We start from the raw sequence: 54876 nt of genomic DNA on the forward strand, positions 1-54876 counted from the left end.
TACCGTTTCCGAACGGCTGAAATGGAGGCTGCTTGCATCCAACAAAACTAACTCAAACAGCTTCTTAGGTTACGGTTGGTCGTGAGGTCGAAGTTAAGCGCGCAGCGGGGCCCCAAGCGGTAGCGCAGGCCCAGGCCCGCCGTCAGCAGCACGTCATTGGAGGAGCCGTTGGTGTCGAAAGACCTGGTTTCGAGGGGGCTGGAAAGGTCATTGCCCGAGAAGCCCCGGGAGTAGAAATTGCGGTGCATCAGCGTGACGCCGCCCAGCACATCGACTTGCCGGCGGTGAGCGGGCTTGCGCGTCAGCGTGTAGCGGGCCAGGGCCGAAACGGAGGTGGTGCGCTCCGTGGTAGTGTTGCTGTACTGGAAATTGGCGAGGGTGCCGTAGCCGTCAACGTAGTAGTCATCGTAGAGCATTTTCCGCTGTAATGAATAGAATTAAAAATTAAAGCCCTGATTAACAAGTTTTTAATTTTAAATTCTTCATTTTTAATTCATTTGAAAACTGTCCACCTACTTGGAAACCGCTCTAGTAGTCATCACGGGCGTAGCGGGCGGTGCGGCCACTGTAGGCCACGCCCAGCTCCAGGGCCAGCCGGGGGCGCAGCTCGTAGCCGACGGTGAGCGGCCCCGGCACCCGGAAGCCGGTATTGCCCTGCCGCCAGCGGCCCAGGTTCTGGTCGTTGCCGTGGTAGGCGGCCAGCCCCACGTAGAAGCGGGGCGCGGCCAGCGTTTCGGCGTTGGTTTGGGCGCGGGCGGGGAGGGCGGCGGCCAGGAGCAGGCCGCCGGGGGCGAAGGAAAGGAAACGTATGGATTGGGAATGGCAAGGGGGTTGGGATACTGCCCGGAGCACCGTGGGGGCCGAAGCGTTGCATGGCCAAAGATAGCGCCAGTGAGAAAGGCCAAGCCCGCTGGTCGGTCCCGGCCGACGGTTCATCCGCCTCATCCGACGCTTCGGGCGCAGTCATTTTCGCTCGGCCCGGCCCGTCGCCACCTTTGAATCATCAAAACGCCAACCCCTCCCAACGCTTAACCCCTAACCCCTAACCCCTAACTCAAATGAAAACCACCCTCCTCACCCTCGCCCTGGCCGCTGCTTCATTTTCCGCTGCAGCCCAGTCTAAAACCCCGGCCCCGGCCGCCCCCGTGGCCAGCGTCGCCCCCGCCCCCAATGCCTACACGGCCATGATGACGGCCACCATCGCCGAGCAAAACGCGGCCGCCACGCCCGCCGACGTGCAGGCCACCCTGGCCAAGCTGGAGCGCGCCGCCGCCGCCGTGCCCACCGCCTGGGAGCCCCGCTACTACCAGGCCCGCGCCTACCTCAAGCTGGGCTTCGCCGGCAAAGACGGGGACCAGCAGGACAAGCTGTTCGACCAGGCCCAGGCCGCCCTCGACCAGGCCAAAAAGCTGCCCGGTGCCGACCAGGCCGAGCTGCTCATCCTGCAAGCCTACGTCTACCAGGGCCGCATCATGGTGAGCCCGATGTCGCGCGGCATGGTGTATACCGGCCGGGTGAGCGAGGCCCTGGGCGGCGCCAAAGCCCTGGCCCCCACCAACCCGCGCGTGTATCTGCTGCTGGCCAACGACCTGTACTTCCGCCCGGCCATCTTCGGCGGCGGGGCCGACAAAGCCAAGCCGCTCTACGAGAAAGCCAAGGCCCTGTTTGCCACCTTCCGGTCTGCCAACGCCCTGAGCCCGACCTGGGGCGAGAAAAACGCTGATGCCATGCTGGCGCAGATGAACGCCGCGACGGCCCGTAAATAACCCGCCCTTGCTGCCACCGCCCGAAGGCCGAGGCCCCACACGGGCACCGGCTTTCGGGCTTTTGCCTTACCTTGATGCCAGCTTCCTTGCCTCTGTCATCCGTGGCTGCTCCCGATTCTTCCGCGCCCTTCACCGGCGGCTACCTGCCCACCGGCACCAGCACCTGGCCCGGGGTGTGAAGGGCCCTGCGCATCCTGCTGCTGCTGGCACTTTTCATCAGCGTGGTGGTGAACCCCGGGGCGCTGCGCAACGGGTCGGAGTTCGCCATCACCTACGGCGGCTACACCCTGATGTACGGCGTCGGGCTCTGGCTCACCAACGGCGTCGTGGTGGAGTGGCTGAACCGGCGCTACGCCTGGACGGTGCAGCCCGGACGGCGGCGGCTACTCACGCTGAGCGTGTCGTTGGGCGGCTCGGTGCTGGTTATTCTGTTCATGAATGCCGGGCTGCTGTTACTGAAGGGCCATTCCATGGCCCGGCTTTTCACGGCGGGCATGTACTGGAATCTGCTGCTGCCGCTCATCATCACGGTCATCGTCTCCCTGTTCAACCACAGCCGGGCGTTTTTTCTGCGATGGCGCGAGGCCGCCGTGCGCGCCGGGCACCTCAAAAAAGAAACCGCCGTGGCCCGCCCCGATTCCCTGCGCCGGCAGGTGGACCCGCACTTGGAGCGATTTTTTACTAAGGAGCAAGTCTTATGGATTTGCTACAGGAAACGGTCATTGAAGTGATCCGCAAACAGGTGTGGCACTTGCGCCATCCGCTCATCACGCCCGCTACGCACCTGGGTGATGAGCGGATGGCTCGACCCGCTCGACCGGGTTCAGCTGGGCATCCGCATCGAGCAGGGCCTGGCCATTGAAATTCCGGATACGGAGCTGGGCCAGTGGCGCACCGTGGCCGACGTGGTGGCCTGCGTGGAACGCCAGCTGCCGTCGCCTTTCCCGTTGACCGACGATATTGCTTTCCGAAGCTAATCCTGCGCAAACCCTCGTTCGTTTCGGTTCGTCCGCGTCGGCTTAAAATCGGCCTCCCGCGTGGAAGGCTACTCAATCTCAATGCCTGATGACTGTTTTCTCGCCCGCCGCCCGCAAATTCCTGCCCTTTGCTGCCCTGCTGCTGGCCCTGCCGGGCGGGGCGAGCTGGCCGCAGGCGCGGGCCAGTGGCCCGCGCCACGTACCTGGCCGGGGCCCCTCCGGCAACCTCACGGGGCAGCTCACCAACCTGCGCGGCGGGCGCGGGGCTTGCTACCTGGCGCTGTTCGCCGGCGCCGAAGGCTTTCCCCGCCAAACCAGCCAGGCCGTGCGGACGCTCCGCCTGCCGGTGAGCGGCGCTATGGCCAGCTTCCGCTTCGAGAACCTGCCGCCCGGCTCCTACGCGCTGGCCGTGTACCACGACGAAAACAGCAACGGCCAGTTGGATAAGAATTCTTTGGGGCTGCCCACCGAGCGGTACGGCTTCTCCAATAATGCCCGCAGCATGATGTTTTTTCCGCCCTCGTTTGGCGCGGCCCGGTTCGCGGTGGCGGAGGCCGGCACCGCCATCGGGGTAAAGCTGCGGTAGGCCGGGCCGCCAGGAAGGCGGATAAAGGCAGCAAGGGCGGGCCCGGCGGGTGGCGCGGTGCCAAGAGTTGGTCCTGAGCCAGGGTGGCGGGAGGCCGGCGCCACCACGGGCCAGGGCGCGAATCCCCGGCTTTCGGCATCGAAAACCGGGGACTGGGAACAGCTACCGAGCAGGGCTATCAGAAGGACTGACGCCGCGGGGCCCGCGAAAAGGCGCTGAATACGGCCAGCACGGCCACCAGCATCACCGAGAACAAAATGGCGGGAGTTATCATGGCTGCAGGAGAATGAGGAGCTTGTTACGGCTTCGGTGAGAGAAAATCAGAAAAATACCGGCCCAGAGGCGCGGCGACTTTAGCTCGCCGGACTCAGGCCCGCCAGCACGCCTGCCGTCCAGCTGGCAGCGTCAGTAGCCCGGTGCGTTAGAGTTGCCGGTGCTGCTTCAATCGTTGCAGGCAGCACCAGCACGGGCACGGGGCAGCGCTCCAGCAGTTGAGCCGTCACGCTGCGGTGAAACAGCTCCCCCAGGTAGCTGCGCTGGCGGGCCAGTACGACCACCAGGTCCGCCCCGGTATCCGCTACGGCTGCCAGCACGCCTTCGGCGTAGTTGTCGTGCTCGTAGCCCCGCAACTCGGGAGTGGCCAGACCTTTCACCAGGCCGCTGAGCTGCACGGCCCGTAACGCGGCGCCGCAGCTGGCATCGTCCTCGCCGTCGGAGACGTGGGCCACGAGGAGCTCGACCCCGGGCAGGGCGAAGAGCGGGTGCAGGGCCAGTGAGGCCGGAGCCAGGGTAAACGCCTCGCAGTCGGCGGCAATCAGGATTCGGCGGGGCGGGTGCTCCGTGGACGTAGCGGTGGGTACTACCAGCAAGGGATGCTGCCCGGCGCGCAGCAAGTCCGCGCAGCCGGTGGCCACGCTGGCCGCATTTTCGTGGGGCTGGTAGGGCGGGCTGAGGACGAACAAGGCGGGGCGGTGCCGGGCGGCCTGCTCCCGGGCCACTTCCGGGAGCAGGTCGGTGGCAACTTCCACGGTGGGGCAACCGGACAGCTCTTCCGCCATCCGGTATAGTGCCGCGGCGGTATCGGTTTGGTGAGCCAGATCCTGCTGGTGGTAGTGCTCAGCCACCATGGTATAGGGGTCAAACATGGAGGCGCGGTTCACGTGCAGCAGCACCAGCTTGCCGCGCAGGGCCTGCGCCAGGGTGTTGGCGTATTGCACCGTGTGGCGGGCGGCCTGATAAAAGCCGGCGAAGACGACGAGGGTAAGCGACATGGCTAACGGGATTGGGGCGTGGAGGGATTCAACCAGGAATAGTCAGCTGGAATCTGCGGGAGCAGCCAGCAAATCGTGGGCCCGCGGCGGCCTTTTCTGATGCTTCCGACAGGTCAGCCAGCACTACAAGGGTGGGGTCATGGCAAAGAAGGGAGCGTGGTTTGCGGATGCCGGCGAATGCGGGACGATGTCGGGCGCTTATTCCCCGGCGGGCAGGATCAGCACCGGGACAGGGCTTTCCTGAATGAGCCGGGCCGTGACACTGCGATGGAATAAGCTGCCCAGCAGGCTGTGGGGCCGGGCCACCAGCACCAGCACATCGGCTTCCTGGCGGGCGGCTTCTTCCAGTACCCCGCCCACGATGGTAGGGCTATAGACTTCGTGCAACCGGCTTTCGGCAAACCCATTCACCAGATCATTCGCGCGCACCGTGGCCAGCACGACCCCGTCGGCCGGCCGCGCCCGGGTGTCGTCGGTCACGTGCACCACGTCGAGCGTGGACTCCGTAGCAGACAGCAGGCGGCGCACTACTTCCTGGTGGTCCTGGTCGGCGAAAGCGAATGGCTCGCCGTCTACGGCCAGCAGGAAGCGGCGGGGCGGAAAGGCATCCCAGCCCACCGGTGGCACTACCAGCAAGGGGTGGGGCGCGTGGCGCAGCAGGTCCATCACCACGCTGGTAAAGAGCTCGGCCGACTCGGTCGCGTCGCTGGGCCGGCCCAACACCATAAACAGTGGGTGGTGGCGGCGCACGGCTTCCGTGAGGGCTTCGGGCAAGAAACCCTCCGCCACATTTACTTCGGTGGGCACGGTTTGCTCGGCAGCCAGCTTGAGCAGGGCCCGGTCGGTTTTCCGCTCGCCCCGCGGCGTATGCTGCCCACCGTAGCCTGCCGGCACGGGCATGCCATCGTAGCGCACGTGCAGCAGCACGAGTTGCGCATCGAGCGGCACGGCCAGCCCCGCCGCATAGGAAAGGGCCCGGTTGGTAACGGCGAAAAAATCGGTCAGAACAACAAGTGAAGGAGTCATGGCAGCCGGGAAAGAATGAGAAGAAAGTAGCCACGCAGGGTCAGGTGCGCGGTTTTAAGGCAGGAAATACGGGGGAGTGGCAACGAGCGGCGCTGCGGTCGTTGGCGTCGGATAGTCGGGCCGGGAATCTTCCCGCGCCATGGCGGCATCGGCTTCCTGTGCCTCTTGTCGGGTAGCAGCACTGATAAGCCAGGCCGCCCTGGAATCCGGGTTGTCGTGACGCCGCCGGTTGCGGCGGCGGTCCGGGCTACGCAAGCCTTTGGGGAGCCGCCGCTCCAAGCAACTCGCGGGGAGCCGTTGGGAAAGTGTTGAGCACCAGCAAGTGGTTGTTCACCTCGCGGGCTCCGTTTACGCGGCTATCCCAGTCGAGCAGCGCCCGGACCTGGCGGGTGATTTCCTCGTCCGGGTTCAGGATTTCGCCCCCGCGAATGGTCAGGTGGTCGGTTTTGAGGGCGCGCACCCCACGCACGCCCCGCAGCACCAGCTGCTTTTCGGCCCACGACTGCACCAGCCCGGATAGGGTTACCACCCCGCCCGCCACGGTGCAGTATACCTGGTAATCGTTCGTGGCCGGGTCATCGGCCAGGGCGGCGGCCACGTCGTGCTCCGGCTCGGCGTCGCCCACCTCGCCGGTCCGTACGGCCACCGTGCTGATGACGCCACGCACCCCGCGCGCGGCCAGGGCAATTTCCCCGGCCCGCTCGCGCGCCAGCAGGTTGTCCGTAAACCCGGTCAGCGTGACCAGGCCTTCGTGGGTGCTGACCGCAATCAGGGACGCGTTCAACCCCTTCTTCGTGACCAGCAGCGTTTCGATGGAGGCTGTGAGGGCCGCGTCGGTCAAATCGTTGGTCCAGGCCGGAACGGCCGGCGGAGGGTGGGGTTGGGGATTCATGGCGTTCAGGGTTGAAAGGACAGGAGTCGCTTACAAAGATCTACTCCTGCCGTCCGCCTTGCCATGATGATCCGGCTCCTCAGACCTGACTTTTGTCAGGTCTGAGGGCCCAGGGAAATGCGCCGCTTTCCCGGCCGCAGAGGCAGCCGACAGCCGTTAAGGGTGGTATTGGTGGCTGACTACCTGCTGTTACGCCGGGTGAGGGGGGTGGCCGGCTGTTAGAAGTCAGGAGTCAGAAATTGAGGGAGCAGGCCGACGCGCCGTATATCGGCAGCCTGCTCTTATGCTGACTTCCAGCTTCCAGCTCCTAACTTCTAACTGCCGGCAATCCACCTCACCCGGCGTAACAGCAGTAATCAGGTGGGCAGGCTGATAATCAGCCGGCGCGCGGCTAGCTGCCGACCGCAGGCCGGGACAAATAGCCCGGGGCAAAGAGTCGTCGCTGCTCCGCGTGGCTTATATTGCGCTTATGTTGGAAGTATCCCGGCGCGGGCAGGCGATGCCCTGGTCGCCTTTTCGCAAGCTTACGCCCTACGCCGACGCGGCCAAGCAGCGCGGCGTTGTCGTCCACCATCTCAACATCGGCCAGCCCGATATTGAAACCCCGCCGTCCGTGCTGGCCGCCGTGCAGCAGGCCGATATCCGGGTGCTGGAATACAGCCCCAGCGCCGGCTACGACTCCTACCGCCGCAAGCTGGCGGGCTACTACCAGGGCGTGGGCATCGACGTGGCGGCGGCGGATATTCTGGTGACGGCGGGCGGCAGCGAGGCCATCCTGTTTGCGCTGCTGTCCTGCCTGAACCCCGGCGACGAGATGATTGTGCCGGAGCCGTTTTACGGGGCCTACCCTTCGTTTGCGGTGGCGGCGGGCGTGCATATCGTGCCCGTTACGTCCCACATCGGGCAGGACTATGCCCTGCCGCCCATTGCCGAAATGGAGCGCGTAATTACGCCCCGCACCAGGGCTATTCTGATCTGCAACCCCAACAACCCCACCGGCTACGTTTACAGTCGCGCCGAGCTGGAGCAGGTCCGCGACCTGTGCCTGCGCCACGACCTGTTCCTGCTGTCGGATGAAGCCTACCGGGAGTTTTGCTACGATGCGCCCTACGTCAGCGCCCTGCACCTCGCCGGAATGGATCAGCACGTGGTGCTGCTGGATACTATTTCGAAGCGCTACAGCGCCTGTGGGGCGCGGATGGGCGCGTTGGTCACGAAGAACCAGGCCGTGGCCGAGGTAGCCCACAAGTTTGCCCAGATGCGGGTGAGCCCCCCCGGCCTGGCCCAGCTATTAGGCGAAGCCGCCACCGACCTGCCCGCCGCCTATTTCGACGGCACCAAAGCCGAGTACCACCGCCGCCGCGACCTGCTGGTAGCGCGCCTGCAGGCTATTCCCGGCGTGGTGTGCCCGGTGCCCAGCGGGGCGTTCTACGTGATGGCCCAGCTGCCGGTCGACGACACCGTGGTCTTCGCGCAGTGGCTGCTGGAGTCGTTTCAGCACGAAGGCCAGACGCTGATGATTTCGCCCGCCGCCGGGTTTTACGCCACCCCGGGCCTGGGCCGGCAGGAAGCCCGCCTGGCCTACGTGCGCAATACGGAGGTGCTGAGCCAGGCCATGACCTGCCTGGAAAAGGCGCTGGCCGAATACCCGGGCCGCACGGCGTAGTGCCCGCCGCCGCCGCCGCCGCCGCTCTCCCCAAAAATCACCGTTCTTTTCGGCCTGTTTATTTTCCAACCTGCCCTACCCCACTTTGCCGATGCCCATATCGTCTGCTCCCGCTGCTACCCTATCCGTCAGCAAAAAGAATTCCTTAGCGCTGCGCCTCTGGCACTGGAGCAGCGCGGCCGTTATTTCGGGCCTGCTGATCACGATTCTGTTTCTGTTCGTGATTCTGAAAATGAAAACGGTAGGACCGGCCTTCCAGGAAGTCCTGCAGAAGGAGGGCGTCACGATGACCAAGGACCAGGTCCGCGGCCTGACGCGCATTATCAGCCACCGCATCTGGGACTGGCATATCTACCTGGGCGTCACGCTGTCGTTTCTGCTGCTGTTTCGGGTCCTGCTGGAGTTCTTTCAGCGCGGGCCGCAGCGGTTTTCCGTCAAGCTGGGCACGGCCCGGCACTACTTCCGCCAGCAGGGCATGGACCTGCGCGATGCCCGCCGCTCGTTGCTGGTAAAGCTATCCTATCTGGCCTTTTATCTGATGCTGTTCGTGATGGTCGTGACAGGCCTGATGCTGGTGTACGCCGACGACTTTGAATTTCTGGAAAAGCTGGAGCACACGGTGGAAGAAGTCCACAGCTTCACCATGTACCTGGTCCTGGCCTTCACGGCCCTGCACATCGTGGGCGTGGTCTGGGCGGAGTCGACCAGGAACAAAGGCATCGTATCGGATATGATCAACGGGGGCGAGTAGAAGCGTTGTCTGTCATCCTGAGCAGAGCGAAGGAGCTTCCTCACCTACCCTATTGACTTCTCGCAACGCCCAACGCCCTTTACCAGCCGATGGCCAAAGGCTTTGGGCGTTGGTTTGAGGAGCTAGGAGCCAGGAGCCAGGAGCCAGGAGTTAGAAGTGGGAAGCGGGAAGCCAGAAGACAGCATAAGAGCCGGTTGCCGCTGTAAGGCGCGTCTGTCCTGGCACCCGTTTCGCTCCTTCCTCTTTTAACAACTACTCCCTCAACTCCTGGCGCCTGGCTTCTTACCCCCGGCAACCCACCTCGCATAACATCAACTCCTTATTTCCCACCTTTCCCCTGTTTAGTACATGCCTACTTCTATTCTGAAATCCGGGCTGACCCTGGTCCTCGGCGGCTTGCTGCTGGGCGCGGGCCGGCCCGCGGCGGCGCAGACGGCGCCCGCCAACCGCTTCCTCACCGACAGCCTCGATGCCTACGTCCAGCGCGGGCTGAAGCAGTGGGAGCTGCCGGGCCTGGCCATCGTGGTGGTGAAAAACGGCCAGGTGGTGGTCAGCAAAGGCTACGGCGTACGGGCCGTGGGCAAGCCCGAGCCGGTGGATGCCAACACCCTGTTCATGATTGCCTCCAACACCAAGCTGTTCACCGGCATGGCCCTGGCGAAGCTGGACGAGGACAAGAAGATTTCGCTCGACGACCGGGTGAACCAGTACCTGCCCGGCTACCAGCTCTACGACTCAGCCTCCTCCCGCCTGGTGACCGTGCGCGACCTGATGGGCCACCACTTCGGCTTCAAGACCTTCCAGGGCGACTTCACGTTTTTCAACTCCAACCTCAGCCGTGAAGACATCATCTACCGCATGCGGCTGATGAAGCCCGGCGGCCAGTTTCGCCGCGAATACGGCTACTGCAACTCGGGCTTCGTGGCGGCCGGCCAGGTGATTCCGGCCGCTACCGGCGGCACGAGCTGGGAGGAATACGTGCGCCAGAATATCCTGCGGCCCCTGGGCATGACCAGCACATCGATGAATTCGGCCGGCTTCGAGCAGCAGCCCAACCACGCCCTGGCCTACTCCAACACCTTCGGCCCCCTGGCTCCGGTGCCCTTCGACAACTGGGACAACATGGGCCCCTGCGGCAGCATGATTTCCAACGTGACGGACCTGGGCAAGTGGCTCCAGTTTCAGCTTGACAGCGGCCGCTACCAGGGCCAGCGGGTGCTGCCGTGGAGCGTGCTGCGCAAAACCCGCGACGCCAACACCCTGCTCAGCACCCGCCGCTCGACGGTGCGGCCCACCCACTTCACCACCTACGGCCTGGGCGTGCTCAGCACCGACTACAGCGGCAGGCAGGTGTTCTGGCACACGGGCGGCGCCTCGGGTCAGGTCAGCAACGTGTGCTTCGTGCCCGAGGAAGGGCTGGGCATTGCCATCCTGACCAACAACGATAACCAGAGCTTCTTCGAGGCCCTGCGCTACCAGATCCTCGACAGCTACCTCGGCGTGCCCTACGTGAACCGTAGCGGCCAGAGCCTGAAAGCCGCCAGGGCCGCCCGCCTGGTGGATAACCCTACCAAAAAGCTGGACGCCCGGGTGAGCAGGAAGGCGAAGCTGCCCCTGAAGCTGAACGACTACACCGGCAACTTCGAGAATGCGCTGTTCGGCTCCATCATCATCGCGCCCAAAAACAAGCAGCAGCTGCTGGTGCGCTTCCCCACCCACCCCGGCCTCACCGCCACGCTCGACTACATGGACGGGCAGGAGTTCCGCTGCACCTATTCCAACCTCGTATTCGGCGTGCAGCCCGCGGTTTTCAAAGTGGAAGGCGGCAAGGTAACGGGCGTGCAGCTCCAGGCCAACGACTACGTGGAAGAAGACCCCTACCTGTTCAGCAAACGGTAAGCGGTGGTTGCGGATCAACAAAAAAACCGCGCGGGCCGGAGCCTGGGCGGTTTTTTTTGTAAAATGAAGATCAACAATGCCTCTGTCATCCTGAGCCGCGCGAAGCACCTGCCTGCGTTAACTCACCAACCTCTTTCCCGGCGTAAAGGCGTTTTGCAGTGCCGAAGAGGAAGGTCCTTCATTCCGCTGCGCTTCAGGATGACCGGCGATTTCGAAATGGCAATCCAACATTTCCGGCCCGGTTTTTAGCTAGCCTGTACAGCTTTCCCCCTTTTCCACGTTACTACGCCATGATTACACGCGTTCTGCTGCCCGGCCTGGTTCTGCTGACATTGCTGAGCTTCAGCCCGGCGCGGCCGGCAACGCCCTTCACGCCACCGGCTACTCTCACGCTGCGCATCAACGGGCTGCCCGTGGCCACGGATACGCTTGGCTCCCGCCTGTTCCTCGGCGCCGACCATACGCTCCGCCTTAACGTCATCCGCGCCGACGACCCCGACGGCGAAGGCCTTACCATTCTGATTGACCGGTTTCCGCTGGCGCCCGGCACCTACGCTTTCCAGGAAATCCTGAGTGGCCACAACCGCGACGCCTCCTACCGCTACCAGCAGGTAGCCGCCTACTCCAAATCCTGCCCCGACAATCCGGGCGTGGTCAAGATAACCGCCGTCGACACCACCCGCCGCGTGCTGACGGGCACCTACCACTGCCAGGTCTGCGAATCGGGGCGCGGGGCCCGGCGCTTCACCATGACGGGCGCGTTCCGCTTTCCCTACGAGGAAGAGTAGCCTCCCCCCCGGCCCCTCTCCCAGGGGAGAGGGGAGCCTGACGGCACTAACGGACCAAAGCCAACTGCTTTGCAGCAGTTGGCTTTGGTGTTGGTATAGTAGCAAAGTTGCCCGGTGGCGGGGTCGGAGGCGCAAGCCGACGACTCCGCGTTGTCTGGCTCCCCTCTCCCCCAGGAGAGGGGCCGGGGGTGAGGCCAGTGAGGCTACACCGTAGCCATGTCAATCACGAAGCGGTAGTGCACGTCGCCTTTCAGCATCCGCTCGTAGGCTTCGTTGATCTGACTTATCGGAATCACTTCCACGTCGGACATGATGTTGTGCTCGGCGCAGAAGTCCAGCATCTCCTGGGTTTCGGCAATGCCGCCGATCAGGGAGCCGGCAATGCGGCGGCGCTTGGCAATGAGGTTGAAAGCATGCAGCTGCGGGGCTTCCGGCGGCACGCCCAGCAGAATCATGGTCCCGTCGCGGCGCAGCAGGTTCACGTACAGACTCATATCCAGCGGGGCCGATACAGTGTTGATGATGAAGTCGAAGTAGTTGGTGACGCCCTTGAGCTGCTCTTCATCCTTGGTCACCACAAACTTGTGGGCGCCCAGCTCCTTGGCATCGGCTTCCTTGCCGGGCGAGGTACTGAGCACGGTTACTTCGGCGCCCATGGCCGCGGCCAGCTTCACGGCCATGTGGCCCAGGCCGCCGAGGCCCATCACGCCCACACGGTGGCCGGGACCCACCTTCCACTGCCGCAGGGGCGAGTAGGTGGTGATGCCCGCGCACAGCAGCGGCGCTACCCGGTCGAGGGCGAGCTTGTCGGAGATGGTGAGAACGAAATGCTCGTTCACTACAATCTGGTTGGCGTAGCCGCCCTGGGTGGGCTTGCCGGTTTCCTTCTCAGTGCCGTTGTAGGTACCCGTGAAGCCGACTTCGCAGTACTGCTCCAGGTCCTCCTCGCAGCTCGGGCAGGTGCGGCACGAGTCGACCATGCAGCCCACGCCGGCCAGGTCGCCGGCTTTGAAGTTCTTCACGTGGTCGCCCACGGCCACCACGCGGCCCACGATTTCGTGGCCGGGCACCATCGGGAACATCGAGCCGCCCCACTCGTCGCGCACCTGGTGCAGGTCGGAGTGGCACACGCCGCAGAACAGAATTTCAATCTGCACATCGTGGGCACCGACGTCGCGGCGCTCAAAGGAAAACGGTTCGAGGGGTGCATTCACGACCGGAGCCGCGTAGCCTTTTGCTGAAATCATGGTTTTGGTCTTGTAGTGAAAGAAAAGTACGAAGTCCTATAACCCCGCCGCCGAGCGAAGGTTTGGGGCGGGAATTAGCTTTTCGGCCCGGTGCGCAGGGCCGTTGCCACCTGCTCCCGCATCCGCTCCAGCGACTGGCGGGCGAAGCGGCGCTGCAGCGTGCGGCCAAACAGCGTGAAGCCCAGCCGGTAGAATGGGTTGCTGATGTGGCCCACCTGCGAAAAGGCGTGAATCCGGAACATGACCTGCCCGCTGCCCAGGTGCTTGTGTACCGTGAATTCAATCTGCCCGCGCTCAAAGTGGCCTTCCAGGGTGCGGTAGTTGTAGCCCCACACCTGCTCCTGGCCGCCGTCGGGCAGGTTTCGAATTTCGTCCGTTACGCCGCCGATGCGCACCCCAAACCAGAAGGTGAAGAACAGAAACTGGGCCCGCAGCACCATAATGCGGTCTTCGAGCGGGGCGTCGGGCACGAAGATGCCGGTAATCAGGTCGGAGGGCGGGAAGGTGTAGGCGCGCAGAATCTGCTGCGCCGCCCGCCAGGCCCCGTTGGCCGTGGGCGGGCCGGCGGGCTCGGCGGGCAGCTCGGTTTCGTAGTCGTCGATGCGCCAGCCGGTTGCGGCGGTGTACTCACTCACCCGGTCCAGGTCAAAGTTGACCTTGGCGTCCCGGTAGGCTTCGAGCCGGGCTTTCTGCACTTCCCAGAGCGGGGGCGCGGGGGCGTTAGTCATGCTGCCCGGGGTCAGGGTTTTCTTCGTCGTGCCGGATAGTTTCCACGCTCACCGGCCCCAGGGCCCGGCCGCCGCTTTCCTCGGCCACGGTGGTGCAGAACAGCTCCCAGGTTTGCTGCTGCACGTTTTTGCCGATGCCCAGCGTATCGTAGGTGAAGGAAACGAGTCCGTCGCGGGAACGGGCCCGGGAGTGAATCTCAAACCGCAGCCGGCCTTTTTCGCCGGCCGGCAGCTCCCGCACGGAAAACCGGATGCGGCCGGCCTCAGGGTGGTTTTCGAGCGTGATGAGCTCAAAATAGTCGTCGCCTACTGCCGTGACGCGCACCGTGCCGTTCCAGGGCCCCAGGATTTTGACGCGGAACTCGTCGTCCGGGGCTAAGCCGTGGGGCTGGCCCCTGGTTTTCTCGAAGTCGGCCAGCAGATCGGGCGAGTAGTGCGCCACGTTGCATTGAATGTTTTTCATCAGCTGGTGGGCACTCAGGCGGGAGCCGCCAATATCGATGCAGTAGATCCGCTCAAAGAGCGGGCCGGAGCCGGTAGCGGCGGGTTGTTCAGGTTTTTTCATGATAGGGAAAGCACCGCCAGAAGCAGCGGGCCGGCGTGCTGGTCCTAACGCAGCCGCCGGATGCCGGGTTAGCGCCGCCGGGCTGAAAAATGCGGGGCGGTGGTTTTTCCCCGTACTTTCGGCTCCGATTTCTACCCGTGCCCTGCTTATGCTTTCTCCCCGAATCGAACGAATTCTGCTCAACCCGCGCCTGGTGCTGGGCCTGTACGTGCTGCTCACGATTATCGTGACGTTCCAGCACTATTTCAAAGGGCCGACGTCGTACAACAACTACCTGATTTTCGTCAAGCCCTATTTCAACCTGCTCGCGGGCAAAAACCTCTACCTGCCCTACCCCGAGTACTACGACGACACCTACAAGTACAGCCCGGTTTTCGCGCTGTTCATGGCCCCGTTCGCCCTCCTGCCCAACTGGCTGGGGCTGCTGGCCTGGAACGCGGTGAACAATGCCGTGTTCTACACCGCCGGCCGCCGCCTGTTTCCCGACGTGCGCCGGCAGCTGCTGTTTCTGCTGCTCTGCCTCATCGACATGATGACGGCCCTGCACAACAGCCAGGCCAACTGCCTGCTCGTGGGGCTGATGCTGTGGACGTTTATCAACCTGGAAAACCAGCAGTACGGCTGGGCCGCGCTGTGCGTGGCGCTGGCCGCTCTCATCAAAGTGTACGGCATCGGCATCGGCCTGATTTTCCTGTTTTACCCGCTGCCGATCCGCAACGGCCTGATTGCGTTTGCCTGGATGGCGCTGCTGGCTTTTTCGCCCCTGCTGGTGGTGTCGTGGGTTGATTTTCAGATGATTTACAAGGGTTGGTTCGACATCGTGCGCGAGTCGGCCACGGGCATTCAGCTTTCCCTGATGGGCGTGCTGGAAACCTGGTTCGGCGTGGCCCCCACGGCGAAAGGCATCGTCCAGGCCATCGGAATGCTGCTGCTGATGGCTCCGCTGGCCTACTTCCGCGCCTGGCGCGAGGCCGACTACCGCCGCCTCTACGTGGCCTCCATCCTGATTTTCGTGGTCATCTTCAACCAGATGGCCGAGTCGCCAACCTTCATTATTGCGGTAGCGGGCTTCATGTTCTGGGTTATCTGGTACGGGCGCAGCACGCCGCTGGGCTGGGTGCTGTTTGCGCTGGCGTTCGTTTTCACCACCCTTTCCGCCACCGACCTGAATCCGCCCGCCATCCGCCACGCCTACTTCGACGTGTACAAGCTCAAGGCGGTACCCATGATTCTGGCCTGGGCGGTCATTCAGGGGCAATTGCTGCTGTATCCGCGCTGGCGGACGCGCTTACAAGCCGCTGCCGAAGCCTCGGCGCAACCGCCGCAGGCAGTACCGGCCTAAACCACTAGTTCGCACCCGCCCCGCCCCTGCCCGTATAGCAAGTGGCTTGTCCTTCCCCAAATCTTGAGCGGGCTTGCCCGGATATATTTCACGCAGGGTTCCGCTGAGGTAAAGCGCAGGGTCTCGCAGTGCCATTCAGTAAAAACACGGCGGAACACGGCGCTTTACCTCTGCGAGACCCTGCGTGAAAGCTTCCTCGCTGCCGCTACAAAAGTATTGGGGAAGGATAAGATAGCAGGTGGCGTGGCTTTTTGCTGCGCAACGACGTCCCACTCACCACTCCCCTTGTACCGCCCCTACCACCCGCCCGCCGACCCGCGCATCGTGCGGGAGCTGACCCAGGTGCAGCAGGAGCTGCGCGCCCACGTACGGCTGCTGCCGCTCAGTGCCGAGCCCGCCTTCATTGCCGGCTGCGACTCGTCGTTTCCGACGCCCGAAACCATTCTGTCGGTGTTCGTGCTGCTGCGGTTTCCGTTGCTGGAAGTGGTGAAAAAGATCTACCACGTGGGACCGGTGGAGGTGCCCTACATTCCCGGCCTGCTCTCGTTTCGGGAAGCCCCCAACGTGCTGAAAGCCTACGAAAAACTGCAGCAGCAGCCCGATATTATCATGGTCGACGGACACGGCATTGCCCACCCGCGCCGCATGGGCATTGCCGCCCACCTGGGCGTGCTGCTCGATAGGCCCACCTTCAACGTGGCCAAGCAGAAGCTTACCGGCGTGTATCAGGAACCGGCTATTACCCGCGGCAGTATCAGCCCGCTCACCGACAAAAGCGGGGAGCTGCCGGGCGAAGTTATCCGCAGCAAGGACAAGGTACGGCCGCTGTTCGTGAGCCCCGGCCACCGCTGCGACCAGGCCACGGCTACCCGCCTGACGCTGGCCTGCCGGCGCGGCTATAAGCTGCCCGAGCCCACCCGCCTGGCCGACCACTGGGCCGGGGAATTCAAGCAGGAGCTACGGTAAGGCAAGCCCGGCAAACGCCGCCCGCAGCGCCGCCAGGGATTCCGCGGCCGCCACGGGCAGCCCCAGCAGCCGGGCCACGGCCGCATATACCGGCTGTGGCGTCGCCCCTTCGCCCAGTATGCCGCTATCCGACGGCCGCTGCTGCGACTTCGACAGCTTCCGGCCAGCGGCATCGGTGAGCAGCGAATGATGATAAAACTGAATGCGCGTAGCATTGAATGGCGCGGTTTCGGGCAGCTGCCGGGCCAGCCAGAGCTGGGCGGCAGTACTGGCCTGCAAATCGAGGCCGCGCACAATCAGGTTGGTGCCCAGCCGCAAATCATCCACGACCGAAGCTATCTGGTAGGCAGCCATACCGTCCTTTTTGCGCGCTACGAAATCGGGCATGAGCTGAGCCAGCGGCACCGCGGTTTCACCCTGCCAGGCATCGGGAAAGTAGATTTCGGCTTCATCCGGCACCCGCACGCGCCAGGCCGCGCCGGGCGTGTCGAACGGCACCAACGCATCGGCGCCACCGGTGCGGGAGCGGGTGCTGGCCTGCACCAGCCCCGGCACCTGCGCCAGCCGGCGCAGCACGGCTTCATATTCGGCCTGGTGCAGCAGCTGAGAGTAGTGGCGCTCGAAATCGTCGGGGCCGGTGGGGCCCTGGTCGTAGTCGATACCCAGCCAGTCGATGGTGCGGAAGATGTTGGCCAGGTAGGCCGGGCGCAGGCGGGCGCGGTCCAGGTCGTCGATGCGCAGGTGCAGCGTGCCCTGGGCGCGGCGCGTGAGCAGCCAGGTCAGCACGAAGTTGACGGCGTTGCCCAGGTGCAGCAAGCCGCTGGGCGTGGGCGCGAGGCGGGAAATGACGGGAGAAGCGGGTAGGATCATAGCTAAAGCCAGAGCACAAGATTAGCGGGTTGTTGCTAACATCCTGCTCTCATAGTGAAGCTGTTTAGAAAGTCGGTTTCTTGTCATGCTGAGCGCAGCCGAAGCATCTCGCTCGTGTCGTTGAACGGCTCCGACGACGCGAGCGAGATGCTTCGGCTGCGCTCAGCATGACAATACCCTTGCCCGCGGGATTCCTCCGCTTCGTTCAGAGTACCGGGTTGCTACAAAGGCACAAAAAAGGCCTCCGAAGCATTTCGGAGGCCTTTTTATGCAAAATCACCTTGCGCTTAGCGGGCGCCGGGCGGGCAGTGCTCCTTCAGATATTGGGTGAAGGTGGTGGCCAGGTGGCGGCTGGTGCCTTCGCCTTCCGAGATGCTGTGGGTGCGGTTCGGGTAGGCCATCATCTGAAACGGCTTGTTATTTTTGACCAGCTCGTTGATCATCTGCTCGGCGTTGTTGTAGTGCACGTTGTCGTCGCCGGTGCCGTGGATGAGCAGCAGGTTGCCGCGCAGGTTCCTGGCGTGGTGCAGCGGCGAGTTTTCCACGAAGTACTTCCGGTCGTCGGGCAGCAGGCCCATGTAGCGCTCCTGGTAGATGTTGTCGTAGTTGAGCTGATTGTCGACGGCGGCAATGGAAATGCCGGTCTTGTAAATCTGCGGATACTGAAACAGCAGGTTGAGCGTGGACGAGCCGCCGCCACTCCAGCCCCACACCGCCACCCGGGAGGTGTCGATAAAGGCGGAGCGCTTCATCAGCTCCTGAGCGGCCATAGCCTGGTCGCGGATGTTGATTTTGCCGATGCTGTGGTAAATGGCTTTGCGCCACTCCCGGCCCTTGGGCGCCGGGGCGCCGCGGCCTTCCACCGAGGCGTAGATGTAGCCGTCGTCGGCCATGCTGCCGGCGTAGAGGCGGTTGAAGCCGGTGCCGAAACGGTCTACTACCGTCTGGCTGGCGGGCTCGCCGTACACGTAGAATACGATGGGGTACTTCTTGCTCGGGTCGAAGTTGGTGGGCTTCACCATCCAGCCGTCCATGGTCACGCCATCGGCGGTTTTCACCTGGAAGAACTCCGCCTTGGGCAGCTTGATGCTCTTGGCGCGCTCCGGGATTTCACCCCCGCTCAGCCGCTTGTGGTCGGGCAGCGCCACCACGTCGGAAACGGGGTAAGTGGTGCTGTTGGAGAAGTTGTGCAGGGCCAGCTTGCCGTTGGGGGAAATGTCGTAGCCGTGCGAACCGGCCAGCTCCTTCGGCGACACGCGCTCGGCCTTGCCGCCTTTCAGCGCCACTTTGTACAGGTAGGTCTGGGTGGCGTTTTCGGGCGAGGCCGTGAAGTAGATCATGCCGTTTTTCTCGTCCACCAGGCTCAGCTCAATCACGTCGTAGTCGCCCTTGGTGAGCAGCTTCTCCTGGCCTTTGCGGTCGATGGCGTAGATGTGGCGCCAGCCGTCCTTTTCGCTGAGCCAGATAAAGCGCTTGCCGCCCTCAATCCAGTCCCAGCCCATGGCTTCTTTTTTAGCATCCACCCAGGCTTTGTCGCTTTCGCTGTAGAGCGGCTTCACCTCGCCGGTAGCGGCGGTGGCGAGCATGATTTTGCTTTCGTTCTGGCGGCGGTTCAGCTGCTGAATGATGAGCTCGGTGGAATTTTTGGCCCACTCCATGCGCGGCAGGTAGTTCTGCACCGCGTCGCCGGGGATTTTCATCCACGTCGTGGCGCCGCCCTGCACGGGTACCACGCCGATGCGGGCCATGCTGGGGTCTTCGCCCACCACCGGATACTCTACCGGCACCGTGAAGGGGTAGAGCTGATCGGTGGTGTTCAGCATCAGGTAGTTCTTGGTCCTGGCCGCGTCGAGCTGCCAGTAAGCCAGGCTCTGGCTGTTGGGCGCCCAGCGGAACCCGTCGCGGGCGTCCAGCTCCTCCTCGTACACCCAGTCGAAGGTGCCGTTGATGAGGGTCAGGGTGCCGTCGGTGGTCAGGGGCTTGATGGCGCTGCTGGCCAGATCTTCCACGTACAGGTTATGCTCGCTCACGTAGGCCACGTGCTTGCCGTCGGGCGAGAACTTGGCAAACATCAGCGACGACTCGGGCCGGCCCTTGCCGAGCTGCTTCAGGGTTTTGGCGCTGGTATCGTACACCCAGTAGTCGCCGCGGGTATCGTAGCGCCACACTTTTTTGGTGTTGGTATGGATGAGCACTTTCTGGCCGTCTTCCGAAAGCGCGAAGCGGCGCACTTCCAGCGGGGCCGTCTGGCCCTGGGGAGTGAGCTGAGCCTTGCTGACCAGCACCACGCGCTTGGTGCCGTCGCGGGCGTCGAGCTGCACGATTTCGTCCTTGTCGGCCTGCATGTAGCCATAACCATCTTTGGTCCATTGGGTGCCGGGACCGAACTGGGCACCGGCTGGTCCCGACCATATCAGCTGGAAAAGAACAGCCGCAGCGGCCGCTTTCCGCGTGAAATTTCTGAGCATAAATAACTTCTTAGGGAGTAGAAGGGTGAGAAAGGAAAGGCAAATTACGCAATGCATCCTATTGTGATGATAGTCCGGGTCCAAGACCTGGCCCCGCAAACCCCGACCAGCTTACCCCGGAACCGACAACTGACGGGCGGGGCTGCCTAACGTTGCTTAATCCGGCCAGACTGGCATTGCCGGCCCGCCAGAAAACCCTGTTTAAACTTCCCGGCCTTATCTATGTGTGCACCCATATCAACCCGGCAACCGGTAGCTCGCCGCTTTCCTTTCCGCTTTTGTCATGCCAGCTGTCCTGCCCCCCCCCCACTCCCGCGGCCACGCCAGCCACGGCTGGCTCAACTCCTACCACACCTTCAGCTTTGCCGGCTACCGCGACCGGGAGTGAATGAATTTCGGCGTGCTGCGCGTACTCAACGATGATACCGTAGCCGCCGGCATGAGCTTCGGCACCCACTCGCACGACAACCTGGAAATCATCAGCATCCCGCTGTCCGGCGACCTGGAGCACAGGGACAACACGGGCACCCAGGCCGTTATCCGCCGTGGCGACGTGCAGGTGATGAGCGCGGACACCGGCATTGCCCACAGCGAGAAAACCCACCGCCGCGACCAGGAAGTGCAGTTCCTGCAGCTCTGGGTATTCCCCAACAAGCGCGGCGTGCCGCCCCGCTACGATCAGCAGACCTTCCGCGCTGAGGACCGGCACAATCGGTTTCAGCAGGTGATTTCGCCCTCGTCCGACGATGCCGGGGTCTGGATTCACCAGGATACCTGGTTCAGCCTCGGCAACTTCGAGCCCGGCACCACGGCCGTCTACACCGTCCAGAAGCCGGGCAACGGCGTGAATGTCTTCGTACTCGAGGGCGACGTGACCATCAACGGCCAGCCGCTGCACCGCCACGACGGGTTCGGCCTCTGGCAAACCGAATTGTTCCGCCTGAAGGCCGACAGCAACGAGGAAGGCCCGGCCCATTGCTGGATCAACCAGAATGCCCGGCTTTCTCCGGGCTACTGCGAGGCCGGCCGGTCAGTATCGTATTCCCTGAATCCGCTCAATAAATGCGTGTTCGTCTTTCTGATGACGGGCAATATCGTGGTGAACGGCCAGATACTGGACAAGTGTGACAGCATAGGCCTCTGGGATGTTGGTCTGGTAACGATAGCATACCCGGCAGAAAGCCGCTTCCTTATCATTGAGGCGCCGATTAACTAAGCAGCCCTGGTGCTACCGCCCAAAGCCTCTCCTGCGGGAGGGGCTTTGGGCGGTAGCACCACAGAGGAGCCCGGGCAACTATGGCAGGAGAAACCCTGGCCCGGTCTTTTTCTTCGGGCTGTGTCCACCCTGCAGGTATATCTTGGGCTCTACTTTTCAACTACCGTAACTTCTGCTGCCAAGGCTAAGGCTATACCCGGCTGAAATTCCTCGCTCTGTCTTTATCCCGGACGGGTTATAGACAAACAGGCTGACCCTCACATTATTATTCCCCGCTTCACCCCGCGCAGCCCCTGGCTGATGCCACCCCCTGGCGGTTACCGCTGTTCCATCAGCTTGGCAAGCTCTTCCGTAGCCGGCAGGCCTGCTACCAGAGGGGGGAGTGATCAGGCCGCATTTTACAACAACCTTATGGTTCGGGGGGCGGTATATAGGCTCAACTCAATAAATCGTGAGTTTGACTTTTCAACCCTGTTCCCTATGAAACTACCTCTTACATCCGCTGCGAAGGCCCTCGGGCTCGGCCTGGCGTTGGTGGCTGCCCTGCCCCACCCGGGACAGGCACAAAGCTCCGAACGAAAAACAGGTATCAGCCTGTACGGTACCACCTGGCAGTACCATGGCGATCTGGGCTCCGAGTGGTACAAGAACGACAAGATTGAGTTCGGTGCCGGCCTCAAAATCAGCCGCTACCTCACGCCCGGTATTGATCTGGGCCTGGACATGAGCTACGGCGAAATGGCCTTCTCCGGCACGCCACCAAAAAACCGGCAGTTTAACTTCAGCGGCTTCCGGGCCAATGTGGTGAACATCGGCGTTCCGATCAAGCTGAAGCTGAACAACGGCTGGGCCTTCAAGGAGGAATCCGTTATTGCCCCCTATCTGAGTTTGACGCCCGGCGTGTTTTTCGCCAGCACCGACCGCTTCAAGGTCGGCGGCGGCGCTCCTGACAACCGGGACCTGTACGCCTGGGATCTGAAAGGCGCAGCCGGTATCACCTTCCAGTTCTCGCCCGCCGTGTCGGTGTTCGTCGAAACGAGCCAGCACTACGCTACGACCGATCAGATCGATGGCATCACCCCGAAAGGCAACATCAACGACCGCTACCTGCAGCACTCCGCTGGTCTGACTTTCAATCTGGGTAAGACCATTGATACCGACGGCGACGGCGTAAGCGACAAGAAAGACAAATGCCCCGGCACGCCAACCGGCGTAGCCGTTGACGCTACCGGTTGCCCACTCGATGGCGACGCCGACGGCGTTCCGGATTACCAGGATAAGTGCCCGACCGAAAAAGGCCTGGCGGCCCTCGAAGGCTGCCCCGACCGCGACGGTGATGGGGTGCGCGACGGCGACGACGCCTGCCCGGATACCCCCGGCAAAGCGGAGCTTAAAGGCTGCCCGGATGCTGACGGCGACGGCGTAACCGATGCCAACGATAAGTGCCCGGGTACTCCCGCCGGTGTCGCGGTTGATGCTACGGGTTGCCCACTCGACCGTGATGGTGACGGCGTTCCGGATTACCAGGACCGTTGCCCAGCCCGTCCAGGCCCAGCCTCGAATAAAGGCTGCCCGGAAATGAAGGTGGAAGAGAAGAAAAAGCTGCAGGAAGCCACCAAGTACATCCAGTTCGAGTTCGATAAGGCGACGCTGAAGCCGATTTCGTTCCCAACCCTGAATGGCCTGGTTGAGATTCTGAATGCTTATCCGGACTACTCGCTCGGCATCTCGGCTCACGCCGACAACAAAGGTGACGACGCCTACAACCTGCGCCTGTCCGACCAGCGCGCTGCCTCGGCCCGTACCTACATGCTCAGCAAAGGGGTTGACGCCGACCGCATCGTGTCGCATGGCTACGGCGAAACCAAGCCGATTGCCGACAACGCCAAGGAATCCGGCCGCGCCATCAACCGCCGCGTCGAGTTCGATGTGTACCTGCCCGGCGACCCGAACCCGGCCGAAACCAAGTACGGTCCGGCCCCGGAAATCCCCGCTGCTCCCGTGAAAGCGGCTCCGGTGAAGAAAGCCCCGGTGAAAAAAGCTCCGGTCCGGAGAAAATAAAGCTCCGACCTCCGGGTCAGTAATTCAGAAAGCGGCCGGCTCCATAGCTGGCCGCTTTTTTTGTACCCTCCGCCCCGGCGCTGCTTTGCCGGTTTTAGACTTATACCAAGCCTGGCCACTTCCGTCAAGGCGCTGGAATTCAGCTTTTACAGCGTTTCAGCGCGGCTGGTGGCATCTGCCCGGAAAATATCCCGGCTGATGGCCTCGGGTTAAAAAATTAATTACCAGCCTTCTGAGCACCTATTTCCTATCTTCGAAGACGCTTATCTCCTCCTGACTCGCCACGTTTCAATCTGAGCATGAAAAAATTCTACCTGACGCTTATTTTAGGATTTTGTCAGTGGGCCGCCTGGGCGCAGGACGTGATGTACCAGACGCCGCCCAGGGCTATTACCGACCTGGTGACGGCACCGGCCCTGCCCAGGGTCAGCGTGGCGTCGAATGGCGAGTGGCTGCTGCTGATGAGCGTGCAGGAGATGCCCGGCATAGCGGAGCTGGCCCAGCCCGAGCTACGGCTCGCGGGCCTGCGCCTGAATCCGCGCACAAATGGCCCGAGCCGCGTTACCTACCTCACCGACCTGCGCCTGCGCCACCTGCCGGCCGGGAAGGAGCTGCTGGTGCAGGGGCTGCCGGCCAAAGCCCGCCTCAGCGAAATCAGCTGGTCGCCCGACAACACCAAGATTGCGTTTACCCACACCACGGCCAATCACATCGAGCTGTGGATTGTGGACGTCGCTTCGGCTTCGGCCCGCCTGATGCCCAACCTGTTTCTGAACGGCGTGTTCGGCTCGTCTTACCAGTGGCTGGCGGACAGCCATACGCTGCTGGCCCGCGCCATTGTGGGCGGCCGCGGCGAAATGCCGGTTATCAGTGCCGTCCCCATGGGTCCCATCGTGCAGGAAAACGCCGGCAAAAAGGCGGCGGCCCGCACCTATCAGGACCTGTTGAAAAATCCGGGCGATGAAAAGCTGTTCGATTACTATGCCGCGGCGCAGCTGGTGAAGGTGGACTTGCTGGGCCGCATGCAGCCCGTGGGCGAGCCGGGCATTATTCAAAGTGCGGTGCCCTCCCCCAGTGGGCAATATGTACTGGTCAAAACCCGGCAGCGGCCTTATTCCTACACCCTGCCCGTCAGCAGCTTCCCCCAGCAGGTGAAAATCCTGGGTCTGGACGGCCTGCTGGTGAAAACCCTGGCCGAGCTACCCCTAGCCGATAACCTGCCAACCAGCTTCGACGCGGTGCCTACCGGAGCCCGGGAGCACGGCTGGCGCGACGACGTACCCGCCACCGTATACTGGGTGGAAGCCCAGGACGGCGGCGACCCGAAAGCCCCGGCCGCCATCCGCGACAAGCTCTTCACCCTCGCCTCTCCTTTCACGGCCGACGCCCAGGAGCTGGTGGCCCTGCCCCTGCGCTACCGTAACATCATCTGGGGCACCAACAGCCTGGCCCTGGTAGAAGGCTACCGCTGGGCCGACCGCCAGGAGACGACCTGGGCCATTAGTCCCACGGCCAAAAGCGCCCCGGTGGTGCTCTCCAGCCGGTCGTCGCAGGATGCTTATGCTAACCCCGGCACCCCGTTCGAGGTCCGCAACGCGGCCGGCCGCGCCGTGCTGGCCACGGATGCCAAAAGCGAAAAAGTGTATTTCCTCGGCGCCGGTGCTTCAGCCCAGGGCGACCAGCCCTTCGTGGCTGAGATGGACCTGAAAAGCAAAAAAACCGAGCGGTGGTGGCAGTCGGCGGCCCCGTATTACGAAGTACCGGTAACTATCCTCAACCTAGCCCGGCGCGAGCTGCTGACCCGGCGCGAGGCAGTCCAGGAAAACCCGAATTACTACCTGCGCGAAGTGCGGAAGCAGAAGCTCACGGCCCTGACCAGATTCCCCAATCCCTACGCGGGAGTCGGGAACCTGACCAAGCAGGTGCTCAGGTACAAGCGGGCCGATGGCGTGGAGCTGACGGCTAACCTGTATCTGCCGCCGAATTACAAGAAGGAAAACGGCGCGCTGCCCACGCTCATGGAGGCTTACCCGGTGGAATTTAAGGACCGCACCAACGCCGGCCAGGTGAAAGGCTCCCCCTATGCCTTCGCCCGCCTGACCTGGGGCTCGCCCATTTTCTGGGTAACCCAGGGTTACGCCGTACTGCAGGCTACGTCCATTCCGATTGTGGGCGAAGGCAAGCTGGAACCCAACGACACCTACACCGAGCAGCTGGTAGCCAGCGCCCGGGCCGCCATCGAAGAAGGTACCCGCCTGGGCGTGGTAGACCCTAAGCGCGTAGGCGTGATGGGCCACTCCTACGGAGCCTTCATGACGGCCAACCTGCTGGCGCACACCACCCTGTTCCGGGCCGGCATTGCCCGCAGCGGCGCCTACAACCGCACGCTCACTCCCTTTGGTTTCCAGGCCGAGGAGCGCACGTACTGGGAAGCCCCGGACGTGTACAACAAGATGTCGCCTTTCGCCTACGCCGACCGGATCAAGACCCCGATTCTGCTGATTCACGGCGAAGCCGATAACAACTCGGGCACCTTCCCGCTGCAGACGGAGCGGTTTTACAGTGCCCTGAAAGGCCACGGAGCTACCGCCCGCTACGTCGTGCTGCCCTTCGAGGCCCACGGCTACGCAGCGCGGGAGTCGGTTCTGCACATGCTGTGGGAAATGAATGAGTGGCTGAACAAGTACGTGAAGAATCCGCCGGTGGTGGGTGCGGCGGCGCCCGCGCCCAATGGCCAGGGCAGCACCAACTAACCGCCGCCAGCGCTGCTGAACCACCTGACCCCGGACCATATTGGCCCGGGGTTTTTCGTTGCCCTGGTCCCGCCGCGGCCCGGCGAACAGTCTGCCCGATAGGCAAGAGCAGCAACCGGTTACAACCTGAGGCACCCTTTCTGCGTTGAACTGCCAGCGCTCGTTTTTCACACTAAATTCTACCGTCATGAAAACGTTCAAAGCGTATATAGCCCTGGTATCGGCCGTAGTGATGCTCAATGCCACAGTGGCTCCGGAAGCCGCGCAGGCGCAGACCAAGCCCAGGAAAGGATGGAGTAAAAAAGCCAAGGGCGCAGCCATCGGCGCGGGCGCGGGCGCCGTGGGCGGAGCCGTACTGGGTGGCACGAAGGGGGCCGTTATCGGCGGGGTAGCCGGGGCGGCGGCCGGGGGCCTGATTGGCCGTAAGAAAGACCGCAAAAAGGATCCGGTACGCCACGCGGAGTACTCCCGCAAAGACTAGCTTCAGCTGACGCTACCCCACCAGACCAGCAAAAAGCCCGCAGTCCGATACTGCGGGCTTTTTGCTGGTCTGGTCAGAACACGAGCTATATTCCCTGCGTAGTCCGCTATCCTCTTCCGTTCGAACGTCGGCGTCGGGAGTTTTGCGTAACTACGTCTTCCCAAAACTCCCGCTTGCTATGATCTGGCTTCGAACTACTCCCCTGCTGCTTTTTGCTTTGCTTCTCTTAGTTCCCGGGGTATCTCAGGCCCAGGCAACCGTGCAGGGCAGTATTATGAGCGGGGGCCTGCGCCGCGAGTACCGGCTCTACGTACCGGCGGCCTATTCGCCGGCCAAGGCCGTGCCGCTGCTGTTCAACCTGCACGGCTACGGCTCCAACAACGTGGAACAGGAAGCCTACGGCGACTTCCGGCCCATTGCCGACACGGCTAACTTTCTCATCGTGCATCCCAACGGGACGCTTGATGGCAACGGGTCCCGGGCCTGGAACACTTTTCTGCCGCCCGGCACCGGCGTCGATGACGTCGCGTTTCTTTCCGCCCTGATTGACCACCTGAAGCTGACGTATACCATCGATACCGACCGGATTTACAGCACCGGCATGAGCAACGGGGGCTTTATGAGCTATGAGCTGGCCTGCCAGCTGAGTGGGCGCATTACCGCCGTGGCCTCCGTTACGGGCAGCATGGCACAAAGCCGCCGGGCGGTCTGCACGCCCCAGCATCCGACGCCCATTATGGAAATTCACGGTACTGCCGATGCCACCGTGCCCTACAATGGCAACGCCTTTTTCCTGTCTATTCCGGCGGTGCTCAGCTACTGGGTGCAGTTTAATGGCTGCGCCCCCACGCCTGTCGTTACGCAGGTGCCCAATACCAATACCACCGACGGCTCTACCGCCGAACGTTCGGTCTGGGCCAATGGGCGCAACGGCAGCGTGGTCGAGCACTACCGCATCATCGGCGGCGGGCATACCTGGCCCGGCTCGGCCTTTACCATTGGGGTCACGAACCGCGACATCAGCGCCAGCCGGGAAATATGGCGCTTTCTGCGGCCCTACCGGCTGAGCCGCCTGGCCACCCCCCTCACTGCGTCTGCTCCCGCCGAAGCCGCCGGGGTGAACAGCTACCCCAACCCGTTCACCAGCCAGCTTATCCTCCGCGCCGGCACCAGCCGGCAGCCGGGCCGGGTGACGGTCGTTGATGCGCGGGGCCGTAAAATGCCGGTACTGCTTCAAGCTGCCGCCGACGGCACGTTGCGTATTTCCACGGCCACCTGGCCGGCGGGCGTATACCTGCTGCGTACCGAGGTGAACGGCCGGGCCTATTCCCAGAAGCTGCTGAAGCACTAGCTCAGGCCCCCGGGTTCCGGGCCTCCGCCACCTACCACCAACGTCTCCGTACCGGGGCCGGCCAGGTATCGGGCGCTGCTCACCCACCGTCCGCAATGCCGGCCTGGGTGGCCCGCGCCCCGGAAATACGGCTTTGGCCGTGTGCCTATCGGCTACCGGCCGCCTCCCGCTACGCATAATTTTGTCCTTTCTGCTTCCGATGCAACCTTGCATCCTGATTGAGGATCCCGCTGATACCCGGTCTTTTCCCTTAGCCTGTTTTCATTTGAACTATGCGGCGACTCTACTCTTTACTCCTCGGCAGCAGCCTGTTGTTTTGCCTCAGTGCCTGCCCCCTTATCGACCCTGGTGACAGGATAGCCCTGCCCCGCTACAAGCCGCTGCTCATGGCCCGGTCGCAGCTGGAGCAGGCCGTAGCAGTTCTGCCGCCCCAGGCGCTGCGCAACACCGGCAAAATATACCTGCGCGACCCCTACATCTACATCAACGAGCGGTACGAGGGCCTGCACATCATCGACAACCACGACCCGACCCACCCCGAGCCGGTGGCGTTTCTGCGTATTCCCGGCAACGTGGACGTGGCCATGAAGGGCTCTCTGCTCTATGCCGACAGCGGCCCCGACCTGCTGACCTTCGACCTGACCGATGTTCGCCAGGCCCGCTTGCTGCACCGCGTCCGCGAGGCGGTGCCGGAGCTGCCCATGCCCGAACTCGGCGACGTGCCCACCGAGTATCAGCCTCAGCACCGCCCGGCCGATGCCGTGGTGGTAGGCTGGCAGAAACTATAATCCTACGCCCATTCCTATGCGCCTTTCCGCTCCTCTCCTGACCCGCTTCATCGCCAGCCTGCTGCTGCTCGCCGGCCTGGCCTCCTGCGCCAGCAACGACGCCAGCCCGGCCAGTGCCGACCGCGCCGCCGACAACGGCCGGGGCGGTTCCCTGGCCCGCTTTACCGTGCTCGGCAATACCCTCTACGTAGTCGACAACCAGAGCCTGCGCCTGTTCAGCCTGGCCACCCCTGGCGCCCCGGCCCGCGGCCCGGTGGTCAATCTGAATCTGGGCATCGAAACCATTTACCCGCGCGCGCCCTACCTGTTTTTAGGCACCCAGCGGGGCATGTACATTTTCGATGCTTCGATCCCGGCCGCGCCCGAGCAGCTGGCCTACTACGAGCACGTGATGAGCTGCGACCCGGTGGTGGTCGACGACCGGTATGCTTACGTGACGCTGCGCGACGGCCGCACCTGCGGTGGGGGCATCAACCAGCTTCAGGTCGTTGACCTAACCAACCTGCGGGCCCCGCGCCTGGCCCAGGTTTACCCCATGGAGCACCCTATGGGCCTCGGCGTCGACAGTACCCTGCTGTTCGTGTGCGACAAAAACCAGCTTAAGGTCTTCAACACCCAGAACGCCCCCCGGCTGCTGCCTTTACAGACGTTCAGCGTGAATGTATCCGACGTCATTCCCCACCGGGGCAACCTGCTGGCTATCGGTCCTGACGGCCTGTACCAGTACCGCTATCAGGGCGGCGTGCTTACGCCCCTGAGCAAGCTACCCATCACCCCGGCGCTTTGAGGTACCGGGTCCTGCTTTATCGGGCAGCCCGCTGGCGGGTCCTTGGGTTGCTGGCCGGCCTGGGGTATCAGGCCGCGGCCCAGTCCCAGGTCTCCCCGGCTACGAAGGCCCGGGGGCTGGCCCTCAAGGCCGAGCTGACCCCGGTGCTGGCGGGCGGCTACCATCTCAGCCTGGAAAAAGCCTGGGGAACCAGCTTCCGGCACAGCTTCAGCCTCACGCCCCAGCTCTACGGGGGCCCCGTGGGCGAGCTTACTTCCACCCTGAGCGAAGGCGGCCACGACCGGGTCCGGGGCTTTGGCTTCGCCGGGCAGTATCGGCACTACCTGAACCCCCAGCCCCAGCCGCTGGCGGGCGTATACGTGGCCGGCGGCCCCCACTACCAACGCTTCCGGCTGACTTTCCAGGCCCGGGAATGGCAGGCCGAGCCCGGCCCCAACGGCCTGGCCTATTACGAATACCGCCTGCGCGACCAGGTCGAAACCATCACCCGTTTCGGCGCGGCGGTGGTGGTGGGCAAGCAGGTGTTCCTGGGGGAGTCCCCGGTGTTTCTGGACCTGTATTTTGGTATGGGCTGGCGCACCACCCGAACCACTACCAGTGCGCCCACTGCCGGCCGCTACGCTTCCGGCCTGAGCGACTATGGCCACGCGGGCTTTTACCTGCCCGCCGGGGTAAAGCTGGGCGTAGCCTGGTAAGAAACCACGAGTGGGCCGCTCGGCAAAAGGTCCGGGGCCGACGAAACTACTGCCCGGACGCTTGAGCCAGCTACGGGCGCGGCTGGTGGTCGTGGCAAACGCTTTATCGGCTCCTCCCGACTTATCCAACGGAGGGTTGCTTCCCTGATTCCTGGCTCATTATCAGCCCGCAAGCCGGATGGCAATGCTCCAGTTGGGCGCTGCCAGACTCAACCCGGCTACTCAGGGGGTACACCCAGGCGTAAGTGCCACTACCCCGCGGCAAGAGTGACAACAAGCCTGAACACCACGGGTGACAGCAGCGATGAGCACTATTAATTTTTTGCTAATAATTTTTATTTGTACAGGATTTAGTCAATTACTGCCTTGGGTGAAGCCCTCAAATATATCGGCAATGGCGCTACCGTTGTTGTGGCCACTATCGTACCGACACCGCCCGGAGGGGAATATGTTTTACCACGCTTTGTTTGAGCATCTGACCGTTAACCTCCAGGCTATTGCGGAGTAGTAGGGTAGTAATTTCTTTCCAACCAAAACCCTCACTATTATGGATTCGTCCACCTCCAAATCAAACAGCCAACTCGACGCCACCCTTCAAGCCCTTGGCGGAGGTCTTAGTGCCGCTGCCCCGGCGGCTGCCGGCAACATCGACAGCTGGATTTCTACCCTGAACGGAGCCGGTAGCCCGGCTCTAAGCGCCATTTCCTCGGAGCTGGAAAACCTGAAAAGCGCCATTGACAGCGGCGATGGTTCCCAGATCGGCCAGTCGCTGAAAACCCTGGGTGAGCATACCACCAAAGCTGCTGACAGCGCTACGCCCGATGCGCAGGCTCAACTGCGGCAGCTGGGCCAGACTCTAAGCTCCGCGGCTACTTCGCTGCAGGCATAGGTTCCCCGGATTCCTTACCAAAACGCGCTGCTCCACTAGCTGGGGCAGCGCGTTTTTGCTGGGGCGGAGGCGGCACCCTGTTCCAATCAGGCAACCGCAGGATTGGCGGCGGTGCCTACCTCCGTTTGGAAATTTTATTGAAGGTTATTTTGCGTTGCAGAGTTGATTTGAAGCGCGCATCGTCCACGGCGCTTTTGGCCTGATGCTTCGTAGTCCGGCCCTGCACCCGCGCCCGCCACATCCGCCACGAAGAAGCTTTCATTTCCCGGCGCATCAGCCTGATCACGTCCTGCTCGCGCAGGCCAAACTGCTGGAAAATGGCCTCGAAGGGGGTCCGGTCTTCCCAGGCCATTTCAATCACCCGGTCAATGTCCGGATCGGTCAGTATGGGGTCTTTCATGAGTTGCTTCGTCCACCATCCGGCACAGTGAGTCGGTGGTGGTAGCAGGCAAACAATTAAGCAGCGTTTATGGCGGGTTACTGAGGTTAATTCGTCCGGCGGAGAGTTTGAAAAAAGTGCTGACCGCCGTGCCTGACGCTGATTCAGGGCTGGCTACTCCGGGGGCAAAGCAGAAGCTGGCAGCACAAAAAAGCCAGCCCCACCGTAGTGGAGCCGGCTTTTTCGGTTCGGGGCCCGGGGCCGCAATCAGAAAGCGGCGTACGTAGTGGTAGCCGTAGCAGTGATAACGAGGCCCGACTGGGTGGTGGTCGTCGTCGTCCGGATCTGAAGCGTGGCGGCGGTGAGCTGGAGCACTTCCGCAGTAACGGTTTTGGGCATGCCGTTCACCGTGCCGGACGCCGTCAGCTCCGTCCCGCCGCATTGAAGGACCAGGTAGCCGTCTGGGTTTGCGGGGCGCTGGTAGAGCACCTGGTTGCCCTCTCGTCGGTTACGGCGGTTTTGTCGGCGTTGTCCTTGTAGAAGTTATCCTTTTCGCAGGCCGGCATTTGCTTGAAGCCATCGACCGTGATGGTGTTGCCCATGAACGTGGTAGCGCCTACCACGGCCGTGATACGCCAGTTTTTGGCCGTCAGCAGGGTTTCCTTGGCCGTCAGGGTCGGAGCGGGTTTAGCCTGGCCGGACTCGTCCTTGCTGCAACCCGCCAGCAGCAGGGTCAGGCTCAGCCCCAGGGCATAGAAGTAATCGTGTTTCACGAAATGAGGAATAAGAAGGAAAACAAAGAGAATTGAGCCAGGGCCATGGAACGGTCAAAACCAGGGAATAACCCGGTGGCTGGTTGATAGCGCGGCGGGAATATGTCACTCCCGTCCTGATCTGCTCCCCGAAACGGGGGCCGACGGGATTAAGTCGCCGGCCCGCTCCCGGCCCAGGCTCGGGGGCAAGGTCAGCTTCTTCTCCAGCCTGGTCCGGCCCGAGTCGATGCCGGCCACTCTGCTGAACACGCCGCGGCACGCCGCCACGCGGTAAGCAACTGCAGGCACCCCGCCTCCCGGCTACTGCGACCGGGCGGCGGGGGCAGCACGACGAAAAGTAGCTCCACCAGCTTGCGCCCGCGCCCCGTCCTGCCGCCCGCCGCCGCCCCGCGCCCGGCGGGTCCCGCTGAGAGAAACAACAGCTTCTTCCGTAGCTTCCTGCTGCGTTTTCAATCAGCCTCCACTCTGCATGTATTTACTCTACGCCGACGAAAGTGGTGATACCGGCCTGCAAGGCAGTCCGACGAAATATTTTCTGCTTTCCAGCTTGGTGGTGCATGAAACCAGATGGCGGGATTTTCTCAATGACATTGTTGCTTTTCGAAGACACTTGCGGGAAACGAAAGGCTTGAAGTTGCGCGAAGAAATTCACGCCGCACCATTCATTACCAATCCAGGGGCGCTGGTACGCATCCGGCGCAACGACCGGCTCGATATTCTGAAGCAATGCCTGGATTTCCTCAGCAATCGCAGCGACATTCGCATCTGCACGGTGGCCGTGAATAAAACCACTAAGCCCGCTGGCTACGACGTGTTTGATAATGCCTGGCAGGCGCTAATTCAACGGTTCGATAATACCCTGCGCAACCGCAACTACCCCGGTGCTTTCGCCGACCAGCGCGGATTGGTACTGCCCGACAACACCGACGGCGGCAAACTCACTACCCTGTTGCGGAAAATGCGGCACTACAACCCGGTTCCCAACAATCCCACGCACCAGACCACAGGAGCCGGCTACCGCAACCTGGCGATGCAATCCGTTATTGAAGACCCGTTTCTAAAAGACTCGGCGCACTCGTTCATTCATCAGCTGGTGGATGTGGTGGCCTACGCGGCCCGGCAGCTTTACGAACCGAATACGTACATGCGCAGCAAGCAGGGCCATAATTTTTATGCGCGTCTGCGCCCCGTGCTCAATACCTACGCCAACCGGAGCCACCCGCTGCATCTGGTACAGCTCTGAAAATAAAAGGGGCCACCTTGCGGCGGCCCCGGGTGAATCCTACTAGGGCGACTGGCACCCGTTCAGATTCCCTACAAACTTACAGCTTTCTGTAAGATTAAGTTGCGTGTGTGAAAACAGCCCTCCCCGGCGCGCCCGCCCCGCCGGACGCCCCCAGCCCCGCCCCACGCGCCCCCAGGCGCTCCGTGCTGCCGCCCGCCACCGCCCCGCGCCCGGCGGGTCCCGCTGAGAGCAACAGGAGCTTCTGCGTAACTTGTGCAAGCAAACCCTTCCGACTATGGCAACTATCCTTGTATTAGAACCAAGCAACGATTCCGACCTGCACCTGCTACTTAATCTGGCGCAGCGGCTAGGCGTGAAAGCGACTGCTTTGCCAGCCGCTAAGCTGTCGCTGGAGGAGCGGGAGCGCCGTTTTATGGCCCTGTTTGGTTCCTGGCAATCGGATGAAAGTGGGGATGAAATAAACCAAATGCTGCAGGACTCCCGTCAGAGCAACCGGCCGGATATTACGTTATGAGCGCCGGCTATTTGCTCGATACCAACATCTGCGTCCATTTTCTGCGAGGAGAGCATCGGCTTAACGAGAAGTTTGCTACGCTCGGGCTGGCACAATGCTTCGTGTCCGAAATCACCATTTCCGAACTACTATTCGGTGCGGCCAACAGCGCCCCGGTTTGGCAGACCCGCCAGCATCAGCAAGTAGCGGAGTTTCGGGAGTTGTTTGCCGAGCAGGTGCTGCCCGTTGCGCCCGCGCTGGAAATATTCGCCGACCAGAAAGCGACTTTAAGGCGAAGTGGCCGGCCGATTGACGATTTTGACATCCTCATCGGCAGCACGGCGCTGGCCCATGGCCTCATCCTCGTCACCCGCAACACCAAGCACTTCACTAGCATCGCCAACCTAGCGCTGGAAAACTGGATTGATGCTGCATTGGATAGCAGCAATGCACATTAGTTGAGCCCTCCCCGGCGCGCCCGCCCCGCCGGCCGCCCTCAGCCCCGCCCCCCGCGCCCCCAGGCGCTGCGCCCGCCCCGTCCGGCCGCCCGCCGCCGCCCCGCGCCCGGCGGGTCCCGCTGAGCTAAACCCCCGCTTCTTCAGTAGCTTCCTCTCCTGCGCCACCCCCGCCCGCTGCCCCCGCCGCTGAAGAAATGGGAACTTCTTAGTAGCTTGCGCCAAAGCTGTTGAGCGAAACTATAACGTCTCAATTATTCCCAACAAGATTAAAGCACTTGGGATTACAGTATTACTGCTTTTTCCCGCTAAACTAACGACAAGGCTAAAACAAAACTTCAGTCAAATTCTCCGGTTAGCTTTGTCACCTGTCTCCACTTTTTATGGAAGATATAAACCAAACCAAAATGTCCCAGTTGAATACATACCTTGAATCTGTACAACTTGGAGGATTTAGGTGCATTCAAGACATGAATGCATCCTTTTTGCCAGGACTAAATATCCTAATAGGAAAAAATGGGTCGGGGAAAACTAATTTTTTGACATTAGCCAGTAGTGTTCTGGGCTTCGATTTCGAAGAAATATCGGAATTTAAAGCTGATTTTAAAATCGCGGGTGAAACAAGCTTTCGTTTACAGCTTAGCAGACAAGCATCTAACGCAATCAGCGAGTTAGAGAAGAAAGAAGGTGATGTTTTTACCGCTGAGGTAAAAACACATTATGAATACCATGGGCCCGAAGCACTGCTATTTGAGGACCGCAGGCCGGGTAATGATGTAAATAGGAAAAATATTCCCACTGAAGGAGATTTAGAAGATAATTTAGCTTTATCTAGGAATATTGAAAGGCTTTACGGTGTTGCCATGATTAAACATGGAACGCCTATGATATTTCCTTTTGTAAGTTCGCCTGCTAGCATTGAGCGAAGCGAAAACGGAGGTAAAAGTAGGTTGCCTAAAGAAGTTTTCAATAGTTCTCTTCCAGCTTTTAGCAGGTTCCTTTACTCACATTTTGGTTTTGCTAGGACATTCAGTGATGAAGACGCCTCAGAGGCCCTTAACAAGACCGCGCGGGAATTATCTAGAGTAGTTTCAAGCTTTACTCAAATCGAAGATATCAGATTTTGCGAAACTAAAATAATTTCTAAAGTTGGTGAATTTTTCAAAATTGAAAATCTGCAACTTGAATTCAGAATAAATGATGAATGGCTGACTTTTAATTATCTGTCTGATGGGACTAAAAGAATGTTCTATATAATAGCAGAACTTTCATTTAACAACTTGACAGACTATGCTTATAAATTTGGTAGACAGTCAATTACTGTTTCTTCCAAAGATGGATTACCATTCTCCACTATTACTTTTATAGAGGAGCCAGAATTGGGAGTTCACCCGCATCAGTTAATGAGGATTCTTGATTTTTTGAAACAGTATTCTGAAAAAAATCAGGTTATCCTAACAACTCATGCACCTCAAGCTCTGGATATCTTGGAAAAGGACGAACTTGATAGGATAAACATAATGACATCCAGCAAGGGTGGGGGCTCTGAAATAAAAAAGTTGACAGTTAAGCAAAAAAATAAAGCTGGACTCTATAAAGAGCAAGCTTATCTGCGTGATTATTGGATTCATTCAACACTAGAAATCTGAGTTCTTATGCTAATAGGAGTAGTAGCCGAAGCTCCAAGTGATACTTTGGCAATAATCGGACTTTTGAAGCCACTCTTGCCTGCAGATATTGATTTTACTGAATTAGTAAAAAATATCAGAGGCAGTGATTTGGATAGTTTAAAAACACAAACACTAATAAGGTTGGAGGTGCAAGCAGAACAGCCCGACTTAGTTATATTGTGTCGGGATTTAGACGGCTTGTCATGGGAGCGGAAAAAACAATTAAATGCTAGGAAATTTTTTAGAAAAACCAACAGAATAATAAAGGTTAACAATAGAGAAAGAGGTGTAAACCTGATTTGTATATTCGAACTTGAAACACTTATACTATTTGATATTGATTGTTTTAATAACGAATATGAGGTAAGCCTAGATTTATTAGATAGTCCAGAAAGTTGCGTTGACCCCAAAGGAATTCTTAAGGAGGCCACATCTAAAAAAGCGAAGAGGTTTACGGAATCACATAATGGCGAACTAATCCCAAAGCTTAGGAAAGACTTGATTATTAGAGCAGAATTTTACAAGAAATTCTTGTATTATCTGGAAGCTAGATTGCTGGAAAAAGGGTTAGTAGTGAATCTTATAGACCAGCATAATTGAAAGCTGTCCTTTTTTTGACATTTTAGCATTTTCACTGTTCAAAAATTTCAGTGTTCCCGCCAAAAAGTCTGATTTTCACCTCTCGCACCCCGTTTGCTAGTCCCTTTGTACCGACTTCCTAACCCGAAGCACCCACTTAGAGACGAACGGAAATGGACTTTAAAAACTTCACCATCAAGGCGCAGGAGGCTGTGCAGAAGGCCACCGAAATTGCCGGCGGAAACCAGCAGCAGGCCATCGAAACGGGCCATTTGCTGAAGGGCATCTTCCAGAGCGACGAGAGCGTCTTCTCGTTTCTGGCCAACAAACTGGGCGCCAACCTCAACATTCTCACGCCGCGGCTCGATGCCCTGGTGGCCGCCTACCCCAGGGTGAGCGGCGGTTCGCCCTACTTCGCCAACGACGCGGCCAATGCCGTGCAGCGCGCCAACGCCGCCATGAAGGACCTGGGCGACGAGTTCGTGTCCATCGAGCACCTGCTGCTGGGCATCCTCTCCGGCCGGGATGCCGTGGCCACGCTGCTCAAAGACACCGGCTTCAACGACAAGGACTTGAAGGCCGCCATTCAGGCGCTGCGCGGCGGGCGCAAAGTCACCAGCCAGAGCGCCGAAGACCAGTACCAGAGCCTGAACCGCTACTCCCGCAACCTCAACGAGCAGGTGCGCCTGGGCAAGATGGACCCCGTCATCGGCCGCGACGAGGAAATCCGCCGGGTATTGCAGATCCTGAGCCGGCGCACCAAGAACAACCCCGTGCTGCTCGGCGAGCCCGGCGTGGGCAAAACCGCCATCGTGGAGGGCCTGGCCCAGCGCATCGTGGCCGGCGACATCCCCGAAAACCTCCGGGACAAGATCATCATGAGCCTCGACATGGGCCTGCTCATCGCGGGGGCCAAATACAAGGGCGAATTTGAGGAGCGCCTCAAGTCCGTGATTAAGGAAGTAACGGACTCCGATGGGCAGATCATCCTGTTCATCGACGAGATGCACACCCTGATCGGGGCCGGCGGCGGCGGCGAGGGCGCCATGGACGCAGCCAACCTGCTCAAGCCCGCCCTGGCCCGCGGCGAGTTGCACGCCATCGGGGCCACCACGCTCAAGGAATACCAGAAGTACATCGAGAAGGACAAGGCCCTGGAGCGCCGCTTTCAGGCCGTGGTGGTCGATGAGCCCACCCTGGAGGATGCCATCAGCATCATGCGCGGCATCAAGGAGAAGTACGAGCTCCACCACGGCGTGCGCATCACCGACGACGCCGTGATAGCCGCCGTGGAGCTGAGCAGCCGCTACATCACCGACCGTTTCCTGCCCGACAAAGCCATCGACCTGATGGATGAGGCGGCCGCCAAGCTGCGCATCGAGCTGAACTCGATGCCCGTGGAGCTGGACGAAATCCAGCGCCGCATCATGCAGCTCGAAATTGAGCGCGAAGCCATCCGCCGCGAGGAAAACTACGACCGCGAAAACGTGCTGACCAAGGACCTCAGCGAGCTGACCGCCCGCCGCGACACGCTGAAGGCCCAGTGGGAAAACGAGAAAGCCGTGCTCACCGGCATTCAGGAGCAGAAGGCGGCCATCGAGAAGTTCAAGCTCGAAGCTGAGCAGGCCGAGCGCCAGGGCGATTATGGTCGGGTGGCAGAATTGCGCTACGGCAAGATCCAGGAGGCCGAAGCCAGGCTCAAGCAGCTCCAGGACGAGGCCAACGCCAATGAGGCCGGCGGCACCATGCTTCAGGAAGTCGTGACCAGTGAAAGTATTGCCGAGGTAGTAGCCAAGTGGACCGGCATTCCGGTGAGTAAGATGCTGCAGTCGGACCGCGAGAAGCTGCTGAACCTGGAAGCCGAGCTGGGCAAGCGCGTGGCCGGGCAGACCGAGGCCATCGGCGCCATTTCCGACGCCGTGCGCCGCTCCCGGGCCGGCCTGCAGGACCCCAAGCGGCCGATAGGGTCGTTCATCTTCCTGGGCACCACCGGCGTGGGCAAAACCGAGCTGGCCAAGGCCCTGGCCGAATACCTGTTCAACGACGAGAACAGCATGGTCCGCATCGACATGAGCGAGTACCAGGAGCGCCACGCCGTGTCGCGCCTGATTGGGGCGCCTCCCGGCTACGTGGGCTACGACGAGGGCGGGCAGCTCACGGAGGCCGTGCGCCGCAAGCCCTACTCGGTGATTCTGCTCGACGAAATCGAGAAGGCCCACCCCGACGTGTTCAACATCCTGCTCCAGGTGCTCGACGACGGCCGCCTCACCGACAACAAGGGCCGGGTGGCGAACTTCAAGAACACCATCATCATCATGACCTCCAACACCGGGGCCGACCTGATTCAGAAAAACTTCAAGGAGCTGAACGAGTACAACCACGACGAGGTGGTGGACCGCACCCGCGAGGAAGTGCTGGAGCGGCTGCGCCAGCACATGCGCCCCGAGTTCCTGAACCGCATCGACGAAATCGTGATGTTCCAGCCCCTGAAGCGCAAGGAAATCCGCAAAATCGTGGACATCCAGTTCCGCCAGATTCAGCAGCGCCTGCACGAAGCCGGCATCCGCCTGGAAGCCACCGGCGAAGTCCTCAACTTCCTCGGCGAGCAGGGCTTCGACCCGCAGTTCGGCGCGAGGCCGCTCAAGCGCGTCATTCAGCGCCTGGTGCTCAATGAGCTGAGCAAGGACATTCTCTCGGGCCGCGTGAGCAAGGACGCCGTGGTGGAAGCCGTGCTGGAAGACGGCGGCATCCGGTTCAACAACGTGGAGATTCCGGCGGTGGGGTAAGCCTTCCTTGCCCGGTCATTGCGAGCCGAGCGAAGCAATCCGTCCTCTGAAATCTGCTCAACTCCTTTCCGCTAAAAAGCCCCACTGACGTTGTGTCAGCGGGGCTTTTTGGCGGAAAAGATTCTTTAATGGCTGAAATACTTTGGTTTCAGTCGTTGCACAACGTAAGGCGGCAGGATCTTCGATTTTTCATACAGGGCCACCACCTGTTCTTCTTTGGTTTTGCTGAAACGCGTCAATTTGCCAATCCCTATTCCGGCCGGGACTCCGCCAAATAGCCCGACCCCTACTAGTGTGCCCGCAGTTGTACTGCTGAATCCGTCAGCCGTGGCATTGCTGTTGGCCGCCACAGAGGTAATACGTAAAGCAAAGGCACTGCCAATAGCCGTCCATATCCACCCGCCGGTGCGATGCTTGCTAAAAATATGATGGATAGCCTGCACGGTATCAGCGCGGGAGGCGGTCGGAGCTGGGGTGGAAGACGCACTGGCGACAGCACTGATACGTTGTTGCGCATCGGAGCTACTACTGGCACCCAGTACCAAGACAAGGAAGAAGATTTTTTTTACCATAAGGAAGGCACTTCAGCAAGGCAGGCCGTTGTGCAAGTAAATTGAGGTTGTAAACAAGGTACTATTCGCAGCAAAGCTACTCAACAGTACAATCCCACTAGCGTTGACTTGGCCCGTTTTTTTCGCCATCCAACCGTTAAGTCACTTCACCCGCCGCCTCAATAAGCCTGCAACGACTCGTAGAAAATATAGCCATTCAGCAGCATGAACAGAAACGACGGCAGCGCCAGCCAGAAGCCATCCTTGATCTTGATCCGGACGCCAAAGCCCAGCAGCATCAGCAGGGCCAGGCCGCCGGACGCTACGGATAGAATCAGCGGAACCTGCAGGCCCACCACCAGGCCCACGGCCCCGAGGATTTCCAGCACGGCGGTCAGGGGGCCGAATTTGGCCAGCCCGTAGCGCTTGAATTCGTCTTTGAGCTTTTGGGAAGTGAAGTAGCTGATTCCGTAGAACAGGAACGAGAGGGCCGAAAGCCCGATCAGGATAGTCGTCATTAAGCTTAGGCAGTAATCAGGCCCGCGTGGGCGGCCGCTACGAACAACGACAGCACCAGCAGCAGCAGGGAAGGCACGTACTTAGGCCAGGGGTTTTTCACTTTGATATGGGCAAGCTGGGCGCACAGCATCAGAAAAGCCATCAGCAGGGCCGGAACCAGCACCAGCGCGGGAAACCAGATGCCCGCAACCAACAGCGTTGCCAGCGCTATTTTGGCGGCTCCCACCATATTGCGAACCAGGTCCGGCAAGCCATACTGCCTGAACTCTTTGACAATGTTATCGAACCGGAATACCCAGACGATAACTATCGAAAAAGCAATAACCAGCTGCGCAAGGACGACTCCTGTATTCATATTAAGCGTGATTTTACACTGCTAAAAAACAGAAGCCTGCATGGTCAGCTGTTAACCGCTGCGGAAAGTAACAAGTTTTGCGCAACTCTCCCCACCCGGCAGGAGCGCAAGGCGCGAGCCGGGCTTTGCCCCGGAACCGGCCCCGGAACCGGCGCGGGTGTAGCGCAGCCTGACTCGTGACCAGCCTTGCCGTGGCGGCTGCGCCTCCACGGCCGCCACGCGGCAAGCCGAAACCGCGCCGCCCAATGATGCAGGCGCCAGTCGTTCTACTGCGAGGCACAGCCTCGCCCGATAATCCGGCACGAGTTACGCTGCGCTAAACTCGCGCCGGTACGCGCCAGTACTTTTGCGGCTTTACAGACAGCAACTATACTACGCAAGCCACGGCCTCTTTGTAAGTTGCCGCCGCAAATCAGTCGCCCCAACCGCCGTCACCGGCCGCCGCTGGCGCCGGGGCCTGGCGGTCACGCTTGGGCCGGTTGGCTGCTCCGTTTTTCCTTTCCAAACCGGCCCTTCGGCTTCCAGCTGCTCCGCATGAAACGCATCCACCTGTTCGAGTTTGAAGACTTTGCCTGGTTTCCCAACTCGCTACGCAGCGGCCTGACGCGGCTCATCGTGGTCATGCACAAACTCCTGGGCTCGTCGGCAGACCTGGTGCAGCTGCTCCACCGGGCGTTGGCCCATTCCGAAAGCGCAGCCATCGTGGACTTGTGCTCGGGCAGCGGCGGACCGATGCTGGACGTGTACCGGACGCTGAAGCAGCAGCCCGGCCTGGCCCACCTGACGCTCACGCTATCGGATTTGTACCCGAACCGGACTTTGGCCGCCGCCATCCAGGGGCAGGCCGATTCGGCGCTGCGTTACGATACCCAGGCCATCAACGCGGCCGACGTAGCCCCGGAATTGCGCGGCGTGCGCACCCTGGTCGGCAGCTTCCACCACATGCGCCCGGAAGTAGCCCGGCGCATCCTGCAAGACGCCCAGGAAAAGCACCAGCCCATCTGCGTGTACGAAATCAGCGACAACAGCTTGCCCAGCAGCCTGTGGTGGGTGGCCCTGCCCCTGAACTTCCTGATGGCGCTTTTCATCACGCCCTTTGCGCGTCCGGTTACGGTAAAACAGCTGTTTTTTACGTACGCCCTGCCGGTTATCCCGCTGTGCTTTGCCTGGGACGGCGCCGTTTCCAACGCCCGCACCTACACCCTGGGCGATATGGCCACCCTGCTCGAAGGGTTGCAATCGGATGATTACACCTGGGAAACCGGCCTCATTCCGGGCAAGGCCCGGAAACTGTACCTACTCGGCCTACCCAGGGCAAGGTAGCAGCGCCAGCATCCAACGTTCTGGGATTGACGTGGAGGCTGGGCCCCACTGTCGCGCAGCGGCAACGGCCCGGCCTGTTGTATCCGACCAGGAATCGTATGGCCCGGGCGAGGCGCTTCGGAAGGGAATTCTGGCTGGCCGCAGGCTGCCGGGCGTGCCGGGAGCTTTCAGTTTTTGAGCCCCCGCAATTTTTGTTTACTCTTGTTTCCCTGCCACCCGCTATCCTGTGCTTCCCATGGCCAAAGACGACGATTTCCAGCCCGAAGACGACGACGACGACGAGCAGCCCTTCACCAGCTACTTCCAGGAGGAGGCCAACAAGCACCAGGCCGAGGCCGACACCGCCGCCGATGTGGCAGCCGACGTGTTGCAGAATGCCCGCTACGACGAGTTTTTTGCGCCCTACCAACCCCGGTTCCGCGAGTCTTTTGCGCACCATTACGTGCTGGCCCGGCAAGCCTGGATAAGCGTGGGGCAGGCCAACGAGGACCAGCCCAACCGGCGGCTCCTGATTCACGCCAAAGATGCCTACGTAGCGCTGTGGGCCATTCAGCAGAAAAAGCTGTTCGACCTGCAGTGCCGGTGGCGGGCCGAAGAGCTAACCGATGTACCCGGCGTGGTCATCTCCGATGACTTTGGTACGCTCAGCGCGGCCATTGAAAACTGCGCGCCCCTACCTGCTATTACCGCCGAGGAGTTTGCCCTGTACCTGGAGTGGGTGCGGCAGGCCGACTACGCCCGGGACCTGGACGACCGCAACGACGGGTGCTTCGTCTGGCAGAACCACCGCTTTATCCGCGAGGCCCTGGCCCCCGATGCGCCCCCACTTATAGCCCGGGTGCAGCCGGTGCTCAAAAAAACAGTATCCGACTGGTACCGCTTTCACAATGCGCGCACCGGCCACGACCGGCTGCTGTACCTGCCCGACCACCGGGGCGCCAAGGAGGAGCGCTACTGGAACGCGTGGCGCGAGCAGCAGCGCGAACAGGAAGCTATTGCCCGGGCCGTCGGCACCGCTCCCGACCCCCGGCCCCTGTACCTGCCCCCGGAAGAGCAGGAGGCGCTGGCCACTGAGTTTGCCCGCCACTTTGAGTCGGCCCGCCTGAACCGCTGGCGCGAAACGAAGGAGCTGCTCCGCCCGCGCCAGACCGAAGAAGACCGCCGGATGGATCTGATGGCCAATTTCCTGCTATCCAACCCGGAGCCGGTGCCCGTAGCGGCGGCGGCCGACTGGCGGGAAGCCACGCGGCAGGCCTACTACGCCTACTGCCACCGCCAGCTCCTGGAGCAGCTGCCCGTGGTCTATGACGAGTACCTGCAGCGCCAAAGCTGGGGCATCACCCAACCCAACCGACTGGATTGGGAGTTAAGCAAATACGACCTGGCCCGGTATTACCGCGGCTGGCTGCTCGCGGGCCGGGCCCGGCTGGGGGAGCCCGAAGACTTCAACTTTTAGCCCGGACTGAGCTGCGGGAAACCGGGGCGGCTTATTCGGCTGGCGTGGGCCGCGGCCGCTTTTCCCGGGCCATCTGCTGACGCAGCGCTTCGCGCAGAAAAGCGGCCTCGGCAAAATGACTAGCGTTGAGCTGACCACGGTACCGGACCGGAATAGGCTGGCCGGCCGCATAGGCCTGGTCGACGGCTACCAGGTGGGCTTTGTTGAACTTGTGCGCATGGACCATGAAGCCCACCACGGTGCCCGCCAGTACGGCCACGCCCAGCGGCGGGGAAATAGCCTCGGGGGCCACCGTAGTGGTGCCGTAGCGGTCGGTGGAGGAAACGGGCAGCGCCAGCGTCAGGCCGGCAATCAAGGGCAGGGTGTAGAGCCAGCCGGCGGTGCGGCGCTTACGGAACAAGCTCAGTAGCGCGCCGGTGCTGTCTGCTGCAGCCCCTTGGGGCTGATAGCGGGGCAGGTACCAGCCATTGAACAGCAGCACGGCCCCCGAATCGGAAGCTACGGCAGGCGGTTGAACAGCTGGCGCCGGGAGAGTCTGGGCAGACAGGGAGAAGGAACTTAGCAGCAGGACCAGCAACAGAAACAGACGCGACATAATAGCTTAACGGCCGGCCGGAGCGGCATTTACCGGCTGGTAGTTGATGATGGGAGTATCGAGCAAACGGCCGGCTTTGCGCTGCATGCCGCGGGTAAGCGGTTTGCCCGCGGCATAGTCGGTTAGCACCTGCGCCAGATGGGCATTGCTGTAGCGGTACAGCTTCAGCAAACCGTACGCCAGGAAGGGAGACGCCGCCAGCAGCGCGATACCCAGACCGGGGGCTTCTTCCCGCACGGAATAGCCCGGCCCGCTCGCCACGGTGCGCCCGCCGCTGGTAGCCAGCCGCAGGGCCGCCAGCGTGCCGCCGGCCAGCCAGCTGACGCCGCCCACCTGACGGTGCGCATACAGGGTAATCAGGGCCTGCGCCGTATCGCTCCGCGCGTAGCGGGCCCGCAAGTGCTGTTTGAACGTTTCGGAAGGGAGGCTGCCGGGGGTCTGGGCCGGGGCCACGTTAGCCCCAGTCAGCAGCAGAGCCGCCAGTACTAAGCGAAGAGTCATAAATATGCAAAGGCTACCGTATGAGGCCCCAAGATACGGGCTGAAAAAGCTGCCGGGCAAACTTATCCGGCCTCCGCCGGACCTACCTTCCCTCTTGCGGAAATAGTAGCTTTGCGCTATGTCCGTTTTTTCGACTTACCTGCAGCTCGGCTTCTTCCACATTTTCAACCTGCGGGCCTACGACCACCTCGTATTTCTGCTGGCGCTATGTGCCCCCTACGTCGCGGCCGACTGGCGGCGCGTGGGGGCCCTGGTCACGAGCTTCACGCTGGGCCACTCCCTCACCCTGGCCCTGGCCACGCTGGGCTTCGTGCGCTACAGCCCCGGCCTGATTGAGGTGCTGATTCCGGTTACCATCCTGCTCACCTGCGCCCTCAACCTGAGCCAGGCCGGGCCGCGGGAGGCCACCCAGCGCCGGCAGGCGCTGGTGCTGGCAGGGCCCAATCTGCTGGCCGCTTTGTTTGGGCTGATTCACGGGCTGGGCTTTTCCAGCTACCTGCGGGCGTTGCTGGGGCAGTCGGGCCGGCCGGTGCTGGAGCTGCTGGCCTTCAACGTGGGCGTGGAGCTCGGCCAGCTGCTGATTGTGGGCTTTATTCTGCTGCTGGGCTTCCTGGTGCTGCGCGGCCTGCGCGCCACCCGCCGCGACTGGGTGCTGGTGGTGAGTGGGGCGGCGGCGGGTGTCGCGGCCGTCCTGCTGCTGCAAAATCTGAATGGCTGAAGGAATTACGGGGCCTGATGCAGCGTTGGCCCACACAATTGTGTCCCTGCTTTCCGGCCGGCTATGCTTTGCCTAAATTGCCGTCTGTCTGTTTCGCCTCCCTCCCATACTTCCTCTATGATTCAAAGACTTCTCCTGGCCGCGGGCCTCGTGGGAATGGCTGCCTTGCCGCTGCGGGCCCAGACCACCAACTCCGGCACCGACAAATTTGCCCAGCTCGGCACGGAGCTGCCCACGCCCAACTCTTACCGCACGGCCTCCGGCGCGCCCGGCTCCGAGTACTGGCAGCAGCGCGCCGACTACAACATCCGGGTGAAGCTGGACGACGACAAGCAGGCCATTACGGGTTCCGAGGACATCACCTACACCAACCTCTCGCCCGACGTGCTGACTTACCTCTGGGTACAGCTCGACCAGAACATCATGGACAAGAACTCCATCACTACGGCCACCCAGGTAGGGCAGCTGCAGGAGAAGATGCCGTTCCAGGCCATGGAGTACCTGATGAATTCCGACTTCGAGGGCGGCTTCAGGATCGAGAAGGTGAATCTGAAAGGCGGCAAAGCCCTGCCCTACGTGGTGAACCACACCATGATGCGCATTGACCTGCCCACGCCGCTGCGGCCCAAGCAGGCCGTTACGTTCAGCATTGCCTGGCACTACAACATCAACGACCAGCTCAAAATCAACCAGCGCTCGGGCTACGAGTATTTCCCGGAGGATAAGAACTACCTCTACGAAATTGCGCAGTTCTACCCCCGCATGGCCGTGTACTCCGACAACCAGGGCTGGCAGCACAAGCAGTTCCTGGGCAACGGCGAGTTTGCCCTGCCCTTCGGCGACTACCGCGTGAGCATCACCGCCCCGGCCGACCACATAGTGGGGGCCACCGGTACGCTCCAGAACCCCGATCAGGTGCTGACGGCTACCCAGCGCAAGCGCTACGCCCAGGCCGCCGATGCCACCAGGCCGGTGCTCATCGTGACCCAGCAGGAAGCCGAGCAGGCGGAAACGAAGCGGGCCAAAGGCACCAAAACCTGGACCTATGCCGCCAAGAACGTGCGGGACTTCGCCTGGGCCTCGTCGCGCAAGTTTATCTGGGATGCCATGGGCATCGAGCAGAGCGGCGTGCCGGTGATGTGCATGTCGTATTACCCTAAGGAAGGCAACCCGCTGTGGGGCAAGTATTCCACCGAAGTGGTGGCCCACACCATCAAAACCTACTCCAAGTTCACGATTCCCTACGCCTACCCAGTCGCTATTTCGGTGCACGGGCCGGTGGGCGGTATGGAATACCCGATGCTGTGCTTCAATGGCGGCCGCCCCGAGAAGGACGGCACCTATTCGGCCGACCGGAAATATGGGATGATTTCGGTGATTATCCACGAAGTAGGGCACAACTTCTTCCCCATGATCATCAACTCCGACGAGCGGCAGTGGTCGTGGATGGATGAGGGCCTGAACACCTTCGTGCAGTACCTCACCGAGCAGGAATGGGAACGGGGCTACCCCTCGCGCCGCGGCGAGCCGAAGAACATCGTGGACTACATGAAGACCGACAAGAGCCTGCAGACCCCGATCATGACCAACTCGGAGTCGGTGCTGCAGTTCGGGCCCAATGCCTACGCCAAGCCGGCTACGGGCCTCAACATGCTGCGCGAAACCATCCTGGGCCGCCAGCTCTTCGACCACGCTTTCAAAACCTACGCCCAGCGCTGGGCCTACAAGCACCCCGAGCCGGCCGACTTCTTCCGCACCATGGAAGATGCCTCGGGCACCGACCTGGACTGGTTCTGGCGCGGCTGGTTCTACACCACCGAACGTTCCGACCTGAGCATTGAGGGCGTGAAGTGGTACTCGGTAGACTCCAAGAATCCCGAAATCGAAAACGCCCGCAAGCGGGAGATGATTAACGCCGAGCCCAGGACGCTTTCCCAGCAGCGCAACCTGCAGGACATCAGCAAAACGCTGGTCGACGTGAAGCCCGACCTGAAGGACTTCTACAACAGCTACGACCCGATTGCTACCACCGACGCCGATAAGGCCCGCTATCAGCAGTACCTGAAAGGCCTCAGCCCAAGCCAGCAGGAACGGCTGAAGGCCGGCCTGAACTTCTACGAAATGGATCTGCGCAACGTAGGCGGACTCGTGATGCCGGTAGTAGTGCAGATGACTTACGAGGATGGCAAGCAGGAAATCGTGAACATCCCGGCCGAAATCTGGCGCAAGAACAATGCCCGCGTCACCAAGGTGTTCATCACCGAGAAGCCCGTGGTGAGCTTCGTGCTGGACCCCTACCTGGAAACCGCCGACACGGACCTCTCGAACAACGCCTTCCCGGCCAAGCAGGCCCCGTCGCGCTTCGAGCTGTTTGAGCGGCAGCAGCAGGCGGCCCCGAACCCCATGCAGCAGCAAAGCGCCGGGCAGAAGGCGGAGCCCAGGTCCGGCAGCGGCGTGGGCGGCGGCACCAACTAAGCTGGTTTTCACCTGGATTTAAGCAGCCGGATCGAATGATCCGGCTGCTTTTGTTTTTATCCCTATGCAACCCAACGATATAGCCGCATTACAGTCTTTAGCGCTTAGTCACGACAGTGCCGCAGCTAATACCGCCTTTACCGACTTAACGGCTATCGGCACGAATGAGGGCGTACAATTTTATCTGCATTTACTAGAAAGCGACAAAGCTAATTGGCGGAACAAGGCGGCTTCTGGACTGGCTCAGATTGCCGACCCGCAAGCAATTGAGCCGTTGCTGCGTGCCATCCAAAAACCGGAAGCCCGGAACCGGAATGGCACGCTAGTATATGCTCTCACAAGTTTTGACTGTCGACACCTACTGAAAGAGCTGTTTCTAATTGTCTTCTACCAGGGCTATGAAGCCCAACTCATGGCTCTGATTGCGTTAGAAGACCAGGAATTCGAGTATTCTGCCGAAGATGTGGAGTTTGTTCGCCAGCATTGGCATATTGCCAGTCAGGCACCGAGCAGCTCTTTGGCTGAATTTGGGCTCACTACCATCGGCGAAATGATAGAAGAGTTGTAGCTTTTGCTTTGCTTGTGCTAACCAACCGAAAACAAACAACTCTATGGGCCTCCTCGACGCACTTCTCGGCAACGCCTCCGCCAACGACATTCAGGAAACGCAGAACGACCTGGCCCGCCTGCTGGCCTCCGATGAGCGGGTGGAAAAGGCCTACGCCATCATCCGCGACCAGATCATCTTCACTAATAAGCGCCTCATTCTCGTCGATAAGCAGGGCCTGACGGGCAGCAAGAAGGAAATCCTGAGCGTGCCCTACCGCAGCATTGAGCGGTTCAGCATGGAAACCACGGGCCACTTCGACCTCGATGCGGAGCTGAAAATCTGGATCCGCGGGCAGGCCGAGCCCATCAGCAAAACCTTCCGCGACAACCAAAGCATCCACGACATCGGCAAAGCCCTGGCCGAGTACGCCCTTTAAGCAAACACCAACGGTTGTCATCCTTCATCTGGCGTACGCAGCGCGAAGGATCTTCCTCAGCTATCCTGGCCACTCCCTGAAATGGACAAAGCCCTTTCCCGCGCGTCGGTAAAGGGCTTTGTCCGTCTTAAATCAGGCTTGCTGGCGCCGAAGAGGCAGGTCCTTCGCAGGCTCAGGATGACAACCGTTTTACTTACCACTCACGCCACTGGCGTCTGGATAGCGGGCGGCGTGGGATTGTACTCCGGCGTCGCCGTGTTGTGCTCGGCTTTCTTCTTGCCCTGGTCGTCCTTCACGTCGCGGCGGCTGAAGGGGCGGATGATCAGGCGCAGGGCCTGGTCGGAGCTAAAGTAGCTGAAGGCCCAGTCGACGAGAGCCACCACTTTGTTGCGGAAACCCACCAGCGTCATCAGGTGCACGAACAGCCAGGTGAGCCAGCCGAAGAAACCATTGAAGTGAATGTCGCCCGGCAAGTCGACCACCGCCTTGTTGCGGCTCACGATGGCCATGGCGCCTTTATTGTTGTATTTGAACGGCTCGGGGGCCTCCCCGGCCAGCAGCCGCTGAAGGGTTTGGGCGAGGTGGCCGGCCTGCTGCTGGGCTACGGGCGCCAGCATGGGCAGCCCCTGGGGCATGTCGTCGGTCACCATGTTGGCCACGTCGCCGATGGCAAATACATTGGGCAGACCCTCCACCTGATTCCAGGCATTCACGCGGATCCGCTTGTTGCGGGCTACCACCTCGGCGGGCAGGCCGGGCACTTCGGCCCCGTTCACCCCGGCGGCCCAGATCAGGTTTTCGGTCGGAATAAATTCGGTATCGGAGTAATAGGCCCGGCAGTGGTCGTAGCTTTTGATGGCCGTGTTCAGCCGCACCTGCACCCCCAGCTCCCGCATGTAGCGCAGGGCATCCTGCTGCGACTTCACCGACATGGGCCCCAGCAGCGCCGGGCTGGCTTCCACGAGGATAATCTGCATCTGGCCCAGGTCCAGCTCCGGATAGTCCTTGGGCAGCACGTGCTTGCGCATCTCGGCCAGCGAGCCGCTGATTTCCACGCCCGTCGGCCCGCCGCCGACCACCACGATGTTCAGCAACGCCTGCTTTTCGGCGGGGTCAGCGGTGAGCAGGGCCTTTTCGAAGTTCTGAAAAATGAAGCTGCGCAGGTTCAGCGAATTCGGAATACTCTTGATCTGCATGGCATTTTTCTCCACGCTTTCGATGCCGAAGAAATTAGTGAGCGAACCGGTAGCCAGCACGAGGTGGTCGTAGCGAATGTCGCCCACGCTGGTGTGCACCACGTTGCGGGCCGTATCGACGCGCTGCACGTCGGCCATGCGGTAGAAGAAGTTGGCCTGGCCGGTAAAGATCTTGCGGATGGGGTAGGCAATACTGTCGGCTTCCAGGGCCCCGGTGGCCACCTGATACAGCAGGGGCTGGAAGTTGTGGTAGTTGTTGCGGTCGATAAGCACGACCTGCACCGGCGCGTCCCGCAGGGCTTTGGCCAGCCGCAGCCCCCCAAAGCCGCAGCCCACAATCACGACGCGGGGATGAGCGGAAACCGGAAGATTCGTATCCATCCTGATAGAATGTTGAGTTTTGAATGAGGAATATTGAATGGTACGAATCTTCCGGCTTTGGGACCGGAATTTTCAACCATCACCGCAACACCAACAAAAAAGGCCGGCCTAAGGCCGACCAATTCAGAATTCAACCTGCAGAATCCCTTCAATAGTCTACGCCTTCCTTCTTCTTGAACTCGCCGCTTTTCACCTGATTGATGAGCTGCAGCCAGCTGAAGGGGTTCAGCAGCGGGTTGTTGGTGTAGGGCGTGGGCGCGGTACCCATGCGGCGGTCCTGGTTGTACTGCTGATTCTGCATGGTCTGGCGGTAGTTGCCCATGCTGGTCACGGGCAGGTTGTTGAACATCCGCCGCATCACGCTGGAATTCAGGTTATCGGCGACAGCGGAGCCCCGCTCGGTAGGCAGGCGCAGGGCCAGGAAAGCTTCTTTGAAGGCCTTTTCGGTCATGTAGGGAAAGATGCGCACTTCGGGCAGCACCGTAGCGTCTTCCTTGAGCTGCACAATCACGGAGTAGCTCTGGCGCGGATAGGCATCCGGAATCACCACCGTCTGGTTGCGGTAGCCCAGGGAGCGAATTACGATACTGTCGCCGGTGAGCACGGGCAGCGAGAAGTAGCCATAGGCGTTGGTAGCCGTGCCCCGGCCGGCTTTGGGCACGAAGATGGTTGCCCCGGGCACGCCCAGCAGACTGTCGCCGGTGGCGACGATACCCGTGAACTGCACCACCCGACGCTGCCCCTGGGCCTGGGCGGAAGCGGCGCCCAGCAACCCTGCCAGAATCAGCGTCAGAGTGAGCCAGAGCGAACGAAAACGAAGTTTAACAGGCATAAAGAGCATTACAGACTACAATAATACGGCACTTTGGGGGCGGAAGCCCGGCTTGGTGTAAATTTGTTCCCCTTCCCCGCCTTCCAGACAACCGATGCGCCTAAAACACTTCAACGTTGCATTTGGTCAGCAACTCTTCAAAGCTTTCGGCGACGAGTCGCGGGTGCGCATCCTGCATTTGCTGTGGCGCAACGAGGAAATGTGCATCTCCGACCTTGAACAGGTGCTGGACTTCACCCAAACCAAAACGTCCCGGCAATTATTGTACTTGAAGAATGCGGGGCTGGTTAGCTTCCGCCGGCTCGACAACTGGGCATTCTACTTTCTCAAGGATGAAGCCACCGACTTGGTTCAGCTGCTGCTGGGCTTCATGGAAAAAGACGGCCAGCTCGTGCGCGACCAGCAGATTTACCAAACCCTGTGGTCGAATCGGGAGTTAGCCGCCTACAAGCTGCAGAACCGCCGCTGGACCGGAATCGCTGGTTGACGCTGATTTAGTTCATTTCGCTGATTTGGCCGGCGGCCGGACCGGCTTTCTTTGTTGCTCCTTATGCTGCTCGACTTCCACATTTTTGTTTGCCACAACCAGAAGAGCGAAGTCGGGAAGGACGTGGCCAAGGCGTTCAAAATAGCCCTCAAGAAGCAGGGCCTGAAAAGCTTTGTGGCGGGCGGCACAAAGCATAAAAGCCGGGTGCAGACCTGCAGCTGCCTCGACGTGTGCAAGCACTGCAAGAAAGGCTCCGGCGCGGCCCTGGTCATCTACCCCGCAGGCATTTTCTACGGCGACGTGAAGCCCGCCGACGTAGCCGAGCTGGTGCACGAGCACATCGGCGAAGGCCGGATGGTGAAAAGGCTGCGGCTGGACTGAGGCGTTGCCGGTGGTGAGTTGCCGGGTGCCCGGCCAGGGTAACCGCTGCCGAAACCCCATTTTTAATTCTTAACTCCCGTTGTCCGTTGAAAACCTACCGCCACCTCTTCTTTGACCTCGACCATACGCTGTGGGATTTTGAGAAGAACGCCGACGAAACGTTGCGGCATCTTTTTGAGCAGCATCAGCTGGGGCGCCACGGCAGCTTCACGGTAGACGAGTTTATCAGCGTTTACAGCAGCATCAACCACGCGCTATGGCGCTTGTACCAGGCTAATAAAATCAGCCAGCAGCAGCTGCGCGGCGTACGGTTTGTCCGCACCCTGGGGAAGCTGGGGGTGCCGGAAAACGAGGTACCAACCACTATTTCGGAGGAGTTTACCGCTATTCTGCCCCAGAAGTCAGCCGTATTTCCCTTCACCCACGAAGTGCTGGCCTACCTGCGGGACAAGTACACGCTGCACCTGATTACCAACGGCTTTCAGGATATTCAGCGCGTCAAGCTAACGTCGTCCAACCTGACCGACTACTTCCAGGAAGTCATCACCTCCGAGCACAGCGGCTTTCTGAAGCCCGACCGCCGCATGTTCGAGCATGCCCTGCAGCGCACCGGGGCCAACGCCGACGAAAGCCTGATGATTGGCGACAACCTGGAGTGCGACGTGCTGGGCGCCTACAACGCCGGCATCGACCAGGTGTACTTCAACCCCGACCAGCGCCGCCACTTCGCCGATATTACCTACGAAATCACCTGCCTGAGCGAGCTGAAGGCGTTTTTGTAGCAGGGCTGGTGCTGCGTGGGAACTGGGGCTGATACGGAATTACCGTTCAACGATAGTGGTGCCACGACGAAAAAGTCGTGGCACCACGCCCGCCGCCTACCTTTGCCCCACGTATGATTCAACTCCTGGGTATTTCCGGTAAGCGCGGTAGCGGCAAAGACACCGTGGCCCGCCTCATTCAGCAGCTGCAGCCCGAACGCCGCTGGCAGATCATGTCCTTTGGCGACGCCATCAAGGCCGTATGCGCCACGCTGGCCGGCGAGGCCGTGGCTCCCTACTACACCCAGGCGGGCAAAACCGAGCTGCTGCCCGCCTTCGGCCGCACCCGCGGCGAAATGCTCCAGCAGGTGGGCGCCGCCCTGCGCGGCTGGAACTACGAAATCTGGGTGCAGGCCTTCTTCGCCCGCCTGCCGCCCGATCAGTTTATCATCGTGCCCGATGTACGCTTTCCCAACGAGGCCCAGCCCATCCTCGACCGCGGTGGCCGGATGCTGCGCGTGGAAGGCGACCCGCTGACCCAGCAGGGCGACGGCACCCGCGACGATAATCATCCCAGCGAAACGGTAATGGACACCTACGACCAGTTTGCCGCCGTGCTGCACAACACCGGCTCCCGTGCTGCGCTGGAACAGCAGGTACGGGCCCTGCTGACTCGGCTATGAAAATCCCCCGTCATCCTTTATGTGTCATCCTTCATCTGACGTACGCCTGCGAAGGACCTTATGACAGTTGAACGACAGTCGTAGCACCCCCTTATTCTGCCGCGATAAGGTCCTTCGCCCTGCTCAGGATGACAGCTGCGGTATTCCTTTACCTTTGCCTCATCCCCTCCCAAAAACGAAAAACCAATCCCCCAAAACCACCTCATGGCTAACGGCTTTTTCAACGTCCCGACCCCGATCAACGAGCCCGTGAAGGGCTACGCGCCCAGCTCGCCCGAGCGGGTGGAGCTGCTCAAGACCCTGAAGGAGTTCAAGCAGCAGCAGCGCGACATTCCGATGCACATCGGCGGCCAGGAAGTACGTACCGGCAAAACGAAGAACATCACCCCGCCCCACGACCATAAATTCGTGCTGGGCCAGTTCCACGAAGGCGACAAAACCCACGTCCAGCAGGCCATCGACGCCGCGCTGGCCGCCCGCGCCAACTGGGCTGAAATGCCCTGGGAGCACCGCGCCGCCATCTTCCTGAAAGCCGCCGACCTGCTGGCCGGCCCCTACCGCGCCCGCATCAACGCGGCCACCATGCTGGCCCAGAGTAAGAACTGCTTCCAGGCCGAAATCGACGCGGCCTGCGAGCTGATCGACTTCTTCCGGTTCAACGTGCACTTCATGCAGCAGATCTACCAGCAGCAGCCCGAGAGCCTGCCGGGTATGTGGAACCGCCTGGAGCACCGCCCGCTCGAAGGCTTCGTGTTTGCCCTCACCCCCTTCAACTTCACCTCCATTGCCGGCAACCTGCCCACCGCGGTGGCTATGATGGGCAACGTGGTGGTATGGAAGCCCGCCAACACCCAGATCTACTCGGCCCAGGTGCTGATGGAGCTGTTCAGGGAAGCCGGCGTGCCCGACGGCGTCATCAACCTGGTGTATGTAGATGGCCCCACCGCCGGCGACGTTATTTTTAAGCACCGCGACTTTGCCGGCATCCACTTCACCGGCTCCACGGGCGTATTCCAGAACATCTGGAAGACCATCGGCCAGAACATTGCCTCCTACAAGAGCTACCCGCGCATCGTGGGCGAAACCGGCGGCAAGGACTTTATCCTGGCCCACCCCTCGGCCCACGCCAAAGCCGTGGCCGTGGGCATGAGCCGGGGCGCGTTTGAGTACCAGGGCCAGAAATGCTCCGCGGCTTCGCGAGTATATCTGCCCTCCAACCTGGCCGACGAAATCCTGGGCTACGTGAAGGAAGACCTCGCCTCATTCAAAATGGGCGACGTGGAGGACTTCTCGAACTTCATCAACGCCGTTATCAGCGAAGCTTCGTTCGATAAGCTGGCCAGGTACATCGACGGCGCCAAGGCCGACCCGAACGCCGAAATCGTGGCCGGCGGCGGCTACGACAAGTCGAAGGGCTACTTCATCGAGCCGACGGTTATCGTGACCAAGGACCCGAAATACGTGAC

Annotated in this window: 58 protein-coding genes (1 of these 58 only partly in view); 37 read left to right on the forward strand and 21 right to left on the reverse strand. The window is 61.2% G+C overall.

Annotated elements, in window-relative coordinates:
• Positions 1–47 precede the first annotated feature (47 nt).
• Entirely contained in the window at positions 48–416 is a 369-nt protein-coding gene (locus tag ABD833_RS10975; protein WP_345072980.1) for a hypothetical protein, read from the reverse strand.
• Positions 417–528: 112 nt separating this feature from the next.
• Positions 529–852 carry a hypothetical protein gene (locus ABD833_RS10980; protein WP_345072983.1) on the reverse strand — a complete coding sequence of 108 codons (324 nt, stop codon included), beginning with the start codon at positions 850–852 and terminating at the stop codon, positions 529–531.
• A gap of 206 nt (positions 853–1058) precedes the next feature.
• On the opposite strand from ABD833_RS10980, the gene ABD833_RS10985 reads away from it, so the two are divergent.
• From ABD833_RS10985 to ABD833_RS11000, 4 genes are all read left to right on the forward strand, one after another.
• Positions 1059–1766, forward strand: a complete 708-nt coding sequence (locus ABD833_RS10985; RefSeq protein WP_345072984.1) for a hypothetical protein — start codon at positions 1059–1061, stop codon at positions 1764–1766.
• 221 nt (positions 1767–1987) lie between these two features.
• A complete protein-coding gene (locus ABD833_RS10990; protein WP_345072985.1) occupies positions 1988–2497 on the forward strand; it encodes a hypothetical protein in 510 nt (169 codons plus the stop codon).
• 60 nt (positions 2498–2557) lie between these two features.
• Positions 2558–2743 (forward strand): acyl carrier protein, encoded by a 186-nt coding sequence (locus tag ABD833_RS10995; RefSeq protein ID WP_345072986.1) that lies wholly within the window; start codon positions 2558–2560, stop codon positions 2741–2743.
• Positions 2744–2831: 88 nt separating this feature from the next.
• Positions 2832–3329 carry a DUF2141 domain-containing protein gene (locus ABD833_RS11000; protein ID WP_345072987.1) on the forward strand — a complete coding sequence of 166 codons (498 nt, stop codon included), beginning with the start codon at positions 2832–2834 and terminating at the stop codon, positions 3327–3329.
• A 353-nt stretch (positions 3330–3682) separates the two neighbouring features.
• On the opposite strand, the gene ABD833_RS11005 is transcribed toward ABD833_RS11000, so the two are convergent.
• From ABD833_RS11005 to ABD833_RS11015, 3 genes are all read right to left on the reverse strand, one after another.
• A complete protein-coding gene (locus ABD833_RS11005) occupies positions 3683–4600 on the reverse strand; it encodes a universal stress protein (RefSeq protein ID WP_345072988.1) in 918 nt (305 codons plus the stop codon).
• 198 nt (positions 4601–4798) lie between these two features.
• Complete coding sequence (locus tag ABD833_RS11010; protein ID WP_345072989.1) at positions 4799–5626, reverse strand: universal stress protein; 828 nt, start codon at positions 5624–5626, stop codon at positions 4799–4801.
• 247 nt (positions 5627–5873) lie between these two features.
• A complete protein-coding gene (locus ABD833_RS11015) occupies positions 5874–6518 on the reverse strand; it encodes a BON domain-containing protein (protein ID WP_345072991.1) in 645 nt (214 codons plus the stop codon).
• Between the two features lie 469 nt (positions 6519–6987).
• On the opposite strand from ABD833_RS11015, the gene ABD833_RS11020 reads away from it, so the two are divergent.
• From ABD833_RS11020 to ABD833_RS11040, 5 genes are all read left to right on the forward strand, one after another.
• Positions 6988–8184, forward strand: a complete 1197-nt coding sequence (locus ABD833_RS11020; protein ID WP_345072992.1) for a pyridoxal phosphate-dependent aminotransferase — start codon at positions 6988–6990, stop codon at positions 8182–8184.
• Between the two features lie 91 nt (positions 8185–8275).
• The gene (locus ABD833_RS11025; protein ID WP_345072993.1) at positions 8276–8935 is read left to right on the forward strand and encodes a cytochrome b/b6 domain-containing protein; all 660 of its coding nucleotides are present in this window, start codon (positions 8276–8278) and stop codon (positions 8933–8935) included.
• A gap of 348 nt (positions 8936–9283) precedes the next feature.
• Entirely contained in the window at positions 9284–10834 is a 1551-nt protein-coding gene (locus tag ABD833_RS11030; protein ID WP_345072995.1) for a serine hydrolase domain-containing protein, read from the forward strand.
• A gap of 63 nt (positions 10835–10897) precedes the next feature.
• Positions 10898–11083, forward strand: a complete 186-nt coding sequence (locus ABD833_RS11035) for a hypothetical protein (RefSeq protein ID WP_345072997.1) — start codon at positions 10898–10900, stop codon at positions 11081–11083.
• Between the two features lie 41 nt (positions 11084–11124).
• A complete protein-coding gene (locus ABD833_RS11040; RefSeq protein ID WP_345072998.1) occupies positions 11125–11622 on the forward strand; it encodes a hypothetical protein in 498 nt (165 codons plus the stop codon).
• Positions 11623–11825: 203 nt separating this feature from the next.
• Here ABD833_RS11040 and ABD833_RS11045 read toward each other — a convergent pair whose 3' ends face one another.
• From ABD833_RS11045 to ABD833_RS11055, 3 genes are all read right to left on the reverse strand, one after another.
• Entirely contained in the window at positions 11826–12869 is a 1044-nt protein-coding gene (locus ABD833_RS11045) for an NAD(P)-dependent alcohol dehydrogenase (protein WP_345073000.1), read from the reverse strand.
• A gap of 74 nt (positions 12870–12943) precedes the next feature.
• On the reverse strand, positions 12944–13597 hold the full coding sequence (locus tag ABD833_RS11050) for a DUF1990 domain-containing protein (RefSeq protein WP_345073002.1): 654 nt from the start codon (positions 13595–13597) through the stop codon (positions 12944–12946).
• Positions 13590–14162 carry a DUF1990 family protein gene (locus ABD833_RS11055; protein ID WP_345073003.1) on the reverse strand — a complete coding sequence of 191 codons (573 nt, stop codon included), beginning with the start codon at positions 14160–14162 and terminating at the stop codon, positions 13590–13592. The genes ABD833_RS11050 and ABD833_RS11055 overlap by 8 nt, the downstream gene beginning before the upstream one ends.
• A 148-nt stretch (positions 14163–14310) precedes the next feature.
• Between ABD833_RS11055 and ABD833_RS11060 the strand changes: the two genes are divergently transcribed.
• Entirely contained in the window at positions 14311–15504 is a 1194-nt protein-coding gene (locus tag ABD833_RS11060; RefSeq protein WP_345073004.1) for a glycosyltransferase family 87 protein, read from the forward strand.
• A gap of 285 nt (positions 15505–15789) precedes the next feature.
• Entirely contained in the window at positions 15790–16470 is a 681-nt protein-coding gene (locus ABD833_RS11065; RefSeq protein ID WP_345073006.1) for an endonuclease V, read from the forward strand.
• Here the strand turns inward: ABD833_RS11065 and ABD833_RS11070 are convergent.
• Both ABD833_RS11070 and ABD833_RS11075 read right to left on the reverse strand, forming a co-directional pair.
• Positions 16462–17340 carry a glutamate--tRNA ligase family protein gene (locus ABD833_RS11070; RefSeq protein ID WP_345073007.1) on the reverse strand — a complete coding sequence of 293 codons (879 nt, stop codon included), beginning with the start codon at positions 17338–17340 and terminating at the stop codon, positions 16462–16464. The genes ABD833_RS11065 and ABD833_RS11070 overlap by 9 nt on opposite strands.
• A 287-nt stretch (positions 17341–17627) precedes the next feature.
• On the reverse strand, positions 17628–19808 hold the full coding sequence (locus ABD833_RS11075) for a S9 family peptidase (RefSeq protein WP_345073008.1): 2181 nt from the start codon (positions 19806–19808) through the stop codon (positions 17628–17630).
• A 388-nt stretch (positions 19809–20196) separates the two neighbouring features.
• Between ABD833_RS11075 and ABD833_RS11080 the strand changes: the two genes are divergently transcribed.
• From ABD833_RS11080 to ABD833_RS11120, 9 genes are all read left to right on the forward strand, one after another.
• Positions 20197–21024 carry a pirin family protein gene (locus ABD833_RS11080; protein WP_345073010.1) on the forward strand — a complete coding sequence of 276 codons (828 nt, stop codon included), beginning with the start codon at positions 20197–20199 and terminating at the stop codon, positions 21022–21024.
• Positions 21025–21504: 480 nt separating this feature from the next.
• Positions 21505–23085, forward strand: coding sequence for an OmpA family protein (locus ABD833_RS11085; RefSeq protein ID WP_345073012.1), 1581 nt, complete (start codon positions 21505–21507; stop codon positions 23083–23085).
• Between the two features lie 299 nt (positions 23086–23384).
• Complete coding sequence (locus ABD833_RS11090) at positions 23385–25838, forward strand: S9 family peptidase (protein ID WP_345073014.1); 2454 nt, start codon at positions 23385–23387, stop codon at positions 25836–25838.
• A 187-nt stretch (positions 25839–26025) separates the two neighbouring features.
• Positions 26026–26319, forward strand: a complete 294-nt coding sequence (locus tag ABD833_RS11095) for a YMGG-like glycine zipper-containing protein (protein WP_345073015.1) — start codon at positions 26026–26028, stop codon at positions 26317–26319.
• Between the two features lie 217 nt (positions 26320–26536).
• The gene (locus ABD833_RS11100) at positions 26537–27670 is read left to right on the forward strand and encodes an extracellular catalytic domain type 1 short-chain-length polyhydroxyalkanoate depolymerase (RefSeq protein WP_345073017.1); all 1134 of its coding nucleotides are present in this window, start codon (positions 26537–26539) and stop codon (positions 27668–27670) included.
• Positions 27671–27942: 272 nt separating this feature from the next.
• Positions 27943–28458 (forward strand): LVIVD repeat-containing protein, encoded by a 516-nt coding sequence (locus tag ABD833_RS11105; RefSeq protein WP_345073018.1) that lies wholly within the window; start codon positions 27943–27945, stop codon positions 28456–28458.
• A 16-nt stretch (positions 28459–28474) separates the two neighbouring features.
• On the forward strand, positions 28475–29245 hold the full coding sequence (locus ABD833_RS11110) for an LVIVD repeat-containing protein (RefSeq protein WP_345073020.1): 771 nt from the start codon (positions 28475–28477) through the stop codon (positions 29243–29245).
• On the forward strand, positions 29242–29940 hold the full coding sequence (locus ABD833_RS11115) for a hypothetical protein (RefSeq protein ID WP_345073021.1): 699 nt from the start codon (positions 29242–29244) through the stop codon (positions 29938–29940). Before ABD833_RS11110 ends, ABD833_RS11115 begins: the two co-directional genes overlap by 4 nt.
• A 547-nt stretch (positions 29941–30487) precedes the next feature.
• The gene (locus ABD833_RS11120; protein WP_345073024.1) at positions 30488–30829 is read left to right on the forward strand and encodes a hypothetical protein; all 342 of its coding nucleotides are present in this window, start codon (positions 30488–30490) and stop codon (positions 30827–30829) included.
• 115 nt (positions 30830–30944) lie between these two features.
• On the opposite strand, the gene ABD833_RS11125 is transcribed toward ABD833_RS11120, so the two are convergent.
• The 4 genes from ABD833_RS11125 to ABD833_RS11140 all read right to left on the reverse strand — a co-directional run bounded on the left by ABD833_RS11125 (position 30945) and on the right by ABD833_RS11140 (position 32269).
• On the reverse strand, positions 30945–31229 hold the full coding sequence (locus ABD833_RS11125) for a TIGR03643 family protein (RefSeq protein ID WP_345073025.1): 285 nt from the start codon (positions 31227–31229) through the stop codon (positions 30945–30947).
• 246 nt (positions 31230–31475) lie between these two features.
• Positions 31476–31607, reverse strand: coding sequence for a hypothetical protein (locus ABD833_RS11130; RefSeq protein ID WP_345073026.1), 132 nt, complete (start codon positions 31605–31607; stop codon positions 31476–31478).
• A 23-nt stretch (positions 31608–31630) separates the two neighbouring features.
• Complete coding sequence (locus ABD833_RS11135; protein ID WP_345073028.1) at positions 31631–31981, reverse strand: hypothetical protein; 351 nt, start codon at positions 31979–31981, stop codon at positions 31631–31633.
• 105 nt (positions 31982–32086) lie between these two features.
• Complete coding sequence (locus ABD833_RS11140) at positions 32087–32269, reverse strand: hypothetical protein (protein ID WP_345073029.1); 183 nt, start codon at positions 32267–32269, stop codon at positions 32087–32089.
• 181 nt (positions 32270–32450) lie between these two features.
• Between ABD833_RS11140 and ABD833_RS11145 the strand changes: the two genes are divergently transcribed.
• From ABD833_RS11145 to clpB, 6 genes are all read left to right on the forward strand, one after another.
• A complete protein-coding gene (locus tag ABD833_RS11145) occupies positions 32451–33224 on the forward strand; it encodes a DUF3800 domain-containing protein (RefSeq protein ID WP_345073030.1) in 774 nt (257 codons plus the stop codon).
• Positions 33225–33501: 277 nt separating this feature from the next.
• Positions 33502–33741, forward strand: coding sequence for a hypothetical protein (locus tag ABD833_RS11150; protein WP_345073031.1), 240 nt, complete (start codon positions 33502–33504; stop codon positions 33739–33741).
• The gene (locus ABD833_RS11155; protein WP_345073032.1) at positions 33738–34178 is read left to right on the forward strand and encodes a type II toxin-antitoxin system VapC family toxin; all 441 of its coding nucleotides are present in this window, start codon (positions 33738–33740) and stop codon (positions 34176–34178) included. The genes ABD833_RS11150 and ABD833_RS11155 overlap by 4 nt, the downstream gene beginning before the upstream one ends.
• 380 nt (positions 34179–34558) lie before the next feature.
• Positions 34559–35824 (forward strand): AAA family ATPase, encoded by a 1266-nt coding sequence (locus ABD833_RS11160; RefSeq protein ID WP_345073033.1) that lies wholly within the window; start codon positions 34559–34561, stop codon positions 35822–35824.
• A 6-nt stretch (positions 35825–35830) separates the two neighbouring features.
• The gene (locus ABD833_RS11165) at positions 35831–36445 is read left to right on the forward strand and encodes a DUF4276 family protein (RefSeq protein ID WP_345073034.1); all 615 of its coding nucleotides are present in this window, start codon (positions 35831–35833) and stop codon (positions 36443–36445) included.
• Between the two features lie 152 nt (positions 36446–36597).
• Entirely contained in the window at positions 36598–39210 is a 2613-nt protein-coding gene (gene clpB / locus ABD833_RS11170) for an ATP-dependent chaperone ClpB (protein WP_345073036.1), read from the forward strand.
• Positions 39211–39335: 125 nt separating this feature from the next.
• On the opposite strand, the gene ABD833_RS11175 is transcribed toward clpB, so the two are convergent.
• From ABD833_RS11175 to ABD833_RS11185, 3 genes are all read right to left on the reverse strand, one after another.
• Positions 39336–39782, reverse strand: a complete 447-nt coding sequence (locus ABD833_RS11175; protein ID WP_345073038.1) for a hypothetical protein — start codon at positions 39780–39782, stop codon at positions 39336–39338.
• A gap of 158 nt (positions 39783–39940) precedes the next feature.
• Complete coding sequence (locus ABD833_RS11180) at positions 39941–40279, reverse strand: DoxX family protein (RefSeq protein ID WP_345073039.1); 339 nt, start codon at positions 40277–40279, stop codon at positions 39941–39943.
• A gap of 5 nt (positions 40280–40284) precedes the next feature.
• The gene (locus tag ABD833_RS11185; protein ID WP_345073040.1) at positions 40285–40635 is read right to left on the reverse strand and encodes a DoxX family protein; all 351 of its coding nucleotides are present in this window, start codon (positions 40633–40635) and stop codon (positions 40285–40287) included.
• Positions 40636–41169: 534 nt separating this feature from the next.
• Between ABD833_RS11185 and ABD833_RS11190 the strand changes: the two genes are divergently transcribed.
• Together ABD833_RS11190 and ABD833_RS11195 are read left to right on the forward strand one after the other, a co-directional pair.
• Positions 41170–41958 (forward strand): hypothetical protein, encoded by a 789-nt coding sequence (locus ABD833_RS11190; protein ID WP_345073041.1) that lies wholly within the window; start codon positions 41170–41172, stop codon positions 41956–41958.
• 235 nt (positions 41959–42193) lie between these two features.
• Positions 42194–43414, forward strand: a complete 1221-nt coding sequence (locus tag ABD833_RS11195; protein ID WP_345073042.1) for a hypothetical protein — start codon at positions 42194–42196, stop codon at positions 43412–43414.
• A 31-nt stretch (positions 43415–43445) separates the two neighbouring features.
• Here the strand turns inward: ABD833_RS11195 and ABD833_RS11200 are convergent, their stop codons facing one another.
• Together ABD833_RS11200 and ABD833_RS11205 are read right to left on the reverse strand one after the other, a co-directional pair.
• Positions 43446–44009, reverse strand: coding sequence for a hypothetical protein (locus tag ABD833_RS11200; protein WP_345073043.1), 564 nt, complete (start codon positions 44007–44009; stop codon positions 43446–43448).
• Between the two features lie 6 nt (positions 44010–44015).
• Positions 44016–44510 (reverse strand): hypothetical protein, encoded by a 495-nt coding sequence (locus tag ABD833_RS11205; RefSeq protein ID WP_345073044.1) that lies wholly within the window; start codon positions 44508–44510, stop codon positions 44016–44018.
• Between the two features lie 118 nt (positions 44511–44628).
• On the opposite strand from ABD833_RS11205, the gene ABD833_RS11210 reads away from it, so the two are divergent.
• The 4 genes from ABD833_RS11210 (at position 44629) to ABD833_RS11225 (ending at position 48689) form a co-directional block, all read left to right on the forward strand.
• A complete protein-coding gene (locus ABD833_RS11210; RefSeq protein WP_345073045.1) occupies positions 44629–45228 on the forward strand; it encodes a HupE/UreJ family protein in 600 nt (199 codons plus the stop codon).
• A 117-nt stretch (positions 45229–45345) separates the two neighbouring features.
• A complete protein-coding gene (locus ABD833_RS11215) occupies positions 45346–47703 on the forward strand; it encodes a M1 family metallopeptidase (RefSeq protein WP_345073046.1) in 2358 nt (785 codons plus the stop codon).
• 64 nt (positions 47704–47767) lie between these two features.
• Complete coding sequence (locus ABD833_RS11220; RefSeq protein ID WP_345073047.1) at positions 47768–48271, forward strand: HEAT repeat domain-containing protein; 504 nt, start codon at positions 47768–47770, stop codon at positions 48269–48271.
• Between the two features lie 43 nt (positions 48272–48314).
• A complete protein-coding gene (locus tag ABD833_RS11225; protein ID WP_345073048.1) occupies positions 48315–48689 on the forward strand; it encodes a PH domain-containing protein in 375 nt (124 codons plus the stop codon).
• A 200-nt stretch (positions 48690–48889) separates the two neighbouring features.
• On the opposite strand, the gene ABD833_RS11230 is transcribed toward ABD833_RS11225, so the two are convergent.
• On the reverse strand, positions 48890–50266 hold the full coding sequence (locus ABD833_RS11230) for an NAD(P)/FAD-dependent oxidoreductase (protein WP_345073050.1): 1377 nt from the start codon (positions 50264–50266) through the stop codon (positions 48890–48892).
• Between the two features lie 148 nt (positions 50267–50414).
• On the reverse strand, positions 50415–51098 hold the full coding sequence (locus ABD833_RS11235; protein ID WP_345073052.1) for a carboxypeptidase-like regulatory domain-containing protein: 684 nt from the start codon (positions 51096–51098) through the stop codon (positions 50415–50417).
• A gap of 94 nt (positions 51099–51192) precedes the next feature.
• On the opposite strand from ABD833_RS11235, the gene ABD833_RS11240 reads away from it, so the two are divergent.
• The 5 genes from ABD833_RS11240 to pruA form a co-directional block, all read left to right on the forward strand.
• A complete protein-coding gene (locus ABD833_RS11240; protein ID WP_345073054.1) occupies positions 51193–51585 on the forward strand; it encodes an ArsR/SmtB family transcription factor in 393 nt (130 codons plus the stop codon).
• 63 nt (positions 51586–51648) lie between these two features.
• A complete protein-coding gene (locus ABD833_RS11245; RefSeq protein WP_345073055.1) occupies positions 51649–51966 on the forward strand; it encodes a (2Fe-2S) ferredoxin domain-containing protein in 318 nt (105 codons plus the stop codon).
• A gap of 86 nt (positions 51967–52052) precedes the next feature.
• Complete coding sequence (locus ABD833_RS11250) at positions 52053–52748, forward strand: YjjG family noncanonical pyrimidine nucleotidase (protein ID WP_345073057.1); 696 nt, start codon at positions 52053–52055, stop codon at positions 52746–52748.
• Positions 52749–52861: 113 nt separating this feature from the next.
• A complete protein-coding gene (locus ABD833_RS11255; protein ID WP_345073058.1) occupies positions 52862–53410 on the forward strand; it encodes a nucleoside/nucleotide kinase family protein in 549 nt (182 codons plus the stop codon).
• Positions 53411–53614: 204 nt separating this feature from the next.
• Positions 53615–54876: the 5' portion of an L-glutamate gamma-semialdehyde dehydrogenase gene (gene pruA / locus ABD833_RS11260; RefSeq protein ID WP_345073060.1), read on the forward strand. The gene runs 403 nt beyond the window's last position; only the first 1262 of its 1665 coding nucleotides appear in the window; it begins with the start codon at positions 53615–53617; the stop codon falls past the right edge of the window.

It is taken from the genome of Hymenobacter fastidiosus, from assembly GCF_039539565.1.
Taxonomy (GTDB): Bacteria; Bacteroidota; Bacteroidia; order Cytophagales; family Hymenobacteraceae; genus Hymenobacter; species Hymenobacter fastidiosus.

Coding starts and splice junctions, on each gene's coding strand:
- ABD833_RS10975 (WP_345072980.1), bottom strand. CDS start 416: ATGCTCTACGATGACTACTACGTTGACGGCTACGGCACCCTCGCCAAT.
- ABD833_RS10985 (WP_345072984.1), top strand. CDS start 1,059: ATGAAAACCACCCTCCTCACCCTCGCCCTGGCCGCTGCTTCATTTTCC.
- ABD833_RS10995 (WP_345072986.1), top strand. CDS start 2,558: ATGAGCGGATGGCTCGACCCGCTCGACCGGGTTCAGCTGGGCATCCGC.
- ABD833_RS11000 (WP_345072987.1), top strand. CDS start 2,832: ATGACTGTTTTCTCGCCCGCCGCCCGCAAATTCCTGCCCTTTGCTGCC.
- ABD833_RS11005 (WP_345072988.1), bottom strand. CDS start 4,600: ATGTCGCTTACCCTCGTCGTCTTCGCCGGCTTTTATCAGGCCGCCCGC.
- ABD833_RS11010 (WP_345072989.1), bottom strand. CDS start 5,626: ATGACTCCTTCACTTGTTGTTCTGACCGATTTTTTCGCCGTTACCAAC.
- ABD833_RS11015 (WP_345072991.1), bottom strand. CDS start 6,518: ATGAATCCCCAACCCCACCCTCCGCCGGCCGTTCCGGCCTGGACCAAC.
- ABD833_RS11020 (WP_345072992.1), top strand. CDS start 6,988: ATGTTGGAAGTATCCCGGCGCGGGCAGGCGATGCCCTGGTCGCCTTTT.
- ABD833_RS11025 (WP_345072993.1), top strand. CDS start 8,276: ATGCCCATATCGTCTGCTCCCGCTGCTACCCTATCCGTCAGCAAAAAG.
- ABD833_RS11030 (WP_345072995.1), top strand. CDS start 9,284: ATGCCTACTTCTATTCTGAAATCCGGGCTGACCCTGGTCCTCGGCGGC.
- ABD833_RS11035 (WP_345072997.1), top strand. CDS start 10,898: ATGAAGATCAACAATGCCTCTGTCATCCTGAGCCGCGCGAAGCACCTG.
- ABD833_RS11040 (WP_345072998.1), top strand. CDS start 11,125: ATGATTACACGCGTTCTGCTGCCCGGCCTGGTTCTGCTGACATTGCTG.
- ABD833_RS11045 (WP_345073000.1), bottom strand. CDS start 12,869: ATGATTTCAGCAAAAGGCTACGCGGCTCCGGTCGTGAATGCACCCCTC.
- ABD833_RS11050 (WP_345073002.1), bottom strand. CDS start 13,597: ATGACTAACGCCCCCGCGCCCCCGCTCTGGGAAGTGCAGAAAGCCCGG.
- ABD833_RS11055 (WP_345073003.1), bottom strand. CDS start 14,162: ATGAAAAAACCTGAACAACCCGCCGCTACCGGCTCCGGCCCGCTCTTT.
- ABD833_RS11060 (WP_345073004.1), top strand. CDS start 14,311: ATGCTTTCTCCCCGAATCGAACGAATTCTGCTCAACCCGCGCCTGGTG.
- ABD833_RS11070 (WP_345073007.1), bottom strand. CDS start 17,340: ATGATCCTACCCGCTTCTCCCGTCATTTCCCGCCTCGCGCCCACGCCC.
- ABD833_RS11075 (WP_345073008.1), bottom strand. CDS start 19,808: ATGCTCAGAAATTTCACGCGGAAAGCGGCCGCTGCGGCTGTTCTTTTC.
- ABD833_RS11080 (WP_345073010.1), top strand. CDS start 20,197: ATGAATTTCGGCGTGCTGCGCGTACTCAACGATGATACCGTAGCCGCC.
- ABD833_RS11085 (WP_345073012.1), top strand. CDS start 21,505: ATGAAACTACCTCTTACATCCGCTGCGAAGGCCCTCGGGCTCGGCCTG.
- ABD833_RS11090 (WP_345073014.1), top strand. CDS start 23,385: ATGAAAAAATTCTACCTGACGCTTATTTTAGGATTTTGTCAGTGGGCC.
- ABD833_RS11095 (WP_345073015.1), top strand. CDS start 26,026: ATGAAAACGTTCAAAGCGTATATAGCCCTGGTATCGGCCGTAGTGATG.
- ABD833_RS11105 (WP_345073018.1), top strand. CDS start 27,943: ATGCGGCGACTCTACTCTTTACTCCTCGGCAGCAGCCTGTTGTTTTGC.
- ABD833_RS11110 (WP_345073020.1), top strand. CDS start 28,475: ATGCGCCTTTCCGCTCCTCTCCTGACCCGCTTCATCGCCAGCCTGCTG.
- ABD833_RS11120 (WP_345073024.1), top strand. CDS start 30,488: ATGGATTCGTCCACCTCCAAATCAAACAGCCAACTCGACGCCACCCTT.
- ABD833_RS11125 (WP_345073025.1), bottom strand. CDS start 31,229: ATGAAAGACCCCATACTGACCGATCCGGACATTGACCGGGTGATTGAA.
- ABD833_RS11130 (WP_345073026.1), bottom strand. CDS start 31,607: ATGCCCAAAACCGTTACTGCGGAAGTGCTCCAGCTCACCGCCGCCACG.
- ABD833_RS11145 (WP_345073030.1), top strand. CDS start 32,451: ATGTATTTACTCTACGCCGACGAAAGTGGTGATACCGGCCTGCAAGGC.
- ABD833_RS11150 (WP_345073031.1), top strand. CDS start 33,502: ATGGCAACTATCCTTGTATTAGAACCAAGCAACGATTCCGACCTGCAC.
- ABD833_RS11155 (WP_345073032.1), top strand. CDS start 33,738: ATGAGCGCCGGCTATTTGCTCGATACCAACATCTGCGTCCATTTTCTG.
- ABD833_RS11160 (WP_345073033.1), top strand. CDS start 34,559: ATGGAAGATATAAACCAAACCAAAATGTCCCAGTTGAATACATACCTT.
- ABD833_RS11165 (WP_345073034.1), top strand. CDS start 35,831: ATGCTAATAGGAGTAGTAGCCGAAGCTCCAAGTGATACTTTGGCAATA.
- clpB (WP_345073036.1), top strand. CDS start 36,598: ATGGACTTTAAAAACTTCACCATCAAGGCGCAGGAGGCTGTGCAGAAG.
- ABD833_RS11175 (WP_345073038.1), bottom strand. CDS start 39,782: ATGGTAAAAAAAATCTTCTTCCTTGTCTTGGTACTGGGTGCCAGTAGT.
- ABD833_RS11180 (WP_345073039.1), bottom strand. CDS start 40,279: ATGACGACTATCCTGATCGGGCTTTCGGCCCTCTCGTTCCTGTTCTAC.
- ABD833_RS11185 (WP_345073040.1), bottom strand. CDS start 40,635: ATGAATACAGGAGTCGTCCTTGCGCAGCTGGTTATTGCTTTTTCGATA.
- ABD833_RS11190 (WP_345073041.1), top strand. CDS start 41,170: ATGAAACGCATCCACCTGTTCGAGTTTGAAGACTTTGCCTGGTTTCCC.
- ABD833_RS11195 (WP_345073042.1), top strand. CDS start 42,194: ATGGCCAAAGACGACGATTTCCAGCCCGAAGACGACGACGACGACGAG.
- ABD833_RS11200 (WP_345073043.1), bottom strand. CDS start 44,009: ATGTCGCGTCTGTTTCTGTTGCTGGTCCTGCTGCTAAGTTCCTTCTCC.
- ABD833_RS11205 (WP_345073044.1), bottom strand. CDS start 44,510: ATGACTCTTCGCTTAGTACTGGCGGCTCTGCTGCTGACTGGGGCTAAC.
- ABD833_RS11210 (WP_345073045.1), top strand. CDS start 44,629: ATGTCCGTTTTTTCGACTTACCTGCAGCTCGGCTTCTTCCACATTTTC.
- ABD833_RS11215 (WP_345073046.1), top strand. CDS start 45,346: ATGATTCAAAGACTTCTCCTGGCCGCGGGCCTCGTGGGAATGGCTGCC.
- ABD833_RS11220 (WP_345073047.1), top strand. CDS start 47,768: ATGCAACCCAACGATATAGCCGCATTACAGTCTTTAGCGCTTAGTCAC.
- ABD833_RS11225 (WP_345073048.1), top strand. CDS start 48,315: ATGGGCCTCCTCGACGCACTTCTCGGCAACGCCTCCGCCAACGACATT.
- ABD833_RS11230 (WP_345073050.1), bottom strand. CDS start 50,266: ATGGATACGAATCTTCCGGTTTCCGCTCATCCCCGCGTCGTGATTGTG.
- ABD833_RS11235 (WP_345073052.1), bottom strand. CDS start 51,098: ATGCCTGTTAAACTTCGTTTTCGTTCGCTCTGGCTCACTCTGACGCTG.
- ABD833_RS11240 (WP_345073054.1), top strand. CDS start 51,193: ATGCGCCTAAAACACTTCAACGTTGCATTTGGTCAGCAACTCTTCAAA.
- ABD833_RS11245 (WP_345073055.1), top strand. CDS start 51,649: ATGCTGCTCGACTTCCACATTTTTGTTTGCCACAACCAGAAGAGCGAA.
- ABD833_RS11255 (WP_345073058.1), top strand. CDS start 52,862: ATGATTCAACTCCTGGGTATTTCCGGTAAGCGCGGTAGCGGCAAAGAC.